Origin of the sequence: Hyphomonas chukchiensis, assembly GCF_000682695.1 — a bacterium.
GTDB lineage: Bacteria > Pseudomonadota > Alphaproteobacteria > Caulobacterales > Hyphomonadaceae > Hyphomonas > Hyphomonas chukchiensis.
The window spans coordinates 1-57,671 of record NZ_AWFG01000016.1 but is presented as its reverse complement, the minus strand read 5'-3'; the positions used below and the strand labels follow the sequence as shown (position 1 = coordinate 57,671).

The following is a 57,671-nucleotide window of genomic DNA, read 5'->3' as shown; positions in this document are numbered from 1 at the left end:
CTCAACTGCAGACAGCGCTGCAGCGTCGGGATAGTCCGACGGGATGTGCTTGGCAGGCAGATTCCGCCAATCAGAAGGGGTCCAGGTCATGTTAAGTGCTCCGTTCGAGTGCAGCTTTAATCACATGGACTGCGCTTGCTCAAGTTTCACCATAATTTCACAGCAGAAAGGTGGCGGAATCAACGCGAAGTCCCTTAGTAACGTAGGAACAACGCCGCCACCTGAAGGACTGCCAAAGCCCCATGTCGCACGTCTATATAAGCCATTCGACGCGTGACCTGGACGAGTTGCTGGAAATCCACGAGGCGCTGCGCATGGCGGCGATACCTGACTGGTATGCGCCAAATGACACCGAAGACCGCCCGAAGGCCGACCAGGCCATTGATGACGCCTTCGCCATGATCGTGATCGTATCGGCCAGCGCCGTGCGGTCGAAGACGGTCAGGCAGGATGTCGAACGGGCCAAGGCGCGCAATCTGCGGCTGATCCCCTACCAGATCGACAAGGCGCGGATGAATGGCTTCTTCAAGCATGAAGTCCAGCCGCACCTGAAGCTGTCGTCCACGCTGCCGGATGGCGTCACGCAGCTCGTCGATGAAGTGCAGAAGGCGTACAAGCGCAAATGCCCCGTGCTGGCGGTCATGAATCTCAAGGGCGGCGTGGGCAAGACCACCGTTACGAGCCAGGTCTTCGGCGCATGGCAGGGGGCGCTCGGCGGGCGCGTGCTGCTGGTCGACCTCGACCCGCAATACAACCTGACCCAGACCTTCTTCGACATGGAACAGGCCGATGCGAGCGCAGCAGCCGATCGCTCGGTGATCTCCCTGTTTGAACGCTCGAAGCTGCATGCCCGCGATGCGACGAGCCCCGGCGAAAGCTGGCTTACCCTTTCGACGGAGCCCTTCTCGCCTGTGCCGCGCAAGGAGCTGATGCACGACCTGATGGGCGAAGGCAGCCCGGGTGGGCGGCTGGACCTGATTTCGGGCCAGTTCGAGATTTCGAAATATGCGTTCGCGAATGACTCAGGTGCGCTCCTCAAGGTGAAGTCGCAATTCCTGCGGATGGTGGACCATTATCGCAGCGAGTATGACCTGATCGTTTTCGACACGAACCCGAACGCCACTTTTCTCACACGCTGCGCGCTGGAAGCGGCAGACCGGGTGCTGGCGCCGATGCATGCGGATGTCTATTCGCTGCGCGGTGTGCGCTTGTTGAACCAGGTGATCGAGGAGCAGGTGGAAGAAGGCAAGCGTCCCGCGCTCTCCGTCATGTTCAATGCGGTGGGCCGCAGCGAACAATCCTCGTTCGAGGCCGAAGCTCGCAATGGCACGTTTGACGGCAAGGCGGGCTTTCCGCTGTCCAAGGCGCTACTGAAAGCCGCACTGCCACGCTCAGGCCACCTCATGGTCAAGGCACCGAAGGACGGCCAGCCAGCCTGGCGGCAGCTGGTCATCCATTCCGGACGCGGGGGCGGCCTGAAAGCCATCCGCGAAAGCCTGAAGACTGTCGGGATGGAGCTCAAGGCAATGCTGGAGGACTGAGCGGCTTTCCCGTCAGCGATCAGGAATTGGATGTGACTTCCGGTACCCATTTCTGACGCATGGTGACCAGTTCCTCGGCGACGCTCGGGTGGAGGGCGCACGTACGGTCAAAGTCCGGCTTGGTCACGCCCATCTTTATGGCAATCCCCACGGCCTGGATCATCTCGGCCGCGTCATCCCCGACGATATGGACACCGAGCACTTTCTCGTCGTCAGGCTTGACCACAAGCTTCATGAGGACACGGCTGGTGTCGCCATTGAGCATGTTCTTCATCGGCCGGAAGCGCGTCTTGTAGATATCGACATGGCCGTATTTCTTGCGGGCGTCCGCCTCCGTCATGCCGACCGTGCCGACTTCCGGCTGGGTGAACACGGCCGTTGGAATGTCGGAATGATCGAAGTGCCAGGGCTTGTCGTAGAATTCCGTCTCGGCAAAGGCGTGGCCCTCGCGGATGGCGACGGGCGTGAGCGCGACACGGTCTGTCACATCGCCCACGGCCCAGATGCTGGGGACGTTGGTCTTTGACCATTCGTCGACCATCACAGCGCCGCCATCGCTGACTTCGACGCCGGCAGCCTCAAGGCCCAGGCTCTCGGTGTTGGGGCGACGGCCGACGGCCATCATGACCACATCTGCATTGATGTTGTGGCCGTTCTTGAGATGGACGCACAGCGGGAGGTCTTCGCCCTCCACCTTCTCGATCTTCTCGAACACGGTCTGGGTGATGACCCGCACGCCGGCTTCCTTGAGCCCCTCATGCACCGCCATGCGGACGTCCTCGTCAAAGCCGCGAAGCACGGTGTCGCCGCGATAGACGAGGCAGGTCTTCACGCCGAGACCGGCGAAAACATGGGCGAACTCAACGGCGATATAACCGCCGCCAGCGATCACGAGATGCTTGGGCAGGGTCTCGAGATCGAAAATCTCGTTGGAGGTAATTGTGTGCTCGACACCCGGCAGGTTTTCCGGAGATGGCATCCACGGACGCCCGCCGACGGCGATCAGGATTTTGGCGGCTGTGACGGTCTTGCCGCTGGTCTTCAGGCGCAGCGTATTGGCATCGACGAACTCGGCACGCTCCTCGAAAATCTCGACGCCCGCATTGGCGAGATTGCGATGATAGATGCCTGACAGCCGGTCAACTTCGGCATGCATCGCGGAGGCAAAGACAGCGTGGTCGTAAGACACGTCGCCGACGCTCCAGCCGTAACCCTTGGCGTGCTTGATATGTTTGCCGTAGCCGGACGCATAGACCATGAACTTCTTCGGCACACAGCCGCGGATGACGCAGGTGCCGCCCATCCGATACTCCTCGGCAACCGCCACCTTGGCGCCCGTGAGGGCCGCAAGACGGGCTGCGCGGACACCGCCGGAGCCGCCCCCGATAACAAAGAGATCATAGTCGTAGGACGTATCGGCCATTTTGTATTCCTTGCGTGAAGCCCGCCATGCTGACGGCGCCATGAGGGCGCTGGCCGGGCAATCCTTTGAATCTGCGGCAGATGTAAGGTCCGGGACCTAGAATTCAAAGACAGTGGCACCGTTTTCATTGCCGATGATGACAGTGCGGGCGATGCCGATGAACAGGCCATGCTCCACAACGCCCGGCACGTTGGAGAGGCGCGCAGCGAGCGCTTCGGCGTCAGGGATACGTCCGCAATGGCAGTCGAGAATATGGTTGCCGCCATCGGTGACGAGCATATCCATGCTGCCGGGCTTCTTGCGCAATTCGACGCGCGGACGGTTGACACCGGCGGCGCAGAGCACGTCAAAAACCTTCTTCGCCGTAATCGTATAGCCGAAAGGGGTAACCTCGACTGGCAGGGGGAATGCGCCGAGGCGCTCGACCTGTTTGGACGGGTCTGCAATCACCACCATGTGATCGCTGGCATTGGCGATGATCTTCTCGCGCAGCAGCGCCGCGCCGCCGCCCTTGATCATGTTGCCTTGCGCGTCGACCTCATCGGCGCCATCCACGGTGAGGTGGATACGCTCGACCTGCTCGAAGGGGATAAGCGGCACGCCGAGGCTGGAAGCGAGGGCGCGGGTCTGCTCGCTGGTCTCGATACATTTGACGAGGAGGCCATCGGCAACCTCGTCAGCCAGCATCTCGACGAAGTATTTCGCGGTGGAGCCTGTGCCGAGGCCGATGGTCATGCCGTCTTCGACATATTCCATTGCTGCCAGGGCCGCATTTTCCTTTTCGTGCTCGTTGGCCATGGCGCTAGTCCTTCTTGCTCGCGGCCTTTTCGGCGCCTTTTCGGGTGCGGAAGCTGATCGCCCAGCCTGCGCGCGTGATGAGGGGGCCGCGGGCAACCGCGAGGGCGTCGGCTTCAACGTCCTTGGTGATGACGCTGCCGGAGCCGACAATGGCGCCCTTACCGATCTCGACCGGTGCGACAAGCGCCGAGTTCGATCCGATGAAAGCGCCTTCCCCGATCGTCGTGCCGTATTTCATGAAGCCATCATAATTGCAGAAGATCGTCCCGGCGCCGATATTGACGTTCGCGCCGATCGTGCCGTCGCCGAGATAGGCAAGATGGTTCGCCTTGGCGCCTTCGCCCATCTGCGTGTTCTTGGTCTCGACGAAATTGCCGATGCGGACATTGGGCTGGAGCACGGTGCCCGGGCGCAGACGCGCGTAGGGGCCGATCTCGCACCCGGAGGCGACATCGGCGCCCTCAAGGTGGCTGAAGGCACGAATGCGGGCGCCGGAGCGGACATGCACGCCGGGGCCAAACACGACATTGGGCTCAACCACGACATCGGCTTCAAGGATGGTGTCATGAGAAAAGAAGACGGTTTCCGGCGCAACGAGGGTCACGCCGGCATTCATGGCTTCAAGGCGGCGGTGGGACTGGAAAATCGCCTCGGCCTCGGCAAGGTCGGCCTTGCTGTCGCAACCGATCAGATCGTCCTCACCGCACTGGACGGCCTTGCAGATGGCGCCCTCGGCGCGGGCAAGGCCGACAAGGTCGGTCAGGTAATATTCACCCTTGGCATTCTGGTTGGTCACCTTGCCGAGGAGGCGGAACATGGTTTCGGCACGCCCCGCCATGACACCTGAATTGCAGAGGCGGACAGCGAGTTGCTCCGGACTGGCTTCGCGCGCTTCGACGATGGCGTCGAGATCACCATCAGCCGCGAGGATGAGGCGCCCGTAGAGACCGGGCTCAGCCGCTTCAAATCCCAGCACGCCGAGCGAGGCGCCGGTCTCGAGGGCCGCGTAGAGATCTTCAATGGCAGAAGGAGGCACAAGCGGACTGTCGCCATAGAGAACCACAAGATCCCCGACGAACCCTTTCAGGGCGTCTTCTGCGCAGCGCACGGCATGGCCTGTGCCTTGCGGCGGATCCTGGAAGGCAATGGCGCCTTCGCCGAGCAGGGCGGTCACATGGTCGATCAGCACGGTTTGGGACGGGTGCGCGATAACGACGATCTTCGAGCAGCCCACATTGCGCGCCAGGTCAATCGACCAGTCGATCATGGGGCGGCCGCCAAGGGCGTGCATCACCTTTGGCAGGTCTGACTTCATGCGCGTGCCCTTGCCAGCGGCAAGAATGATCGCGGCGCGGTCTCTGGCGATGTGTGTCACAGGTGGCCCTCTCGCTTTCCCCAGACCTTTCGCCTAGACCAAAGGCCGATTCAAGGCGAGTGGCGAGACAGGAATACATATCAGGCATGGCAAAGCAGTTCGACGGCTGGACAATTGTATTTGATCTCGACGGAACGCTGGTGAACACCGCGCCGGACCTGCTGGATGCATTGAACCATGTGCTGGTCGAGGGGGGCCTCAAACCGGTGGACCTGCCAACGATTTCCACCATGATCGGCCATGGCGCCAAGGCCATGATCGTCAAAGGCATGGCGGCGCAGGGCGCGGAACCCGATGCGGACCGCATGGACGCCCTGTTCGACCAGTTCCTTGCCTATTACGAGGACCATATTGCTGTCGGATCGCGGCCATTCGAAAATGCATTGGACGCACTGCAGACGCTGACGCACGAGGGCGCCATTCTTGCCGTTTGCACAAACAAGCGCCAACGCTCGACCGACCGGCTACTGGACGCTTTGCAAATTTCTGAAAACTTCGCGGCAATTGTCGGCGCAGACAGCGTGCCGGATCGCAAGCCACACGGGGATCATATCCTCCTGACCGTAGACCGTGCAGGCGGCAAACGGTCACGGGCGATCATGGTGGGGGATAGCCGGACAGATGAAAGGGCAGCCCGGAATGCCGGGCTGCCCTTTGTTTTCGTTCCATTTGGGTACGAGACCGAAACCGTAGATGAAATCGCGCCTGACGCAGTTGTCAGCAACTATTCTGAACTAGTTCCGGCTTTGCTTCGCCTTATCGGCTAGGCAGTTGCTTCGGCACGTGGACGGTAGCTTGGGCGCGCTGCGCCTGCTTCGCCAGCTGCACGGCGACGGGGCATACCGTTCACCATGTTGCTGCGCACGTCGGTACGGGCACTCCGCATTGCGGGGACGAAGCCAGCGTCAACAAGATCGACGTCAACTTCATAGCCGCGCTCGGCCCAATAGGCATTGATTTTTTCGCAAAGGCGCTTTGCGCCTTCTTCGTCACACCAGTCTTTCATTATCTCTCTCTCCAGGCTTCTTATTTTACTGTCGAATTACTTCGACATGCCTGTCCTTCTTTCTGACTACATCGTGGGCCGCTTATCAGCCCATCGCTTATGACTGCAAGATGACGATGTTCTGTGGCTTTCTCAAGGGCTGAACGCGATGAAAGAAAGGTAATGATCTAACATGAACAGCCGTTCATTATGAACAACTGTTCATCGCGCGCCGGAAGCTGAGTTTTTTGATCGGGAAACCTGCTCGCATGCGCAAAAATAAGCAAACAGAGCTAGGATTTAGACCTCACCGACGAAGTATGATGGTACGGAAGCCAAAATAAGGCAATTGTGCTTTTGCATGTGGAATTGACGGCTATCGGGACGCAGGCATGCATTCTTGCATTGGTTATTTCTGCCTGCAATCCTGCTACCGCTAACAAAAGCGTTCCGCGCTTGACGTTCGCGGGGCATGGCATTACGGACCCGTTTCCCGGAACCGGGGCGATTAGCTCAGTGGTAGAGCACTGCCTTCACACGGCAGGGGTCGCAAGTTCGAACCTTGCATCGCCCACCATTTCTGACCAGTCAGTCATCATTGCCTGCCAGCATGGCGCATGGCGCAAAGCAAAGTATAAGCGACGCGATGAAGTCACTGTTCCGATCAAAACCTGTCGTGATTCTGCTCGGATTCCTGATCTGGATCTGGATGGCCATGATCGCGCGCACATTGCGCTGGACGGTCGAAGGGGAAGACGCCGCGAAAGCGGCATGGGCCGAGGCGCCGGGCGTCGTCGTGGCCGCGTGGCATTCCCGTATCCTGCTTCTGCCCTCTGGATGGGTCCGGCAGATGCGCGACTGGCCGGGGCGCGATGCCAAAGGCGCCATGCTGATATCCCTTTCGGGAGATGGCGAACCGGTGGCCCGGGCGATCAAGCATCTTGGGCTGGAGCCGATCCGGGGATCGGCCGGCAACAAGAAGAAAGCCAACAAGGACAAGGGCGGCGCCCGCGCGATTGCAGAATCGGTCAGGCTCCTGAAGTCGGGGGGCGCCGTATGCATCACACCCGATGGCCCAAGAGGGCCCCGCGAAGAAGTCAGCCTTGGCGCCATCATGATTGCCCAGCGGGCCGGCGCGCCCATCCTGCCCTATGCGCTGGCGAGCAATCCTTCGAAGCGGTTTGACAGCTGGGACCGGTTCATCCTGCCCTGGCCGTTTGTGAAAGGTGCGATCGTGTACGGGGAAATGCTGGAGACACCCCGGTCGGAAAGCCCTGAAGCGCTGCGTGCGGAATTGCAGCGCCGCATGGACAAGGCCACGCGTCGTGCAGAGGCCTTGGTGGGCTACACACTTCCCGAAGAGGCGGGGCTGAGCGCGACATGACACCCGCCTTCCATGCCTATCGGGCGATTACCCGCCTCCTGTCGCCCTTCCTGCCCGGCGTGCTGCGCCGACGCGCCGGCAAGGGAAAGGAAGATTACGGGCGGATGAATGAGCGCCTGGCGCGCAATATGCCCAACAGACGCCAGGGACGGCTCGTCTGGCTGCATGGCGCAAGCGTCGGCGAGAGCCGTCTGTTGCTGGAAGTGGGGCACCGGCTGGTCGCTGCGCGGCCCGACCTCATGCTGGTCTTCACGAGCCAGACCCTGACCTCGGCCCGCCTGCTGGGCCCTGCCCTGCCGGACGCCGCCATCCACCTGATGGCACCGCTGGATACACCCGCCATCGCAAAACGCTTCATTGCGCACTGGAAGCCTGACCTCTGTGTCTTCGGCGAAGGCGAGATCTGGCCGAACCTGATTTTTGAAGCGGGGGAAAGCGGCGCGAAACGCGCACTTGTCAACGCGCGCATGACCCAAGGCTCTGCCGATGGCTGGAAGCGCTTCCAGGGGCTGTTCCGCAAGCTGGTCGGTCGTTTCGACGTTGTGCTTTCTGCAGATACCGATACAGCGCAGCGCCTGGGCAGCCTGCTGGGCGAAACGGTGCGCTCGGCAGGGAACCTGAAATCCGCCCTGCCCGGCCCGGAAGCCAGCGACTTCGAAATCCAGAGGATACGTGAGGGCTTTGTTGGCGGCAGGCGCTGTCTCGTGGCGGCCTCGACACATGGCGGCGAGGAAGAGCTGTTCCTTGATGCGGCAGCCAATATTCCGGATTCGGCTCTCATCATTGCGCCCCGCCACCCGGAGCGCGGTGACGAGGTGGAGGCGCTGATCCGGGCGCGGGGCCTGCCCTTCGCGCGGCGATCAAAAGGACAGGTGCCGAACACGCGCACGCGCGTGCTGCTGGCCGATACGATGGGCGAGATGGGCCTCTGGCTGCGGCTGGCCGATGCGGTTTACCTCGGCGGCGGCCATGCCGAAGGCGTCGGCGGCCATAACCCATTGGAACCCGTCCGTTTTTCCAAACCCGTCGTGACCGGCCCTCGCGTGCACAACTTTGCCAGCATGATGGCTGATCTGGAGCAGCGCGGCCTTGTGCGGGTTGCCGACGATGCCGCCAGCGTGGCCGATGCATTGCAGAACGCACCGCCGCCACCTGCTGCAGCTGTTACAGCGCTGGCCGAACATGCCGACGCGCCCATGGTGGAAACGCTGAAGGCGCTGCTGCCGCTGATCCCCGAACCGGGGCTGTTGCAATGAAGGCGCCGCACTTCTGGTCGGCGGGCCTCGACCCGAAGTCCCGCGAAGCCGCGCCCCTGACGCGCCTCCTGTTGTCACCATTGGCTTTTGCCTACCGGCTTGGCGTGCAGACCAAGCTGGAAAGGGCCGAGCCTGTCCATGTGGATATCCCGGTCATCTGCGTTGGCAACCTGACGGTCGGCGGCGTCGGCAAGACGCCCGTTGTCGAGGCTATCCGGACCGTTCTCGGGTCATTCGGAGTCCGTTCCGCGACCCTTTCGAGGGGCTATGGAGGAGATTCCAAGGGTGTTCTGAGGGTCGTTCCGGGTGAACACACGGCCGCGATGGTCGGCGACGAGCCCCTGATGCTGGCGGCGACCGGCGAGAGCTGGATCGGGCGCGACCGGGTCGAGGCGGCGCAGGCCATGCAGGCAGACGGCGTGCAGGTGATCATCATGGATGACGGCCACCAGAACCCGTCGCTCTACAAGGACCTCTCGCTCATCGTGATTGATGCGGCCGCACCGTTCGGCAATGGGCACCTGTTGCCCAAGGGCCCGCTGCGCGAACCGGTCAGCGACGGGCTGGCACGGGCCAATGGCGTGATCTTGATGGGTGACGGCGATGTGCCAGGTGCGGTGACCCGATCCGGCCTGCCCGTGCTGCGGGCGCGCCTCGGGCCGACAAAGGTTGTCCCGACGGGGCCACTGGTGGCCTTTGCGGGCATTGGCCGGCCACTCAAGTTCTTCGACGGGCTTAAAGCCGCCGGGGCGGACCTGCGCGAGGCGGTCGGCTATGACGACCACCATGTCTATAGCGAGGGCGAGCTGAAATTCCTGCACGAACTGGCCGAGGCGCATGGCGCCCGCCTGATCACGACGACCAAGGACCATGTGCGCCTTCCGCAGCCGGAACAGAAGCGCGTGCTTGCCTTTCCGGTCGCAGCACGATTTGAAGACAGGCCAGCGCTTGAAGCGCTGCTGGACGCCATCATCTTCTCTGCACGCCAATGACCGATACGCCCCCCGCCTATGTCCGCCCGAAGGACATCGATAACCGCGCCTCCTTCTGGCAGCGGGTGCAATGGCGGCTGGAGACCGTGGCGTGGGACGTGATCTACTGGTGGCCGATGAAACTGCTGGGGCCGGACAAGGCGTCTGACTTCTGCGGCTGGCTGCTGAAGAAGATCGGGCCGATGCTGTCGCAGCACAAGACCATGCGGCGCAACCTGAAACTGGCCTTCCCCGACTGGACCGAGGTCGAGATCGAGCGCACAGCCATGGCCGCATGGGAAAGCGCCGGGCGCACGGCGGGCGAACTGCCCCACCTGCCCGCCATCGACCCGTATACGAGCGGACGCGTGGATGTTGTCGGTGTCGAGCGCCTGGATGAGATCAATGCCAGCGGCAAGGGCGCCGTGTTCATCTCCGGCCACTTTGCCAATTGGGAAATCATGCCGGCGGCGATCTGCAAGCGCATCCCGCATGCCGTGATGACCTACCGGGCCCTGAACAATCCGCACATCGACCGGCGCATCAACAAGCTGCGCCATGACTATGGCACCGGCACGGCCGCGCCCAAGGGCATCGGCACGCGCGAGCTGATGCGAGCGCTGGCACGCGGCGCGCCGATTGCGCTGATGAATGACCAGAAATTCCGCGAGGGCGTTTCAGTCCCACTGTTCGGGCATGAGGCGATGACGGCGCAGGGGCCGACACGCCTTGCGCTGAAATATGGCGTGCCGATCGTGCCGGTCTCGACCGTGCGCACGGGCCCTGCCCGGTTCCGGGTGGAAATCCATGAACCCTTCCTGCCACAGGACACCGGCGACGCCGAGGCTGACATCCTCGCCACCGTGACCCGGATCAACGGGTTCCTCGAAGACTGTATCCGCGCCGAACCGGGCCAATGGTTCTGGCAACACCGGCGCTGGCCCAAAGAAGCCTGGCGCGAAGCCGGCATTACCTGAATCCAAAGACGGGGCGGGGACCGTGCTGTTCTGGAAAGCAATTGCTTGGCCGCGTGGGGCCCGGTAAGGCTTCAGGCATAGCCAAGGAACATGCCCCATGAACAAGATTGTCCTGACAAGTCTCGCGACACTCATGCTGGCAGGGTGCGTATCGTCACCTGCGCGCGCAGAGGCAGACCCGGCGGATGTGGCCAGGGCGGTTGAAATACTCGGCAAGTCTGTCGCGTTTGATACTGTGGCAGGTCGCGGCAAGGTGCCGGCCTATGCGGCCTACCTCGCCGGCGAACTCGAAACGGCGGGCTTTGCGAAAGCCGATATCGAGATTGTGCCCTTGGGCGAAACGGCCTCGCTGATCGCACGGTACCCAGGCAAGAGCAGCGACACGCCCATCGTGCTGAACGCGCATATGGATGTGGTGGAAGCCGACCCTGCCGACTGGGTGCGCGACCCGTTCACGATGGAGACCGACGGCACCTATTATTACGGTCGCGGTGTGCTGGACAACAAATATGGCCTGACAATGGTGGTCACAACGCTCATGCGGCTGAAGCGCGAAGGCTTTGTGCCCGCGCATGACATGATCCTTGTGCTGACCGGCGATGAGGAGACCGCCCAGGAAACGGCGGCTTCTGTCGCCCCGCGCTTCAAGGGCGCGCGGATGGTGCTGAACGCAGATGCCGGCGGCGGCACGCTGAGCGATGAGGGCGCACCACGCTATTACAGCCTGCAGGCGGGCGAGAAGACCTATGCCGATTTCGAAGTGGTGATCACCAATCCCGGTGGCCATTCCAGCCGCCCGACCGGCAGCAATGCCATTGTCGACATGTCGGCGGCGCTGGAGCGCGTGGCAGCCTATGAGTTCCCGACGCAGACGAGCGAGCTGACTCAGGCCTATTTCCGCGAGACGGCAAAGCAGGTGCCGGGCGAAATCGGCACCGCGATGGCACGGTTTGCCGAGAACCCGGAGGATGCTGAGGCCGTGGTGCTGCTGTCGGCCCAGCCGGAATATATCGGCCAGATCCGCACGACCTGTGTGACCACGCAGATTGAAGGCGGCCACGCGCAGAACGCCCTGCCCCAGCGCGTAACAGCGAATATCAATTGCCGGATCTTCCCGGGGGTTTCGCCCAAGAGTGTTCAGGCCAAGCTGCAGGAACTGGTTGGCGATGGCGCCGAGGTCAATTTCCCGGTCGAGTATCCGCAGAGCGAGACATCGCCGCTGGACGCAGAGCTGATGGCGGCTGTGCGCAAGGCCGTCGATATCCAGTCGCCGGGCCTGACGATCATTCCCAGCATGTCGGCGGGGACGACGGACAGCCTGTTGTTCCGGGGTCAGGGCATTCCGAGCTATGGCGTCTCCGGCATCTTCATGAAGCCCTCGGATGACTTTGCGCATGGGTTGAACGAACGGGTGCCGGTCGATTCCATACCCGGCGCGCTGGAGCACTGGCATGTCCTGCTGACGGAACTGGCCGGTTAGGCGACGGCCGCTTCGAACGCCTGATAGCCGTCCTCAATCGCGGGGATGATGTCGACGATCTCGAAATAGGGCTCGGCGAAAATGGGACTGTCGCGCAGATGCTCCATGGCGAAATAATAGGCGCGGAGATCCGTTGTCTCGAAGAGGGCCACGTCGCTCGCGCGCGCCGAGAAGGCTTCGGCATCAAAGTAGCGGAAGGCCATCGCATGCTCGGCCAGCGCCTTGGAGAATGCCCGGTCAACGATGCGGCTGCGCTCATCACGCGGCAGGCGCAGCCAGGCCGGTAGCGCCTTCAACAGGACAAAGATCGTGTAGGTCGTAGTCATATGTAATTTCCCGTGCTTGCCTGCAAAGAAATACGAGCTATAGCTCGCATATGACAACTCGTATTGCAGCTACCTCAGACCGCGTTCGCAAACGCCCGAAGCAGGCGCGATCCCGGGCCATGTTTGATGACATCCTGGAAGCCGCTGCTCGCATTATCGAGGAGGAAGAGCTGGCCGCTGTTAACACAAATGCGGTCGCGGAGGCCGCGGGCGTCAGCATCGGCTCGCTCTACCAGTACTTCCCCAACCTGGCCGCCATACTCGCTGAACTGACCCTGCGCGAGCGCGGCATACTGATGGACGATGTGAACCGCGTTGCGCTGAAGTTTGATTCCGCGCCGCTGGAAGAGACATTGCTCGCGCTGATTGAAGTGGCTGTCGCTCATCAGCTGGCACGTCCGCGGCTTGCAAGAACCCTGGATTATCTTGAGGATTCGCTGCACCTCTTGGACGAAACCGTGCAGATAGGCGATGAAATACGTGCAGCCGTTGCTTCGCTACTGCGTCGGTATGATTATCCCCTCGCTGATCAAGCAGCCGCAGACCTTGTGGCCATGAGCAAGGGCATGATTGATGCGGCAGGGCGGGTAGGCGAAACGGATAGCAAGGCGCTGTCGGCGCGTGTGGCCCGGGCGACACTTGGCTATCTGAAATACTGACGGAGCGTGGTCTCAGGTCTCTGTGACGGCGTCACGCTCCTCATCTTCTTTCCCTGACTGGTCGCCGAGGCGCAGGACGTGTGCCAATGGCACGATCGTCCAGCCTTGCGCGATGAGGGATGTCACCACGATGACGAAGACAATGTTGAAGAACTCGATCGTGACGGGCCCCGGCGTGATGACGGGGTAGATCGCGAGGAGGACCGGGACGGCGCCGCGCAGGCCGACCCAGCTGAGGAAGACATTCTCCTTGAAGGAAAAGCCCATCCAGCCGATGCTCAGCATGACGGCCAGCGGACGCGCGACGAACATCAGCACGCCAGCAACGGCCAGTGCGGCCCATATGTCCTTCAGGAGATGGCTGGGCGCCACCAGCAGGCCCAGCATGAGGAAGAGCGCCATCTGGCTGATCCACTGGAGGGCTTCGTTGAAGTTCAGGATATTGTCGAGCGGACGGCGCAGGCGGTTGCGGATCGCGATGCCGACGATGTAGACCGCCAGGAACCCGCTGCCGCCCACGAGTGCCACAGCGGAATAGATGACGAGGGCACCTGCCAGGGCCATGGCGGGATAGGTGCCATTGGGGAGTATCATCCGGTCGATCAGGAAGGTCAGTAGTCGGCCGCCCACAATGCCGCCCAAGAGGCCGAGCCCGATTTGCGCCACGAGGAAGAGAAGGAAGCCGCCGACTTCGAGCGCCGAGGTCGGCAGGCCGCCATTGACCATCGTTGTCAGGGCGACAACGAGAAAAATGGCCATCGGGTCGTTCAGGCCGGATTCGAGCACCAGCGTGTTCTTCACGCGGTCGCCGATATCGCGCTTGCTCTGCTGGATCAGCAGGAAGGTGGCGGCGGCGTCGGTGGAGGCAACTGTGGCGCCAAGAAGCAGCCCGACCAGCGGCGGCATGCCGAGCACGTAGGTTGCGAAGAGGCCGACAATGAGCGCGGTGACGAGCACGCCGATGGTGGCCATCATGATGGAGGAATTGCGCGCGCTGCGGATGACGCCGCGCTCTGTTTCGAGGCCACCGGCGAACAGGATGATCGCCAGGGCAATGCTGCCGAGGTTGAAACCGGTCTGGTAGCTGTAGAAACGGATACCGCCGGGGCCATCCACGCCAAGCAGCATGCCGAGACCGAGCACGACGAGCAGGATGGGAGCGCCCGCCTTGTGGGCGAGTGGCATCAGCGCAAAAGTGGCGAACACGACAAGGCTGCAAAAAAGGATCGCCAGTTCCATCAATTATCCTTCAATCAAGTGAGTCTTTGCCGGACCTCCTTCTTACGTGACGGGGCCGTGAGGGCATACTCCCGGCAGGCTGCGAAGCTGAGAAAACCGCAGTGAATTCATCGAAATTTGGCCTGCACCCTACGCTTTTGTCTCAAACAGATTAGGTAGTTGGCAAACAGGAAGGCAAATCGATGCAGATTGGCGAAGTGATATCCCTTGTCGTACTCGGCGCCTACGCGGTTCTAGGCGCCATGACGATGCTGTCGCCGGCCTGGATGGCCCGTATTGTCAGGCTGGTAGAGGATCCTGATCCGGGCCGGCCGGGCGGCTTTTCCGAGTTCCGGGCGACGTTTGGCGGGCTGTTCATGTTTTCGCACATGATGACGGCGGCCCTGCTGCTGACCGTGTCGCAAAGCGAGGTGAATGTTCTGAGCGTGCTGGTGGTGCTGCCGCTGGCGGCGGGCTGGATTGGCGCGGCGTTCGGGCGGACGCTGTCGCTGTTGCTGGACAAGCAGAAGAACAGGGGCAACGGGATGATCCCGGTGTGGATTCCCATGGAATTCCTCAGTGGACTTGCTATAGCGGCCCCGATCCTGCAGTTCATGGGATAGAAAACGAAAGACAGAAAACATGACGGAGCGTCGAGAGACGGGCCGCTCGCGCCAGGCAAAGCCAGGTTCGCGCCCCCAGAACAACCCGAATAAAAGCACGGAAAAAGCACGAAAAAAGCCCGGACACAGCCCGAAGACGCTGGCCGAGCCCGACTGGAGCGAAGGCGAACGCATCGCCAAGTATCTCGCCCGCGCCGGCGTCGCCTCGCGGCGCGAAGTCGAGCGGATGATCGAGGCCGGTGATGTGTGGGTGAACGGCGTCAAGCTGACCTCGCCTGCTTTCAAGGTCACCGGTCGCGAGCTGATCAAGGTTGGCCGCAAGACGATCAGCGCGCCGGAGCCGACGCGCCTGTGGCGCTATCACAAGCCCGCCGGCCTGATCGCGACGAACAGCGACCCTGAAGGCCGCCGGACCATTTTCGACGAATTGCCGAAATCCCTGCCCCGCGTCGTGACGGTCGGACGTCTCGACCTGACGACCGAGGGTCTGCTGCTGCTGACCAATGATGGCGAGCTGGCGCGGGAACTGGAACTGCCGAAGAATGCGCTGGAGCGGACATACCGCGTGCGCGCACAGGGCACTGTGACCGACTTCAAGATTGCAGACCTCGCCGCAGGCATTTCAGTCGACGGCGTGGACTATGCCCCCATCACGGCTGTGTTCGACCGTGAGAACGGCGCGAACTCGTGGCTGACCGTGACGCTGACCGAGGGCAAGAAGCGGGAGGTGCGCCGCGCACTGGAAGCCGTGAACCTGATCGTCAACCGGCTGATCCGCATCAATTACGGCCCATTCGAGCTGGGCGACCTGCGCCCCGGTGCGGTGGAAGAGATTCCGCCTGAACTGATGCTGGAAACCGTTGGCCACATGATCGCGGACGCCAACAAGCCGCTGCGGGAAGCGCCAAAACGTGCGGCACCTGCCGCTAAGTCACGCCTTGGCACAAGGCCCGGTTCTAGTAGACTTGGAAACAGGAAACCCAAACCCAGACAATCCTGACGGAGAGCCCCATGGCCGATACCGCGCTTGCCACCCCGCCCGAGACCAAAATGGATCCCGATCGGACGATGAGCGCGGCGGCTGCGGCCACGTGCGACCAGATCGTTGATCCGGCCGTCTATGCCGACCAGTCCAAGCTGGACGCGGCTTTTGCCAAGCTGCGCGCGGAAGACCCGCTGGCCTGGTGCGAACCGGAAAATTTCCGCCCCTTCTGGGCCGTGACCAAGCATGCCGACATCATGGAAGTGAGCCGCCAGAACAAGCTGTTCACCAATGGCGAGCGCGAGATGCTGTCCTACAAGCAGGCCGAAGAGGGCGTCTACGCACAGTTCGGCCAGCCGCACCTGCTGAAAACCCTGGTTCAACTGGACGACCCGCTGCACTTCAAGCTGCGCCACCTGACGCAGGAATGGTTCATGCCGCAGAACGTGAAGAAGCGTGAAGAGGGCGTGCGCGCGATTGCCAAGCAATTCGTTGACCGGATGGAAGACCTCGGCGGCGAATGCGACTTCCAGCGCGATGTCGCCCTGCACTATCCGCTGCGCGTGATCATGCAGATCCTGGGCGTGCCGGAATCCGACGAGCCGATGATGCTGAAGCTGACGCAGGAAATCTTTGGCGCGCAGGACGAAGACCTGAACCGCAACAAGAAAAGCCTTGAAGACCGGGACGTGGAAGGCGGCCTCGCCTCCATCCAGGCGACGCTGGCCGAGTTCTTCATGTATTTCACCGCGATCACGGCAGACCGCCGCGCCAATCCGCGCGACGACGTGTCGACCGTGATTGCAAACGGCACAGTCGACGGCGAGCCAATCGGCCAACTGGAAGCGATGAGCTATTACATCATCACCGCAGCGGCCGGTCATGACACGACCAGCGCCTCGACGGGGGGCGGCGTTCTGGCCATGCTGCAGGACCCGGAACAGCTGAAGAAGATCATGGAAGACCCGAAAGGCATGTCACGCACGGCGGTGGACGAAGCCATTCGCTGGACGACACCGGTGAAGCATTTCATGCGCACCGCGCAGGAAGACTATGACCTGCGTGGCAAGACCGTGAAGAAAGGCGAGAGCCTGCTGCTCTGCTATCCATCGGGCAACCGCGACGAGGACGTGTTCGACGAGCCGTTCAAGTTCAAGGTGGACCGAAGCCCGAACAAGCTGATCTCGTTCGGCCATGGCGGCCACATGTGCCTCGGCATGCACCTCGCGCGCCTCGAAATGCAGATCATCTACGAAGAGCTGTTCAGCCGGATCAAGTCGTTCGAGCTGGCCGGCGACCCGACCTTCATCAAGGCGAACTTTGTCGGCGGCCCGAAATCGATCCCGGTGCGCTACAAGTTCTAGTCAGGCCTGCAAGCCGCGCCCGCGAAACGAGGCGCGCTGCGGGACAGAGGAAACATCTCAGGAGGACAGACATGGGATTCCAGAACGTCACCGAAACCTACCAGGTTGAGCGGCCGCCCATCACGCCGCACAGCAAGCCTGTCTATGACCTGAAACCGCCCGTGGACCTGACCACCGCCAATGTCTTTTCCGACAATGGCGGCTATACGTTCGACGCGTTCGAGACGATGCGGACGAAGGCACCTGTGATGTGGCATCCGGAAGACTATGGCGCCGGTTTCTGGGCTGTCAGCACCTATGATCTCGTCAAGAAGATGGAACTCGATCCGGAGACGTATTCCTCGCAAAAGGGCGGTATCCTGATGAATTACGGCATGGAGGGCGTACCGCGCCATCCGCTGCTGCATTCATCCTCGCTGAATTCGCTGATCAACCTCGACCGGCCCTATCACACGCCGCTGCGCATGGAGCACATGGCCTATTTCCGGGCTGACTTCGTGGCCGAGCTGCGCAAGCGCGTGACCGCGCAGGTGAACGTATTGCTCGATGGGATGGCCAAGCAGGGCCCGGTTGTTGACATGGTGGAGACGTTCTCGGCGGAGCTGCCCCTGTTCACACTGTGCGAGATCCTCGGCGTGCCTGTGGCCGACCGGCCGAAGCTGGTGCACTGGATGCACTTCCTCGAACAGTCGCAATTCCAGGCCCAGCAGGAAGGCCTCGGCAATGTGTCGATGGAGCAGATCACGCACTTCATGAACGAGATTCAGGCCATGTTCGAATATGGCCGGTATCTGCTGGCCGAGCGGCGCAAGAGCCCGCAGCCGGACCTGTTGAGCGCCATCGCCAATGTCGAGATCGACGGCAAGCCGCTGTCGCCGGAATTCCTTGACGGCTCGTGGCTGCTGATCGTGTTCGCTGGCAATGACACGACGCGCAACTCGCTGTCGGGCACGATGAAACTGCTGACGCAGAACCCGGACCAGAAGGCCAAGCTGATGGCCGATGACAGCCTGTTCCCCAATTTCGTGCACGAGTCGATCCGTATGGTGAGCCCGGTGACCTATATGCGTCGGACGGCCACAAAGGACACCGAACTCGGCGGCCAGCCTATCGGCGAAGGCGAGAAGCTGGTGATGTATTATGCGTCGGCCAACCGGGACGCCGCGAAGTTTGATAATCCGGACACGTATGACATCACGCGCGCCAATGCGAAGGACCATCTGGCCTTCGGGCATGGCCCGCATGTGTGCCTGGGCCAGCGCGTGGCGAACATGCAGCTGGACGCCGCCTATCGGCAGATCCTTGCGCGCTTCCCGGACATTGCCTGGACGGGCGAGCAGTCGATTGCGCCGAGCAATTTCGTGCATGCCATCTCGTCTCTGACCGTCGATCTCGGCAAGCCGGCATGAGCGCGCTTGTGCTGCGGGAAGACCGCGACGGGCTCGCGATCCTGACGCTGAACCGGCCGGACAAGCTGAACTCGCTGACCGTGGGCGTCTTCCGCGAACTGCGCCAGCATGTGATCGACCTGAAGACCGACGACACGATAGGCTGTGTCGTGCTGCGCGGTGCGGGGCGGTGTTTCTCGGCCGGGCATGATCTGGGTGACATTGCCGAGGGCGAGAAAGTACCTTCCCCCGGCTGGCATTCCGAGACGCTGCGCATGCTGGAGACACTGCCGAAGCCGGTGATCGCGGCGGTGCACGGGCATTGCTATACGGGCGCGCTGGAAGTGGCGCTGGCCGCCGATTTCATCATCGCCGCCGAGAGCGCGAAGTTTGGCGACACGCATGCCAAATGGGCGCTGACGCCGATCTGGGGCATGAGCCAGCGCCTGCCGCGGCGTGTGGGCATTGCCACGGCGAAGCGGCTGATGTTCACCGCCGAGATGTTCGGCGCCGCCGAAGCGCTGCGCATTGGCCTCGCCGAGCAGGTCGTGCCCGACGCAGAGTTCGATGCCTCCATTGATGCCATGGCGAAGAAGATTCTCGCGAATTCGCCCTTCTCCCACGCCGCCAACAAACGGCTGCTTGAAGCGACGGATTCCCGTGACATGGATTCCGGGCTACAATGGGAAGTTCTCAAGAACGAGGGCGTCGGGCCTGACATGCAGGCGCGAATCGGCGCCTTCATGCGCAAGGACTAAGGGGACGCGGAATATGGATTACCTGATCAGGCGCAATGACCTGCGCGATTGCCAATGGACCGAGGGCGCGGTGGCGGAGCTCGGCGAAGGCATGGCGCGGCTGCGCGTCGAAGCCTTCGCGCTGACCGCCAATAACGTGACCTATGCCAGCTTTGGCGAGGCGATGCAGTACTGGAACTTCTTCCCGGCAGCCGACCCGGCCTATGGCCGCGTGCCGGTCTGGGGCTTTGCGACGGTGATCGAGTCGACGACGCCCGGCGTGGAAGTCGGCGCACGCGTCTATGGCTATCTGCCGATCTCGGACACGTTCGACGTGCAGCCCGTGCGTGTGGGCAAGGAAAGCTTCATGGACGGCGCGGCGCACCGCCAGGGCCTCGCGCCGATCTACAATACTTACATCCTGACAGCCGCAGACCCGACCTATGATGCCGCGTTCGAGGCGCAGCAGATGCTGTTCCGGCCCCTGTTCACGACAGGCTGGATGATCGACGATTGCCTGATGGAAACAGGCGATGCCGTGCCCGAAACGGTTGTGATTTCGAGCGCATCATCGAAGACCGCTCTGGCGCTGGCACACTGTCTGAAACTGCGCGGGGGCGTCGATGCCGTGGCGCTGACATCGCCCAGCAATGTGGACTTTGTCGAGAGCACCGGCCTCTACGCGCGGACCCAGACTTATGACCAGGTCGATACGATGCATGCGCGCGGCCTGACGGCGTTCGTGGATTTCCTTGGGCGCCCTGCCCTGACCGCCGATGTGCACAATGCGCTGCGTGACCGGCTGGTGCGCAGCCTCGTGATCGGCGTGACAGACTGGGAGGGCAATCGCGCCCCGATCAAGCTGCCGGACCCGCAACCGGAATTCTTCTTCGTGCCGACCTATGCGGCCGAACGCGCCAAGGTGCTGGGGCCAGACGTACTGAACCAGAAACTGGGATCGGCGCTGATGTCGTTTTACCGTGCGTCGTCGGCCTTCGTGACACCGCAGCATGGCACCGGGATGGAAGCTATCGATAAGGCCTGGCATGACACGGTGAACGGCAAGGTGAGCCCGAAGACCGGCCTCATCCTCGGTTTTTGAGGCCGTTCAAGGCCGGCGTAAGATCTTGAATTCGGTGCGCGAGTTGCGGCCCCAGGCCTCGGCATTGTCAGCTGTGTCGAGCGGTACGCTTTCGCCATAGCCGACCGATGTGAGCTGCTCGGTCGAGACGCCCTTTTCCTCGAGATAGTGCTTCACCGCGTCCGCGCGCTTCTGCGAGAGGACAAGGTTATACTCGTCGGACCCACGCGAATCCGTGTGCGAGCCGATTTCGACATTGAAGTCGTCACACAGCATCGAGATACCGGCCACGGCGTCGAGCAGGCCCATGCTGACCGGCGAGATGTCACCCCGGTTGGTGGGGAACTGGATCTTCTGGCCTTCCATGGTCTCGTTCAGGGCCTGCTGGCAGGCATCCTGCGAGATACCGCCGCGCGCAAGGGCCGCAACACTGACGCCCGGGCCGGGCTCGCCTTCAGCAACGCTGATACCGTCGACGACAAGATTGATTTCGGTTCCGCCCGTAGGGTCGGCCATGATGGCGGTCGTCGCGGCTTCGAGCGCGCGGCGCTTTGTATCTTCATCCGGCGCGACACCCGTTACCACGCCGATATTTTCGCGAGCGACAAAACCCAGCCATGTGTAACCAGCCGCGCTGAAGGCGTTCTCAACGTCGCCCACCCAGCCAGCAGATGCGCGCGTCACCTGTTCGGGCGCCTGCGGCTGTTGCGGCGAGACGGTGGAGGAGAATTTGCCATTCTCGAAAACGTACAGGCCTTCAGGGATTGTGACGCATTCCAGGCCGTCAGCGGCAGGCGTTTGCGCGACTTCAGCCGTCTTGTCGCCACCACAGGCGACCAGCCCCAGCAGGGCCGTCGAGGCGACCCCCGCCCGCAGGAATTGATCCATCTTAACCATGACGTGCCCTTTCCTGCCGGAGGCGTGAGGGATTCTGGTACGGAATTTTTGCATGCCCAACATTCTGACCTTTGTCCCGCAATGTCAAAATGCTTCGCGGGTTAGGCGAAGGTCTTGCAGGTTCCGGGCCAAACTGCGGCAGATACAGCTATTCCAGAGCCTTGTAGACCTTGCCGCCCTGCATGACAAAATCGACTGATTCCAGTTCCGTGACCTTTTTCAGGGGGTCAGCGGTCATGGCGACGATATCGGCATATTTGCCGGTTTCGATCGTGCCGATGTCTGCGTCCATTTCCAGATGTTTCGCAGCAGAGACGGTGGCGGCCCGGATGGCTTCTTCCGGCGTGAAGCCAGCCTCTACCATCAGGGCGAATTCCTTGGCGTTCAGGCCGTGCTGCGAGACGCCGGTATCCGTGCCGAAGGCGACGTTCACGCCGCCTGCATGGGCGCGGCGCAGCATGTCGAGCATGAGCGGACCAATAATGGCGGCTTTCTTGCGCGAGGCTTCGGGCAGCCATGGCTCATTGGTCCAGCCGGTGACCGTTACGCCCGCAATCACGGTCGGCACGAGCGTAGCATTGTGTTCCTTGAAAAGGGCGATGGATTCGTCGTCGAGATAGGTGCCGTGTTCGATGGAATCGATGCCCGCCCGAAGGGCTGCTTCGATACCGGCCTTGCCATGCGCGTGCGCGGTGACCTGACGGCCCATTGAGTGAGCGGCTTCGACGATGGCAACCAGCTCGTCATTTGTGAACTGCTGCTCCAGGCCCGCGGCCGTGTTTGACAGGACGCCACCTGTTGCAGTGATCTTGATGACATCAGCGCCTTCCTTGACCTGCTGGCGCACTGCGCGGCGGCAGTCATCCGCGCCGTTGCAGATATTGGTGCCGGTGAAGAGCTTCAGGACCGGAGAGGAGTAGCCATTGATGTCGCCATGACCGCCAGTGATCGAGATGGGTCGCCCGGCGGCCCGCATCCTTGGACCCGCCACCGCTCCACGTGCGATCGCGTCGCGCAGGCCGAAGACGGCATCATTCTCGCCGCCGACGTCCTGCACAGTGGTGAAACCTGCCTCGAGGGTCTTCTTGGCGAAGGCCGCGCCATCGAAGGCGGTGTCGACGGATGAATCGGTAAAAGCCTTCAGGCGCTCGCCGGGACCGTTTTCGCTGGTGATGTGAACGTGGCTGTCGATCAGGCCGGGGACAACATAGGCGTTTTTCAAGTCGATGACGGGAATGCCACGGACTTCCACCTTGTAGCCCGGTTTGACCGACGTGATGCGGCCATCCTTGATGAGAATGGTCTGCTCGGTGAGATAGCCTTCGCCTGGCACGGCGAGCAGATGGCCTGCATGCACGATGGCATCCTGCGCACTCGCAGCGCCGATAGCGCCCAGACATGCGGCAGACAGGGCAAGCGATTTCAGTGTCATGGGTTTCATCTGTGCAAACCTTCTCATGGGGTCAGAATCATTTTCATGGCGCCGTTTTCGCGCGCGTCGAACATGCGGTAGGCCTCTGCCCCTTCGGACAGCGGCATGTGGTGGCTGATGGTGCGTTCCGGGCGCAGCTTTCCCGCCTGAACAAGGGGAACGAGTTCCGGCCAATGCATCGGGACCGAGCAGGTGCCCGTTCGGAACGTCAGGCCCTTGATGAAGGCCAGCGCCATCGGGAACTTGAAGTCCATCGACTGGTTCACGCCAATACAGGACACGGTGCCGGCATTGCGCGCGAGCTTCGTGGCAAGGTGTATTGCCGCGTCAGCGCCGACGCATTCCACAACACTGTCGCACATGCGGCCAGAGGTCAGCTCGGTGATGCGGTCGCGGGCATCGGATGCATCGAAGGCGACGGCGCCCAGCGCTTCCGCTTCCTTGCGCCGTTCCGCCACGAGGTCGACCGCGAAGACGCGGGCAGCCCCCATGAGGAAGGCGCCCTCGACAGCCATCAGGCCGATCGGGCCGCAGCCGACAATGGCGACCGTGCTGCCGGGCTTGATGTCGGCATTCTTGAGGCCGAACCAGGCGGTGGGCAGGTTGTCTGTCAGCAGGACAGCCTGGTCCTCGCTGATGCCTTCCGGGATTTTGGCGAGGCCGAAATCGGCGACAGGGACCATCGTGTATTCCGCCTGCACGCCCTGCAGCTTGTGGCCGAGGCCGTAGCAGCGGATATTGTTTGTCTCGCAGCGGTTCATGTTGCCGGCCATGCAGGCGGGACATGCGCCGCAGCCGACGGCGGCCGAGATCATCACTTTGTCGCCTGCCCTGAAGCGGGTGACGGCACTGCCTGTTTCGATGACTTCGCCGACGGCTTCGTGGCCGACGCAATAATCGTTCGTCTCCGAGAATCCATGGCCCTGATAGATGTGCAGGTCGGAGCCGCAGATGCCGCAGGCTGTGATCTTGACGATCGCGCTGCGGATATCTTCGGGCTGGGGCGGCGGGGCATCGGCATATTCAATGTCACGGGCGCCGCGATACAGAAGGCCTTTCATGGGCAGTATTCCTTGGGTTTGGGGCGCTTATGCCGGCAGTTTGTCAGCTGGATAATGTGGATAGCTCGCCTTCAGGACACCGTGATTGAGCAGCGTCTCGGCGACCTGTTTCGTGCCGGTGGAATCGAAGATACGCGTGCGGATCCAGTAGTTCTCGGCGCGGCGGCTGGCGCCGAGTGCGACCACTTCACGGCGCAGGATATAGTCTTCATCGACAAAGAGCGGACCGTCGATCATGCGCATTTGAAGGTCTGCGAAGAGGCCGATGGACGGGTGCTTCACAGGCCAGTTGGCCATACCGCCGGTATAGTTCGCGAGCACGCTGACCATTTCGAGCGGGATGACCGGACGCCCCCAGGGCGAGGCATCGGCGTCGCTGTACCAGTCGCTGGGCTCGGTGATGACGGCCAGCTTCTGCGCGAGGCTGAAGGGGTAGAGATTGCCCATGTGCTGGTCGGGGCCCATGCGGACCGGCTCGTCCTTCGGCGCCTTCATGCCGACCTTCATGTCTTCGAGGATGACCAGATCATCGGCAGGGCGCAGCTTGGCCATGCGCTCTTCAAGCAGCGTGGTGCCATGGTCGGGGCCCAGCGTGGCGCTGGCCTCCAGAACGGGCGTGCCATCTTCCTTCTCGGCCCAGCACTTGGCGCGGGTGGCACCCTCGGCCGGGCGCTCGACGAAGGCGCGGACCTTCTCGCCCTCGAACACCATGTTGAGAAAGTGGACTGAGAGGCAGCCGCGCTCGAACCAGGCCTTGCCCCAGATTTCGTAGAGCATGGGCACGAATTGCTGGAAGTGCGTGGGGCCTTCGATGGGGCCCGCCTTGATTCCGAGGCGTTCGGCTTCGGCATCATCGTGCAGCGACTTGTGGCCGCCATAGGATTGCTCCTGCAGCATCTGTGCGGGGGCGCGGAGCGGGCCTTTGAGAATGTCGGTCATGTCATCTCCCTTCGTTTGGGCGAACTGTGCCACCCTGATGTTCCGGCGTCACCCCGTTGCGAGGGACTGCAGGGTTATTGCGTGGTCGCGTCGACGGCTTTCTGCACAGCCTTGTAGAAGGCCTTGCGGGCCTCGAACTCGCCGTCCTTGTCGCCAAGGGCCGAAGTCCAGCTGCTATTGGATGCGATCACAAGGCGGCGCGCGGGATCAATGAAGATGCCTTGGCCGAAAATGCCGTCGGCCTGGAAGGAGCCGTCATCCCAGGTCCACCACTGATAGCCATAGCCTTCGCCGGGGGCGCCATAGGAGACCTGTTTCTGCGTGGCCTTTTCGAGCCAGCCATCCGGCAGGACCGACTGGCCATCGGCCTCGCCGCCTTCGAGGATGAACTGGCCGAAACGGGCATAGTCACGCACGGCGGCCTGAATGCAGCAACCGCTGATCTCGTAGCCATCATTGCCGAGCAGCCAGGACGCATCCTGCTGCATGCCATAGGGCCGCCAGACCTTTTCCGACAGGTACTCGGCCAGCGGCTTGCCCGTGGCGCGCATGACGAGGATGCCGATGAGGTTGGTCTCGCCGGTGGAATAGTTCCAGACTTCGCCCGGCGGGTGGGCACGCGGCAGGGTCGCCATATAGGTCGCCGTGGCGCTCTTGCCGGTCTCGACGGGCTGTTTGTCGAACTGGGCGACGTCGGAATCCGGATCGTCATAATCCTCGTTCCAGGCGATGCCGGATGTCATGGTCAGCAATTGCTCGACGGTCACGTCGGCGTAGGCCGAGCCGGTCAGCTCGTCGATATAGTCCGACACCGGATCATTGAGGCTCTTGATGGCACCATCGCGAATGGCCGCGCCCACGAGCGTGGAGGTCAGCGACTTGGCGACGGAGAAACTGGTCCAGCGGCCATCATCCCGGAAGCCCAGCGCATAGCGTTCAAGCCGTACTTTGCCATCCTGCAGGACGACAAGACCTGCAGTACGGTTGGACGCAAGGTAGGCATCCATGTCCATGTCGAGCGCGAGAGGCTCGCCCTCCGGCAAGGGATGGACCGTGTCACCGGCTGCAATCTCATGCGAGTCGATGACGAAGGGGATCTGGTCGAGCATGCGGAAGCCCGCATCGCGCTGGTCGAGATCCCAGAAGAGGACATCGCGGCCATAGGGCTGGTGCGCAATCAGCGCGCGCCAGTCAGGCCCGATGAAGAACCAGCCGGCGAGACCGGCGACGCCCAGTGCTGCCACGCCGATGGCGAGACGCCGCCCAAGTCCCATGGCCTATGCCCTTTCCAAATTTCGGCGGGAGGGCCTCAGCCCTCCATGCCGGCCTTGCGGGCATAGCTCGCGGCGAACTGCGCGAGCGGAACGACGCGTGCGGCATTGGATTCCGCATTGGCGCTGTTCGCCGTGCCATCGCGCACGCGGCCGATGATGCCCTGCAGGATGCCTGCGAGGCGGAAGGCATTGTACGCGAAGTAATAGTCGAGCTCCGGCAGGCCGTCACGGCCTGTGTGCTCGCAATACATGGCCACATATTCTTCCATTGTCGGGATGCCCCAGGCCTTGAGGTCCGGGATGGCAGAAATGGCGCCGCGGGTCGTGTCGCCTGCCGGCATGACCCAGTTCATCAGGTGGTAGGAGAAGTCGGCCAGCGGATCGCCGAGGGTCGACAGTTCCCAGTCGAGCACGGCAATGACTTTCGGCTCGGTCGGGTGGAGCACCATGTTGTCGAGGCGGTAGTCGCCATGAACGATCGTGGTCTTGTCGCCAGCCGGGATGTTTTTAGGCAGCCATTCGATCAGCTGTTCCATCTCCGGGATGTGCATCGTTTCGGAGGCCTTGTACTGCTTGGTCCAGCGGTGGACCTGGCGGGCAACATAGTCGCCTTCCTTGCCGAAGCCTTCGAGGCCGGCCTTGCGCCAGTCGACATTATGGAGGTCGGCGAAGGTTTTCACCTTGGCTTCATAGATCTTGCGGCGCATCGCCGGTTCGTATTCGGGCAGCGTGCCATCCCAGAGGATGCGGCCTTCGACATTGTCCATGACATAGAAAATCGTGCCGACGACGCTTTCGTCCATGCACAGGCCATAGGGCCGCGCGACGGGGTAGCCGAGGGGATAGAGCGCATTGATGACGCGGAATTCACGGTCGACGGCATGCGCGCTGGGCAGGAGGTTGCCCGGCGGCTTGCGGCGCATCACGTATTTCTTCTTCGGGGTGATCAGCTGATAGGTCGGGTTGGACTGGCCGCCCTTGAACTGGCGCACCACGAGCGGGCCTTCATAGCCCTCGACATTGGCTTCCATCCAGGCTGCGAGTTTCGACTCATCGAACTTGTGGGATTCCACGACCGGTTTGGTCCCTGAATACAGGTCCTGTGCCGTTTCTGTCTCTGCCATTGGGTACTCTCGTTTCTGAAGTTTCCTCTGGGACACCATAACGGGCCCATACGCGGTGCCAAGACCTGCCGTAAGGTCGCCGTATTTGCCGGGGAAAGTCTCCCCCATGATACGTTCCCTTAGTGCCCTCGCCTTCTTCGCTTTCACCGCGCTCGGTGCGCAGGCCGTGACGCTGGACCCGCAGGGTCGGATACGGCCCGACTTGCTGGGACAGGCCCTCGCCGCGCAGGAAGCCCACAAGGCGGACATACGCGAGACCGGCCGCCTTGTGATCGTTGACTATTCGCTGCATTCACGCGAGCCCAGGCTCTATGTCGTGAACCTGCAGACGGGTGATGTGACGGCTTTCCGGGCCGCACATGGCAAGGGCTCCGACGCCGATCATGACGGCTATCTCGACAGTTTTTCGAATGAATCCGGCTCGAGCGCCAGTCCGCAAGGCGCGTTCGTCACGGCCGAGGAATATGTCGGCAAGCATGGCCAAAGTCTTCGGCTTGATGGCCTGGATGCGACCAACAGTGCGTCCCGGGACCGCGCCATCGTGGTCCACGCGGCCGACTATGCAGAACCGGACTTCCTGGCCCAGCACGGCAAGCTCGGCCGGTCGAACGGCTGCATCGTGTTCTCCAGGGCAGACCTGACAACCTTCCTCGCCGAGGTGCCGGAGGGAACGCTGCTTTTCGTCGGAAAATAACCCCGAATAGTTGAATATGGGTTGCCTGACTGGCCCGCCTTCGTAATCTGACAGCGTGTCCCTGTTATGCGGAGCCTCATGATGAAGCCTGGCCTGCTTGCCGCCGTCCTGATCGCCCTCAGCGCTTGCGCGACCACCGCAGCGACCTCCGCGAAAGCTGATCCCGTCGATACACTGCTATTCGCGCCGGAAAAGGCGGACGACCTCTCACGCGTCATGATCACCTTCACGCTCGACGGCGACACCGATGGTGAAACCATATTCGACTTCCCGGAGCGCTGGGGTCCAGACGACAATCTCGGTGCCCTCATCTCCGGGCGCAGCGCGGCGGACGCTGCAACCGGCGCGGCGCTACCCGTCGCCACCAATGGCCCCTCCGTTACCGTCACCCATGCGCCTGGCCAGCGCATCCGCCTCAGCTGGACGGTCGCACAGGACTATGACGGCCTGCCGCAATGGGGCGTCCAGCGAATGCCGGGCATGCGGCCCGTTCTGCAGCCAGTCTATGCCTCGCTGATTGGACACACTTTCCTGCCCTCGGTGGAGGGGCGCGACCCTGACGTGAGCGTTTCCTTCGACCGCATTCCCACAGGGGCCGCCTTCAGCCAGCCATCCCCCGACGGAACATCGGCGCCAATCCCCCTTTCCACCGCTCAGGACAGCATTTACGCGCTCGGCGCCTATTCCTTTGCCGACACGCCTTCGACCGGCGTACGTGTCGCAACACTTGGCGGCTGGGCGCTGTCCGAACCGGAGATCGCAGCAACAACGTCCTTTGTCATCCGGGACGCCAGCAAGGCTTTCGGCGACGTTCCGTTCAGCCAGTATTTCGTTGCAGTCACGCCGCTGCCGGATCTGCCCCAAAGCTCATCCGTCATCGGAACAGGCTTCACGGAGTCCTTCTTCATTCTCGCCACGCGGAATGCCGAAGCAACGGAGCTGACGCACACCATCGTTCATGAAATTCTTCACGAATGGATCACCCGCCGCATGGGCGTCACAGATGAAGCGACAGATCCGGCCCGCATGTGGTTTACCGAAGGGTTCACCGAATACTATTCCCAGCTCATCTTGCTCGACGCAGGGCTCATCCCGCTGGATGGCTTTCTGGACAACCTGAACGGCCTCTGGGCCGCCTATCAGGTCTCGCCCGTCAACACGATGCCCTCTCCCGATCTCATCGACCATGTCTGGGACAGTCGGGAAACCGAGCGACTACCGTACCAGCGCGGCGCCCTACTTGCGCTCAGCTGGGACACGACAGCCCTCAGGAATGGCCGCCCCCTTGCGGACGCGATTGCCGCTCTTATCAACCGGGCCGATGCGCTGCGCGAGACGGGAGAAACACCGCAGCTGACTGACGCGGCCATTGAAGAAGCGCTCGCCGATGCCATCGGCCCACGCTTCAAGGAAGACCTCGCAGCGCATATCCGCAAAGGCGAATTGCTGGTGGCGGAAAGCCTCGTCCTGCCCGATTGCCTGCGTACGGAAATTGCTGAAGACCACATGGTCCGGCTCGCGCTTGCCCCTGCCGCGGATCCTGAGGCCTGTCGGGCAACGCTTCTGAAGGCTCTTATGCCTCCGGTCTGAACGCGGTACCGCCTGCCTGAAATCCCTTGTCTTCCCCGCACTTGGCCATGCGATCAGCGCAGCGTCCTTGCGGCGCCCGCAACGGAATTTCTAGAGCGCGCGCCAGCCGATGTCGCGGCGGCAGAAGCCTTCGGGCCAGTCGATGCGGTCGACGCCCGCATAGGCGCGGTCGATGGCTTCCTTCAGCGTATCGCCTGACGCGGTGACGTTCAGCACACGCCCGCCGACGGCGACGATGGCGTTCTCGGAATCGCGGTCTGTGCCCGCCTGGAAGACGGTGACGCCGGGCAGGTTGTTCGCGTCTGTCAGGCCGTTGATGACGGAGCCCTTGGAATAGCTGCCCGGATAGCCCTTGTTGGCCAGGACGACGGTGGCCGTGGGCTCGAAACGCTCAAGCTCAAGAAGCGATTCGAAGGCCTCTTCATTGCCTGCCAGGCCGTTCGTGGCGGAGGCGAGGATGGCGGGCACGATGTCGCCCGCGAGGCCTTTCATCAGGGCCTGGCATTCCGGGTCACCAAAGCGGGCGTTGAACTCGACGACCTTGGGGCCGTCTTCCATCACCATGACGCCGACATAGAGCACGCCCTGATAGGGCATACCATCAGCCGCCATGCCCTTCAGCATGGGCTGGACGATCTCGGCCTTGATGCGGTCCATGATGGCGGGCGTAACGACGGGCGCGGGCGCATAGGCGCCCATGCCGCCCGTGTTCGGGCCCGTGTCGCCGTCGCCGACGCGCTTGTGGTCCTGCGCGGCAGGCAGGTAGACGGCGCCTTCGCCATCCGTGATGACGAAGATGCTGGCTTCCTCGCCATGCATGAATTCCTCGATGACGAGCGTTGCGGAGGCGTCGCCATGCTTGCCGGAGAGCATCTCGTCGACTTCGGTGTCGGCCTGTTCCAGCGTCTCGGCAATGACAACGCCCTTGCCTGCCGCGAGGCCATCGGCCTTCAGCACGTAAGGCGCTTCCATCGTGCGCAGGAAGGCCTTGGCCAGTTCGGGCGAGGTAAACTCGCCATAGGCCGCCGTGGGCACGCCATAGGCTTTCATCCGGCCCTTGGAGAAGGCCTTGGAGGCTTCCAACTGCGCGGCTTGCTTGCTGGGGCCGAACACGTCAAAGCCGCGTGCGCGCAGGACATCTGCGAGGCCGAGGGCCAGCGGGGCTTCCGGGCCGATGACGACAAGGTCAGGTTCGACCTGCAGTGTGAGCTTCACGAGATTGTCGATATCGTCGGCAGCCACGTCGAAGCACGGACCGATGACATCCATGCCCGGATTGCCCGGCGTCGAATGCACGACATCCACCAGTGGCGACTGGTCGATCTTCCAGGCCAGCGCGTGTTCGCGACCGCCGGAACCGATGAGGAGAATGTTCATGGGATTTGGCCCCTCGCCTGCTGCTTCCCAGCCGCTATAAAGGCTGGATGTCCGACTCGCCAGTCTCCAATGACCACGCCGTTTCCGTTTCAGAGCTCGCCGCGAGCCTGAAGCGGACAATCGAGTCCAATTTCGACCATGTCGTCGTGCGCGGGGAGCTGGGACGGGTGACGATTGCCCGGTCCGGCCACATGTATGCCGACATCAAGGACGACAAGGCCGTTCTCAATACGATCATGTGGAAGGGGCAGGTCGACAAGCTGCCCTTCCGGCCGGAAGAAGGCCTTGAAGTGATCGCGACGGGGCGCCTGTCGATCTATGAAGGTCGCTCGAACTACCAGTTGCTGGCGAGTTCCATGCGGCCGGCGGGCGCCGGCGCGTTGATGGCGCTGCTGGAAGAGCGCAAGAAGAAGCTCGCCGCCGAAGGCCTGTTCGATGCGGCCCACAAGAAGCGCCTGCCCTACCTGCCGCAGACAATTGGCGTGATCACCAGCCCGACCGGCGCCGTGATCCGCGATATCCTGCACCGTATCCGCGACCGTTTCCCGGTGCGCATCATCGTTTGGCCCGCGCTGGTGCAAGGCGATGCAGCGGCGGCGCAGGTGACGGCGGGCATTCGGGGCTTCAATGCAATGACCGGCGCAGATCGCCCTGATGTGCTGATCGTCGCGCGCGGCGGCGGCTCAATTGAGGATCTCTGGCCCTTCAACGAGGAAATCGTTGTGCGGGCGGCGTTTGAAAGCGAAATCCCGCTCATCTCGGCTGTGGGCCACGAAACGGATACGACGCTGATCGACTATGTGTCGGATGCGCGGGCGCCAACACCAACGGGTGCAGCCGAGATCGCCGTGCCTGTGCGCAATGACCTGCTCCTGAACATCGACGAACATGCGGCACGCCTGAAACGTGCACTGGCCCGGCGAACCGGACGCGCCCGTGATGCGCTGCGGGCGGCGCGGCTGCCGCGTCCCGAAACGCTTTTGCAGTCCAAACGCCAGCGGCTGGACTATGCAGCGGCCAGCCTGCCCCGCGCGACCCGGACGCTGATCGAGCGCAGCCGGGCCCGGCTTGCGGCCGCACAAGTGAGCCCGAGTGGACTCAGAGCGGACATTCGGCGGGCACGCCAGAGCCTGCGGGAGACCGCCGTCCGGGCCCGCCCTGCCCTGATGCGCCTGATGGATCGGCGGCGCGTATCGCTGGAATCGCAGGGAAAAATGCTCGAAACGCTGTCCTATCACGCCACGCTGAGCCGCGGCTTCGCCATCGTGCGCGGCGAAGACGGCAAGCTGATCCGCTCGGCAGATGTTGCCGCAAGCGTGCCCACCTTCAAGGTAAGCTTTGCCGATGGCGACGTGTCTGCCGCGCCTCTGGACGGACCGCCGCCCTCCCCGCCTGCAGCACCTGCGCCCAAAACGAAGAAAGCCCCGGCCAAGGACCAGGGCTCTCTGTTCTAGGATCCGGCAGGGTCTCAGGCGCCCTGCAGATCTTCCTGCAGCACCGTCATCTGGAACTGGTAGGATGTCTCGCCTTCGTCGACATCCTTGTAGACCAGCGCGATGAACTCGGCGCCGAGATAGACCTCGACGGAATCATCGGTCTTGTCGCGGGCCAGCAGGCGCAGGCCCGGGTGCAGTTTCTCTTTCAGATACGCCTCGAGACGCAGTGTTTCTTCACGTTCCATGACGCAACTCCTTCGCAATTCAGCGGCGCAACCTAGTCTTTTTCTTTTCCGGCGCAACCGGCGCGCCTGTAAACAAGTGTGGGAACAGGGGCCGGACTATTTGGCCATTTCGTCCGGAATGTTCTGGTCCATGGTCTGCGCGGGCTGGCAACAGAGCGGCTCGCCGACGATTTTGGCCGGCACGCCCGCCACGGTGCAATGGGCCGGCACGTCCTTGAGGACCACGCTGCCAGCGGCGACCTTGGCTTCGTCGCCCACCGTGATGTTGCCGAGCACCTTGGCGCCCACCGAGAGCAGCACGCCGCGCCCGATCTTGGGGTGCCGGTCGCCGACTTCCTTGCCTGTGCCGCCAAGCGTAACGCCATGGAGCAGCGAACAGCCATCCCCGACAATCGCGGTTTCACCGATGGTTATGCCGGTCGCATGGTCGAGCATGACGCCGTTGCCGATGCGGGCAGCGGGATGGATATCCACGCCAAAGAGTTCGGAGGCAAGGCCCTGGAAATGGAAGGCCAGCGACTCGCGGCCCTGACGCCAAAGGACATGGGCCACGCGGTGCGTCTGCAGCGCCATGAAGCCCTTGAAGAACAGGAAGGGCTGCAGCATGCCCCGGCAAGCCGGGTCGCGCTCAAGCACAGCCTGCATGTCGGCTTCGGCGGACGTGAGCAGCGACGGATCGGAATCATAGGCCGTCGACAGGATATGGCGCACCTGGAGCGTGCCCATGACCGGACCGCCCAGCTTTTCAGCCAGATGGTAGGACAGGGCCTGGCAGAGGCTGTTGTGGGACAGGATCGCAGCGTTGATATAGCTCGCCAGCGTTGGCTCTTCTGCAGCGGCTGCTGCAGCTTCAAAACGCAGGCGGCGCCAGGCGGGTGGCGGCGAACCGATATCAGGATTTTCGACCATTCCGGCCTCCGTCAGAAGTGGGCTTTGTAAGCACATGGGCGAACTGGGCGCCCGTATCAAGTTGCCTCGCGTTCATATTTGACTCACTCGGCGGGCGCCGGTCGCCAGCCGAACGCCCGGCGAACGGGCTTCAGCGTCATGATCCGGAACACGGCGGGCGTGAAATACAGTGCCAGCAGGGCCGATCCGGCCACGCCGCCGGAGATGCCCGCTGCCAGCGGCATCCAGAAGGAATCCCCTGTCAGCAGGATCGGCACGAAGCCGCCCATCGTGGTGAGCGTGGTGGCCACGATGTGGCGCGTGGCATCAACGACGATCTCGCGCTGGGCGATGACATCATCGGCCATGGCTTCAGGACTGGCCCGCAATAGCGACAGGACGACGATTGAACTGTTGATGGCGATGCCAAGCAGTCCGAGGCCGCCAATGATGGCGTTGAAACCGAAGGGCAGGTTGAACAGCCAGACACCGAAGAAGGCGAGCCCGAGCGACAGGAAGCCAGTCGTCAGGATCAGCAGCATCATGCGGAACGAGTTGAAAACGAGCATGATGGCGCCAGCCATGACAAGCACCAGCGGAATGCCGACGCCGGCAAGGTTGCCGATAGCTTCCCCGGAATTCTCCGCTTCGCCCCCGATGCTGATCCTGTAGCCCTGCGGCAGGTGGAAGTCGCTGGCCGCCAGACGGTCCTGAAAGTCAGCGAAGACGGGAGCTGGAAGTGTGTAAGGATCAAGAAAGGCGAGGATCTGGTTCACCCGCTCGCCATCCTGCCGGGAGACAACAGCGGTTTTCGGATCGAGCGACATGGTGCCGAGCGCCGACAGGGGCGTGCCATTGCCAATGGTCATGGCGCGCAGGTCCGATAGAGACCCCCGGCGATCATCCGGTGCAATCACCATGACAGGCAGTTCTTCGGTTCCCTCGACAACGGACCCCGCGCGGACGCCTTCAAGTTCGGCATTCATGTCGGAGGCAATCTGCGTGAGCCGTTCACCCGCCAGCGCCGTGGCTGCTTCATCGGCCTTCAGGCTGACCGTCGGTGCGCCAAGCTCCAGCGAAGCCACCGTGTAGGTAACGCCCGGTGTCTGGGCGAGGATTGTGCGCGCCTCGTCGCCCAAGCGGCCGAGCGTATCGAAATCATCGCCCAGGATGGTGAACTCGATGGGCGCATCGGCGGGCGGGCCCTGTTCGAACGGCAGGGCCAGGACACGCGCGCCAGGGAAGGCATCACGCATCTCGCTCTGCACCTTGGCAACGATCTGGTGCGTGCGGCGATTGTCATCGAGCTGGACCCAGCCGGCAGCGAAGCCCTGAACGCCCTCGGTATTGTTGATGACGTTGTAATAGACGCGCGGCGACGGCTCGCCGAGCACCCACGTGACTGCTTTGACGCCATCCATGGCCTCGATCAGTTCGGTGGCGCGTTGGGTCGAGGCAATCGTATCCGAGAGGCTCGCCTCAGGCGGCAGCTGCATGCTGACCTGAAACTGGTCGCGCTCGGTCTGCGGGAAGAATTGGGAAGGCAGCTGGCCGACAAGCCAGAAGCCCACGACGGCCGGCGCGATGCCGAGAATGATGCCGAGCGGCGGGACGCGCAGCACCGCCTCGATGGTCGCGCGATAGCCATCCGAGATGAAGTCCACCGAAACGCCATCACGCCACCAGCGGCGCGGGCGCTTGGGCTCTCCCGTCTCCCAGCCGCGTGTGCGGTCAAACCAGCCGGCCATGGCGGGAATGACGGTGACGGAAATCACGAAGGACGCCGTGATGGAGTAGATGACCGACAGGCCGATCATGCCGATGAATTCGCCGGCCCCGCCGGGCAGCATGGCAATCGGTGCGAAGGCGAGCGCCGTGGTCAGCGTCGAGGCGGCCAGTGGCGCAAACAGGTGGCGAAGACACTTGTCGATGGCACCGAGACGCGAAGCACCGCGCGCACGCATCTGGTCGAAATCGTCAACAACCACAATTGCGTTGTCGATGAGCAGGCCGAGCGAGATGACGAGCCCGGTGACCGACATCTGGTGCAGCGGATTGCCGAATACCTTGAACAGGATCAGCACGAGCGCCACCGTCAGCGGAATGGCCGCGCCGACGACCAGAGCCGAGCGCCAGCCCATCGTGAAGAACAGGACGAGGAACACGATGCCCGCCGACATGAGCAGGTTCTTGGCGAGCCCGTTCAGGCGTTCATTCGTATAGATGCTCTGGTCGAACACGGTCTCGATCCGCAATCCGGGCGGCGCATCCATGGCAAAATCGTCGACCAGCGCATGGGCGGTTTTTGCCCATTTATCGACACGCTGGTTTTCGGAGATGTAAGCGCCGACCAGCATGGTCCGTTTGTTGTTCTCGAAGGCCATGCGCACAGGCGGGTCTTCGAACCCTTTCTGGACCACGGCAACATCGCTGACGCGCACGGCAGAACCGTCCGGACGCTGGATCAGCGGCACGCTGCGGATGCGCGAGATATTATCGAATTCGCCGCCCACTTCGAGACCGACATTGCCGCCATCGGAGCGCAATGTCCCGGCGGGGGTCTTGCTGTCGGCGGCCCCGATCAAGGCCGCAGCCTGCCGCATCGAGAGCCCGGCAGCCGAGAGCTTTTCCGGATCGACAACAACGCGGACTTCCTCGGCCGGCACGCCGAACAGGTCCGTCAGCTCCGTTCCGGGCAGACGCTGGAAACGGTCTTCCAGGTTGAGCGCCATGCGGCGCATAACGGCGAGCGGCGGATCGCCCTCACCTTCCCATACAAAGCCCACAACGAGCGTTGCCGCGCCAACATACTGGCGATGGACAACGGGCGTATTGGTGCCGGGTGGAAACTTGGCGCGCGCTGAATCCACCTTCTGACGGATCAGTGTCCAGGCATCATCCACTTCCGACCTTGAAAGGTCGTCCCGCACCTGAATGCTGACTTGCGACACGCCGGGACGGGACACTGAATGGACTTCGTCCACCTCAGGCAGCTCCATCAGGGCCGCTTCAACGGGCTCGGTCACAAGCGCTTCCATCCGCTCGGCATCCGTGCCCGGCAAGGTCGTAAGGACAAAACCATAGCGTTCGATCAGGGTCGGGTCTTCCTGACGCCCAAGCGAGAACATCGCGCCGATACCGCCGACCATGATGACCATCATGATCAGGATCGTGAGACGCGGGAGATTGAAGAATACAGTGCGCATGCCCGGTCCGCCCCTCAGCCGCCGTTCGGCGCGTCGGCCAGCACCGGATCGCGCGGCGTCACAGGCATGCCGGGTGCGATGCGTTGCAGGCCATCGACAATCACGCGGTCGCCCTCCTGAACCGGGCCGCGCACAAAGCCGCGTCCGCCTTCGGAATGGACCATCTCGACGGGCCGCGGCTCAGCGCGCCATCCACCGCCTTCTACAGGTGCAGCCACGAACACGGTCCACAGGCCGCGCGACGCCGTCGACATCGCTTTCACCGGAACCCAGAAGCCCGGCTCGTCAATCTCGCGCTCCATGGACAGTCGCACAACAGAGCCGGCCGGCAGAGCGCCGGGGTTCTCGATGTCGAACATGGCCGCGACGGTCCGCCGGTCTGCATCGATCACACCCGTGACAGTGCGCAGCTTCGCATCCACAGGCCCCGTATCGGCAACAAGGGTGTAGATGTCGCCCGGCGTCAGGCGGATGGCGCTAACCGATGGCAGGCCGATCTTCGCTTCAAGATGACCGGACTCGACCAGCTCAAGGATCGGCGTGCCCGGCGCGGCGATGGCGCCCTCATCAGACATGCGGGCCGTGACAACACCGTCGAATGGCGCCGTGATGCGGGCGAGGTCGATCTGGACGCGCAACGTATCCGCCTGCGCCTTGGCCGCTTCGATCCGCGCCATGGATGTGCTGGCCTGCGCTTCGGCCTCGTCGACGCGTTGTTGCGAGACATGCCCCTGGGCTTTCAGTGTTCTCTGGCGCTCGACCGTATTGAGGGCAAGATTGTGCGAGGCGCGTGCCTCTTCGACACTTGCCTGCGCGGATGCGAGCTGGGCCGCGAGGCTGCGTGTATCCAGCCGGGCCAGCGTCGCGCCCTGTTTGACCCGGTCACCGACATCGGCCGAGATCGCCTCGATCCGCCCGCCTGTCGAAAAGCCGAGCTGGCTCTTGCGGCGCGCCTCGGCGAGGCCGCTATAGGATTCGTCGATCTTGAACTCGCTGGCGAGCCGCACCGGCAGCACCGAGACAACGAGCGGCTCCGGCGCCACGGTCGCCACTTTCGGCCCTTCGGCGCTGCGCAACTGAAGCGCGGCAAAGACGAGCCCTCCTGCCACCAGGATCAGGATGATGAGGAAGGCCAGCCCCTTCAGAAAGGTTGGCCGCTTCTCGCGGGCGGTATCGCCCTGATACGGATCGGAAGGCGTCATAGTTTTTCTCCCAGGGAGATGGACTCAGTTTGCTGCCGATTGCCGGGGCTTTGCAAACCCCGAAAGACCAGATCGGCGTGAAAGGTAATGAACTCGCTTGCCGAGACAGGCGCATGCGTCGGCGCGATCGCGGGGAAGTGCGGCAGATGGGTCAGCAATTGCGCGACCCCGTGCGACGCCGCCCAGACCGATGTGGCCGACAGGAACGGGTCGAGAGCGGGATCAAAAATACCGAGCGCCTGCCCCTCCTCGACCATGGAAACGAGGACCCCAAAGGCCTGTCCCTTGTTCGACTGGGTAAAGGCTTCCCAGTCCTTGGGAGACTGAGGGGGCAGTTCCGTGCCCTGAATATGGGAAAAGGCTGCCGCATAATGATAAGGGCGTTCAATCGCCGTCTCGATGTAGGTGGAGACGCAGGCCCGTCCGCGCACGGCGAAGGGCGCGTCCACGCCGGATACCTTGCCGACACGCGCCAGAAGCCGCTCAAAGAACGCCTCCTTCAACTCATCGATCAATTCATCCTTCGAGCCGAAATACTTGTAGATGGCAGACGGCGAATAATCGATTTCCTCGGCGAGGCGACGGATCGACAGTCCCGACTCGCCTTCCACCGCGAAGACACGTTCGGCCGCCTCGATAATGGCGCCGCGCACCTTCAGGCGGCGGCGTTCCGCGGGTGTCGGGTCGAGGGACAAATCGGTTGGCATGGGGCGTGGGTCAGTCGATCAGCATAAGGCACGTTCAGAAAGTGAACAGTGTTCACTCCATCTAGCTCGACCCTCTTGCCCCGGCAAGCAGAAACATGGAACCGCGCCCTTTCACGCGCCGTCTGCGGCCTCTATGTAGCGAGGATGGCAAATCGATTTCCCCCCGCCCCGCCCGTTGGCACACCGATGCTGGCAACCCGTCCAAGCGCAGATGCGCGCGCCTTGCTGGCTTTGCGCCGGTCTGCCGGCAAGCAATTCCTGACCGAACCCGGCCCCTCGCCGGAAGCCCTCGACGAGTTGCTCACGATTGCCGCGCGCGTGCCGGATCATCGCAAACTCAACCCCTGGCGCTTCATTGTGTTTGAGGGCGATGCCCGTGTTGAATTCGGCAAGGCCATCGCCAAAATCCACGGCAGCAATTTGCCGGATGCAGAATCGCAGGATGTGATTCATGCGGCGGGTTTGCCCCTGCGCGCGCCGGTCATGGTGGCCGTGATCTCGTCGCCGGACCACACCCACAAGACCCCCGTATGGGAACAGGAATTGTCGGCAGGCGCGGTGTGCCACAACCTGTTGCTGGCCGCGAATGCGTCAGGCTGGGCCGGTGTCTGGCTGACCGAGTGGCTCGCCTTCGACAAGCAGGTTGATGCCGTGCTCGGCCTCAAGGAAGGCGAACGTGTTGCGGGCTATATCTATCTCGGCACCGCTACGATGGCCTCACTGGAACGCCCACGTGCGGACATGAGCGAGAAGGTCACGCGCTGGACGGCGCCCGCCTGATCAGCCTCGGCCGCGATAGGACGCAACGCCCGTGTCCGGCACATAAAGGCCCTTTGGCACTTCACCAGATTGCCAGAACACGTCGATTGGAATGCCGCCGCGCGGATACCAATAGCCCGAGATGCGCAGCCATTTGGCCTCGGTAAAGTCGAAGATGCGCTTGCCGATCGAGACGGTGCAATCCTCGTGGAACGCGCCATGATTGCGGAAACTGGTGAGGTAGAGCTTGAGGCTCTTGGACTCCACCAGCCAGTCGCCCGGCGCATAGTCGATCACGAGATGGGCAAAGTCAGGCTGGCCCGTAACCGGGCAAAGCGAGGTGAATTCAGGCGCGACAAAGCGCGTAAGATAAAGCGTGCCGGCATGCGGGTTGGGCACGCGCTCAAGCTGCGCCTCTTCCGGGCTTTGCGGGGCGGCCGTTTGCTGGCCGAGCTGATCGAGGCCGCTATAGATCGGATTATCAGGCATTGGTCAGAATTCCTGGAACGGGGACAAGGCCGAACAAGAGCCCGAAATAGAGCGCATAGGCAAGCAGGAGAACTGCACCTTCCCAGCGGGCGATGCGCTTGCGGGTGATCGCAAAGAGCATCAGCAGCACAGTTGAAAGCAGGAGCACGCCGATATCCAGCGATGAAATGAGACTGGTCGTCGCTCCATCAGCCATCTCCGCCGCGCCAGTGTTTCCGCGCACGCTGAAAGGCTGGACAAGGGCTGTCACGCCGAGAATGCCCAGCACGTTGAATATGTTCGATCCGATGATGTTGCCTAACGCCACGTCGGACTTGCCGCGATAGGCCGCGACGGCCGTTGTGGCGAGTTCCGGAAGGCTGGTGCCCACAGCGACAATCGTGAGGCCGATGATGGTCTCGCTGATGCCGAAATCACGGGCGATCGAAACGCCGCCATCCACCAGAAGCCGGGCGCCGATGATGACAGCCACCAGGCCGATAACCGCGATCACGAGCCCGAGAAACAGGCCGTATTGCGCCTGAACGATTTCGCCTTCAGCGGCATGCATCGCGCCAGCCTGCGTATCGCGTTTCTGATCCGCCACCAGCGAATAGGCGAGATACGCCAGCAACAGGCCAATCAACCCGAAGCCGGCCAGCCGCGTGAAAAGGTCAAACCATATCAACGCACATAGAAGGGCGGTGACCCCCAGCATGACGGCCCCGTCCCGGCTCAGCGCCCGGGGATTGGTCAGGATCGGACGGATGACAGCGGCGAGACCCAGCACGAGCAGGATATTGGCGATGTTCGAGCCGACAACGTTCCCGACGGCAATGCCGACTGCGCCCTGCCCTATGGCGCGCAGGCTCGTGACCAGTTCGGGCACCGAGGTGCCGAAACCGACCAGCGTTAGACCGATCACAAGTTCGGAAATATTCAGCTTCCGGGCAATGCTGACAGACCCCCGGACCAGCGCTTCACCACCCACAAACAGGAGCACAAGGCCGCCAAGCACCATAAGATAGGTCATTCAGTCTCCGCAGCTTTTGGATAAGCCCATTATATGGTGACGCCTTGAGCGCTTGCAAATGCCCCTTTGAAGATGCGCAACGCGGTGGAAACTCGCCTGAATGGCGATGTATTTATAAGAATATTTTTCATTTTCTTGCAGTGTTCAGGGCGTAAACGGCCGTCCTGCGCAGTATGTTGTCACTATACAGGCCTGTTCAGGCTTCATTTAGGAAAACTGGCGCAATCCTCGCATTGCAATTCGAATGGTAAATTCTTTGATGTCTCAGCGGCTAGCCCGTTTCAGCTCTGTTGCCGGGAGTGCCTTGATGCACCCCGCAACGGGCCTGTGTGTGCTGAGCGCAGTGACGGCGTGCGCCGGGTTTCCCGGTGGCGGGAACGGGATCGGCGGCACAGACAAGCAGATGCCCGTGGAACTGGACGGCCTGCCGCCCGGACTGGAAGCCAAGACACGGAGCGTTCTGGAAACCGATGAAGCCCCGCCAAAGAGCATCCTGGAGTCGCGCCGACAGGCGGGCGATGCGGCCAGTACGCTGGAAGAGTTCCTGGCGTCGGAAGGCTATCTCGCCGCCGAAGTCTCGCCCGAGCTGATCGACACACTCGAGAAGAAGCCGCGCCTCGACGTGCAGGCCGACGAACGGTTTGAAGTCGCCTCCGTCAAGCTCTCCATGGCGTCGCCTGTCAGCGAGCCGCTTCAGGCGAAACTGGACAAGGCGCTCAAGACAGTCCCGGTCGGCTCGCCTGCCCGGACGACAGATATCGAGGGCCTCGACGACCGACTGGTCCGGACGCTGCTGGAAAATGGCCACGCCTTCGCTGAAAGCAGCAACATTGATGTGCTCGCCTCCCGCAAGGAAAAGTCGGTCGAGATCACCTATGCGCTGGCGCCCGGCCCCTATGTCCGCCTTGGCGACATGACGCTCACCGAAGGCAGCGCGTCCGACATGGACACGATCCGGCTCTATCGCACCTGGACACCGGGTGACGTCTATGCCGCTGACAAGATCGACCAGTTGCGCGCACGCCTGCGCAGCAGCGGCCTGTTCGACGGCATCGGCGTCGCCATATCCGAAACACCTGACTCCAACGGACTCTACCCGGTCCAGCTGACCCTCACCGAAGCCAAGCGCCGGTCCGTCGGTGCCGGCGTCACCGCCTCGACCACCGACGGCGTCGGTGCGGACGCGTTCTGGGAACGCCGCAACGTGACGGGTGCCGGCGACACGTTCCGTCTGCAAGGCGAAGTGGCGACCCTCGCCCGCGACCTGACCGCAAGCTATACCCGCCCGAATATCGGAAGGTATGGTCGCACATTCACCGCCGAAACCGGCGTGCGCGCCGAAGAGACCGACGCCTATGACCTTCAGGGCGTGAAAGTGGGCGCGGCCCTGTCGCAGCCTTTCAACAAGAACTTCACGCTGTCGGCAGGCGTCACGCTCGATGCGACCCGCACGAAGGAGCTGCGCCTGCGCAACCTGTCGGATCCGCGCGAATTGGTGACCCTCTCCTTCCCGCTGGCGGCGACCTATTCGACCGTCAAGCAGCCGCTCGACCCGCAATCCGGCAACAAGGCCTTCCTTGGCGTTGAGCCCGGCATGTCGGTGGGCGACGCGAATGCAGGCTATACCCGCCTTCTCATCTCCGGATCGACCTACAAGAAAATCGCGGACGGTCCGTTCGTGGCCGCCTTGCGCAGCGAGTTCGGCGCCTTCTTCGGCTCAAATGGCGTTCCGGCCGACCGCCTCTTCTTCGCTGGCGGCGGCGGCACGGTCCGCGGCTTTGACTATCAGAGCCTCTCACCAAAAGATTCGACCGGTGCGATCATCGGCGGGCGTACGCTGTTCGACGTGTCAGCCGAACTGCGCTACCGCCGCAGCGAGAAGATTGGCTATGTCCTGTTTGTCGACTCCGGCGCAGCCGCTGACAGCACAGACGAAGTGTTCGGAGACTTGCGCACGGCGGTGGGTCTGGGCTTTCGATACTATCCCGGCTTCGGTCCGATCCGCGTCGATATCGCCACGCCGATCGATCATCGCGACGGCGAAAGCCCGGTCCAGTTCTATATCTCCATCGGCCAGTCCTTCTGATGAAGTATCTGCGCGCCACATGGGCCTTCATGCGCCGCCGCCCTCTGAGTTCGGGCGCGGGCGGGATCGCGATTCTGTTGCTGGTCCTCATCCTTGGCGCCCGGCTGTGGATCAACAGCGATGGCGGGCGCGCCTTTGTGCTGTCACAGATCGACGGGCGCGAGATCGGCAGCCTCGGGACAATCTCTGCGGAGGGGCTGACCGGTGATCCGCTCAATCGCATGCACCTCAACCATCTTACAATCGCTGACAGTGACGGCATCTGGCTGGAAGCAAACGATGTCCGCCTGAAATGGTCTCCGCGCGCGCTGCTCTCCCGCAAGGTGGAACTCAATCTCGCCAGCGCAGGCGATATCAGCATCAGCCGTCGCCCACAGACCGGCACGAGCGAAAGCGCGGGCGGCGGTGGCTGGAGCGTCGAGCTGGACGATCTCTATATCGGCAAGCTGGCACTGGCGGAGGGCGTCGCAGGTCCTGCGGCGGCCTTCAGCGTGTCCGGCGCCTTCGCGCGCGGCAAGGACAGCATTCTTACCGCAAAACTGGACATCACGCCCATCGAAGGATTGGGCGACCGGTTCAAGATCGACGCAAGGCGCGACGCGGCCGGCCAGTTCAAGCTGGACGCGGAAGGCAAAGCGCCCGCAGGCGGCACCTTTGCCACCCTGCTCCACCTGAAAGACGGGCAGGATGCATCCCTCAGCGCCTCCATGGACGGCACGCTTGAAGAGGGCGACGGCTATGTCCAGTTCCAGGTGGCCGACGAAGACGCCGCCGCAATGACGGCAAAAATTCTGGACGGCCGCCTCACTGCCAATGCGGACGTCAATGCCATGTCGCTCCCTCTCCCAGAGACCGTGCAGACACTATTAGGCTCCGAAGCCCGCTTCGTGCTCGGCGCGGATATCAAGAAAAATATCGCCTCCTTTGATGTCTCCGCATCCATGGCGTCCGGCCTGCTCACCGCCAAGGGCGAGGCAGACACCAAGACGAAGAAGCTCAATGGTCCGGCCGCGATCACGCTCAAGTTCACGGGCCTGCCAGACCTTGCCGGCCTTGATGCCAACCTCTCACTCGATGGCACGCTGGAAATGGAGGGCGATGTTCCCTCCTATACCGGCGAGGCCAACCTCGTCGCGCTAGACGGCGCCGACCTGCCTTTCCGCCAGCTGAGCGGCCCGGTCACGGTCTCCGTCGAGCCGGACAAGATTCCTTTCCAGGCAGACCTCATCGGGGAAGGTGTCCTCGCGGGCAATGACGCCGTATCGGGCCTGCTCGGCAAGCAACCCCACCTCGTGGCGAGCGGCGCCTATGCCAGAGACACGGGCGTGCTGACGCTGGCGCCCTCCGCATTGACCCTGCCTGAAGGCAAGGTCTCCGCTTCCGGCACAATCGCGACGCAGGCGCACACGCTCGACATTCGCGGCACACTGGACCAGGCACTGCGCAGCCTGCCCGGTTCATTTGGGGGGCGCGCAGCGGGCACATTCCGCGTGCATGGCCCACTCGCCAGCCCGTCCATCGAAACCAGCCTCACAGGCCAGAATTTCTCGGGGCTTCCAGACAGCGTGCAGCCGCTCATCGGACCCTCACCGAAGGTCAACGCGTCCCTGAAGATAGACGGCAAGGCCATACGCATCGCCAAGGCAGCGCTTGCCAGCGCAGGCCTGCAATTGAAGGGCGACGGCGTCTACCGGATTGGCGGCAAGAGTGCACTCGCCTTCACTTTCGACCAGACCGCTCCGCTCGACATCAGCAGCAACGCCTTTGATCTTGGCGCAGGCACAATCAGTCTCGCCGGGCCATCCGATGCGCTTGTCGTCGATCTGAAATCCAGTGCAGGCAGATTCCATGTGGCCTCCCGCGATATGGAAGACGTGGCGACAACCGCGACAGTCACGCTGGCCGGTGATCGCATCAGCGGGCCTGTCAGGCTGACCGGAAACTTTGCCGGTGAAGCGCTTGACGTGACAGCGGACTTTACACGCGCCGATGGCGACATGGTCATCGACAATATCAGCGGCAATTACGGCCCTCTAGCCCTCGCTGGCCGGACCGAGATCAACAAGGCGGGCGACCTGATCGTGGCCATCAATGCCGATGGCGACGGCCTGACCACCGACGATATACGCGTCAAGAACCTGCGCGCCAATGCCAGCATCATCAAGGAAGGCGACGCCCCGATGTCGCTGGTCGTGCAGGCCCAGGGCAGCGGCGCGAGACTGAAGAACGGCATCCAGCTCGATACGTTCTCTGCTGATATCAAGAACAACAAGGACGGCTATGACTTCCGCGCCAGCCTCGTCAGCACCCAGGAATCCTTTCCGTTCGACTTCACCTTTTCCGGCAAGGCCAATCTATCCGGCGAGGCCCCGGAAGGCACATTCAGCCTGTCCGGCACGGCCCTCGGCGAAAAGCTGAGCACGCCTCAACCAGCCCGCTGGCGGCTTGGCGATGCGCCAGATATCAACGGTCAGCTCGACCTGCTGGGCGGCGAGATAAAGGCGAGCCTCTCCGGCAGCGGCGAAACCGCGACCCTGGCCGTTGATGTCAACGCGGTCGACTTCGGCGCCCTGTTTGCGCTCGCGAACCTCGGTGAAGTCGATGCGCGCCTGAATGGGCATGGCGAGTTCAAGCCGATCGGCCTCTCGCCGTCGGGCTCGTTCGCGTTTTCCGCAACAAGCCCCGTGCCGGGTCTCGATACGTCCCTTTCGCTCGACATGACGGGCCAGCTGAATGCGAAAGTATTCAAGCTGAATGCCCGCAGCAATTACGGTAAGGATCTCGTGCTTGTCGCCGACGCGGTCTTGCCGGTGAAGCCTTCGGCCACCTCACTGGTCAGTCTGGACCGCGAGCAAAAGCTCAGCGGCCAGGCCACGCTCAAAGGCGATCTCGGCGCGCTTCAGTCCGCAGCGCTCGCCTACGGGCATGATATCGGCGGCCGGATAGATGCGCTGGCGACACTCAAGGGCTCGCTTGCCGCGCCCGCCTATCAGGCCACGGCGACCATCAGCAATGGCATCTACGAATTCGGTGCGACCGGCATGCGCCTGACAGGCATTGTCCTTGATGCCGCCTATGACGACCAGACCTTTACCGTGCAGGGCACCGGACGTGGCGCGGACAATGGCGCCGTGTCGGTCAGCGGCTCACTGGGCAAGACAAGTACCCGGGTCGAAGCGGACCTCACGCGCCTTCTCGTCTATGACCGGGATGGCGACATCGCCCGGCTAAGCGGAAAAGTGACGCTGACAGAGGATGATGACGGCCGTCTCGCGGCCGGCAAACTGGTTGTCGATGAAGCGCGTGTCTCGCTGGATAACCTGCCCTCCTCGGGACCGAAGGCGATTGACGTGCGCTGGACGGATGACGACGTGTCGGCCTCCGAAGCCAGCAAGCTGAGGCAATCGCTGAAACTCAACCTGGATGTGGACGCCGCCCGGCGTGTGTTCGTCACGGGGCGCGGTCTGGACAGCGAATGGGCGCTCAACCTGACGGCCACCGGCACCGCATCCAACGTGAACCTCAGAGGCGAGGCCACAATGGTCCGCGGCAGCCTCGACCTTGCGGGCCGCCCCTTCGTGTTCGACAGCGGGAAGATCACATTCGACGGGCCGGTCGACTCGGCGCGCATTGCCGTGGACGCGGAACGGTCCGTCAACGGCTTCGTCGCGCGGGTCCAGGTATCAGGCAAACCGTCAAATCCGGTCTTCGAACTGTCGAGCACGCCGGACCTGCCGCAGGACGAAATCCTGTCGCGCCTCCTGTTCGGTCGCTCGTCCATCGACCTGTCGCCCGTCGAAGCGGCGCAGCTGGCCTCATCCATCGCCAAGCTCAGCGGACGCGGTGGCGGCTTTGACCCGGCCGCGCAGCTACAGTCCGCGCTGGGCGTCGACCGCCTCTCGATTGGCTCAAACGATGCCGGCAATGCCGAACTCGGTGTCGGCCAGTATCTCAGCGACGACGTCTATCTCCAGCTCAATGCCGCCGGCGCCAGTGGCAGCTCTGTCGAAGTCGAGTGGGAACCTGCAGATCACGTCTCCGTGACTTCTGAAACCACATCTACCGGCGAGAACAAGCTCTCCATAAGGTGGAAAAAAGACTATTAGGGCCAACTATAAGCGATGACTAGCATTGAAACCAAAGGTATATTTTAAGAAGCCCAATTCCCTTTTTGGTGGTGGATACATACAAAAGCCCATCAAATAAGAGCATCTGCGTTTCATATTTTTGGTAAGCTCTGCCCTTGCTTTAACATCCTTAGCGCGAAATGCATGGAGTGTCAGAAAAGGAAACTTTAACGTGCAACACGAGCAAAGACACTCCAGTTCGCGCGCACCGACGCGTGTGGATCAGCTAGTAGGTGAAAAAATTCGCGCCCTGCGCATCGCGCAGAACCGCACTTTGGCCGAGCTTGGCACGGAACTCGGCATTAGCCATCAACAGTTGCAGAAATACGAGACGGGCACGAACCGCCTGAGCGCCGGCATGCTGTCGACTGTTGCCGAGGCTTTGCGTGTGCCTATCGCAGACCTCTTCGAGGATGAGGGCGACAATGATCCGACGATCAAGGACCCTGCCATGCGCGTGCGGGCAGAATGCCATGACTGGATCGAACGCACCAAATCGGTCGAGAAACTCGAGACAATGTCCCGCGTGCTGAAAGCCCTAGCTGCCGGCTGATTCGTCGGCCTTCAGGTACGGCTTGAGCGTGTGGGCGCGATTCGGATGCACGAAGTGTTCTGTGAACCAGAAGGCGTCTTCGGCTTCGAACATGTCTTTCAGCCAATCGATGACAATGCGGCCACTCGGCTGGCGCCAGACCCTTTCGGTATAGGTCAGCCAGAACTGTATGGGCGCGACCTCGGGCAATTCCAGCGGCACCAGCGACGGCTCCACCGTACCGATATAGGACGGCAGCAAGGCCACGCCGCCGCCATTCTTGCACACCTCGATCATGGCGCTGGCAGAGTTGGTGACGAAAGCGAAGCTCACCAGCTTGCGCAGCTCTGACATCTTGGGTGCCCAGCGTTCAATCTGGTGCACATAGGCCTGATGCAGGATGGAGCGGTGCTTGAAATATTCGAACAGGCTATTGGGCTCGCCATGCTCATCCAGATATTCGCGCGAGGCGAAGCTGATATAGTGGAGCGTTCCCATGCGCCGCGCGATCACATCGTGCTGCTTGGGTTCTGTGAACTGTATCGCGATATCGGCATCGCCGGCGCCGACATCAGGCGCTTTCTCGACAACATTCATCTTGATCTGGATGCGCGGGTTCGCGCGATGAAATTCCGGAATTCGCGGGGCGATCCAGTAGGGCCCAAGCCCATCACCCGTCGCCAGCGTGACCGTTCCCTCGGCTGGTTGCCCCTTGTCATTGGACTGGCGCCTTAGATAATTAGCGGCATCGGCCATTTTCTTCGCCTGTGCCAGGACATTCTTGCCTGCCTCCGTCAGCTCGACGCCGCGGGTGGAGCGGTTGAGCAGCTGCACGTTCAGCTCTGTTTCGAGGTCGTCAATCTTGCGCCCGATGGTCGGAGGTGACTCGCCAAGGCGCACGGAGGCGGCCTTCATGCTGCTCAGCTCCGCGACGACCATGAAGACCCGGAGATTATCCCAGTTCAGGCGCTCCGACGGCATGCCCGCATCCTTCCATTGGGCACGAGCCATACGCCATGCCTGCCGCATCTATATCGGGGCAGGCAAGGCACGTCATTACCGGAATCCAGCCAGTATTCGTAAAATCTATACCGTCTATCTCTTCAGGCAGCCCGCCGAAGCGTAATGAATCCGGGATCTACTGTGACCGATTCACAGGTAATTTTCAAAACCCAGTCGCGAATACTTCCCGGACCGCCCAGGCACAGACGCCCTTCCCGGCGCACGATCGGAAGCGGCCGCGCGGCGACAACGCCAAAGCCGCTGACACCGCGCATGCACTGCGTTTCACACCAGTCCCAGCGTTCATTCACCGTGGCGCAGCGAAAGCCATCATCGTCGATAGGCTTGCGAAGGACATAAAGATGGCTTCCGTTGACGAAGAGGTGCGAGACCGCCGTGTCGAAATAAGCTGGTGCATGGCCCCCGAATGTTTCAGGATCCGTAAGCAACCGGACGATCTCGACCTGTTCTGCAGCGATGGGCGAATTAGGCAGCCCGCGCCGGAGTGTTTCAGTCTGGCGGGAGGGAATTTGCGGATAGAACACGGCAGTCTCCAATCACGGATATGGACAAACAGGCCTCACCCTTTGTGATCTGGAATCTAGGATCGCTCCCACTGCAGCGCCAGTTACGAATCGGCCATATGGACGGAGTTTAAGACTGCCCCAGACGGCTGCGTGCGCCACGCCCTTCGCAGCGCACTCAAATTGCCTCAGCGCAAGGATGACAGGACGTCGAACGGGCTGGACGACGGCGTATCCTTGGGCGCGGCCGTCTTGACCCCCGATGGGTTGCGCGGCGCCCGGCCCGCAGCCTGCTTGAGGCTGAGACCGATACGCTTGCGCTGCACATCCACGTCCAGCACCAAAACACTCACCACCTGCCCCGTGCTGACCACAGTGTGGGGATCCTTCACGAACGTGTCCGACAGTTCCGACACGTGCACGAGCCCGTCCTGGTGAACGCCGATATCAACGAAAGCGCCGAACGCCGTGACATTGGTGACAACGCCTTCCAGCCGCATGCCGGGCTTGAGGTCAGTCACTTTCTCGACGCCGTCCTTGAACGTCGCCGTCCGGAATTCCGGGCGCGGGTCGCGGCCCGGCTTTTCAAGTTCGACCAGGATGTCTTTCACGGTTGGTACACCAAAGATCGCATCGGCGAACTCTTCCGGCTTCAGCTTGGAGAGGAAGGCCTTGTCGCCAATCAGCGCCTCAAGCTTGCGCCCGGTCTTCTTGGCGATGCGCTCGACGACGGGATAGGCCTCCGGGTGAACGGACGAGCCATCCAGCGGGTTCTTGCCCTTTGAGATGCGCAGGAAGCCCGCCGCCTGCTCAAACGCCTTGGGCCCAAGGCGCGGCACTTTCTTGAGTTCGCTCCGTGTCCTGAACGGCCCGTTGGCATCGCGGTACGCCACGATGTTGGCAGCTATCGTCGCATTGAGACCAGCCACACGCGCGAGCAACGAGGCCGAGGCAGTGTTCACGTCCACGCCCACCGCATTCACGCAGGTCTCAACAACGGCATCCAGCGACCGCGACAACGCCGCCTGGTCAACATCATGCTGGTACTGGCCGACGCCAATGGCCTTGGGTTCGATCTTCACGAGTTCCGCCAGCGGATCCTGCAGGCGGCGCGCGATGGAAACTGCGCCTCGGATGCTGACGTCAAGATTCGGGAACTCCTTCGCCGCAAGCTCGGACGCCGAATAGACCGAGGCGCCCGCTTCCGACACCATCAGGCGCGTCAGGTTCAGGTCCGGCAGCTTGTCAGAGAGTTCCGCCACCAGTTTGTCCGTCTCGCGCCCGGCCGTGCCATTGCCCACGCTGACCAGTTCGACCTTGTGCTTCTTGCAGATCGCCGCAAGCGTCGCGAGCGAGCCCGCCCAGTCGCGCTTCGGCTCATGCGGATAGATCGTCGCCGTATCCAGCAGCTTGCCCGTGGCGTCCACGACAGCCACCTTGCAGCCCGTGCGAATACCCGGATCGATGCCCATGACCACTTTCGGTCCGGCCGGCGCCGCCATCAGCAGGTCATGCATGTTGCGCGAGAAGATGCGGATCGCGTCCTTGTCGGCCAGTTCCTTCAGGCGCGTGATCGACTCGCGTGAACTCGATGGCTCCAGCTTGCCCTTCCACGCGGCCTGCGCGGTCTCCTTCAGCCATGAGTCGCCGGGGCGGCCCTTGGTGGCGATCCCGAATTCCTGGCAGATTTCACGTATGGCCGGATGATCGCGCGTCTCGTCATGCGGCACGGCCAGCTTGACCCGCAGCACGCCCTCTTTCTGCCCGCGCAGCAGCGCCAGCGCCCGGTGCGATGGCATGGCATTGATCGGCTCATCGAAATCGAAATAGTCGGCAAACTTCGCGCCTGCTTCTTCCTTGCCCTTGACCAGCGCCGAACCAAGCTTGCCGCTGCTCCAGACCGTCTCGCGGATTTTGCCGACAAGCCTGGGGGCTTCCGCCATTTTCTCCACGATAATTTCGCGGGCGCCTTCGAGCGCGGCTTCCTGGTCAGCAACGCCTTTCTTGGACGAGACGAAGGCCTTGGCCTCAGCCGTCGGCAGCAGCGCAGGATTGGCCAGCAGACGGTCGGCCAGCGGCTCAAGTCCGGCTTCGCGCGCAATGGTGGCCTTGGTGCGGCGCTTGATTTTGTAGGGGGCATAGAGGTCTTCAAGCGCGACCTTGGTCTCGGCCGCCATGATCTCGCGCTCCAGCGCGGGGGTCAGCTTGTCCTGCTCGCGGATGGCGCTCAGCACAGTTTCACGGCGGCTGGCCAGTTCCGTCAGGTATTCCAGGCGCTCGGTCAGGGCGCGCAGCTGCGTATCGTCGAGGCCCCCAGTGCGCTCCTTGCGATAGCGCGCGATGAAGGGAACCGTTGCCCCTTCGTCCAGCAGCGCCATGACAGCAGATACCTGACGTTCAGCGACACCCAGTTCCCTGGCGATCTGGCGGGCGATGGCGTCTGAAGTGGTCGAAGCAGAGGAACGAGATGTGCCGGTCATGATATTGGCCTTCTGAATGCAGGGAGGATCAGCGCGTTCAGGAACGCGAGAGCCCATCAATTCACTCTAAATCGTTCACACCTCGTTTACGCTTGAAGAATCTTGCACAGTTAATAAACGCCCCAATGCGTCGCCGCCGCTACAGGTCTGTATTTACGTATGATCTTGCAGAAGAGGTTCCCCAGCTCGCTTTTTCCACCGGCACTGCGTCTCATGAGCAGAAAACCTCAAAAACAGAATTTTTTTCTGTTTTTTCGCTTCAAGCGCTAGACAGCACCAGAATTCTAAGGTTCGGATGGCGCAAATGGAGGAAACATTGATGACATCAAAGCACCTGATCGGCGTATGTCTGGCGGCAATGATCGCCGCCTGCGGCCAGAACACACCCAAGCCTGAATCCCCGACAGAACAGCTCAGCGCCGAGGATACGCTGATGCAGCAGCTGATCGACGCCAAGGCCGGCGATGTCATCGAAGTTCCTGAAGGCAAGCTCTCCTTCAAGCGCGGCCTCAGCCTGACGGTCAACGGCGTGACGATTCGCGGCAAGGGCATGGACAAGTCGGTCCTCAGCTTTTCCGACCAGATCGCGGGCGCCGAAGGCCTGCTGGTGACAGCCAGCGACTTCACGATTGAAGACCTGGCCATCGAAGATGCCAAGGGCGATGCCCTGAAGGTCAACGAAGGTAACAACATCACCATCCGTCGTATCCGCACCGAATGGACCAATGGGCCAAAAACGGAAAACGGCGCCTACGGCATCTATCCCGTCCAGACGACCAATGTGCTGATGGAAGACAACGTTGCCATCGGCGCCTCTGATGCCGGCATCTATGTCGGCCAGTCCAAGAACGTCGTCGTCCGCCGCAACCGCGCCGAATACAATGTCGCCGGTATCGAGATCGAAAACACGATTGGCGCCGATGTCTACGAGAACGTCGCCACGAACAATACGGGCGGCATCCTCGTCTTTAACATGCCCGCCCTGAAGCAGGCAGGCTCGACGACCCGCGTCTATGACAACAAGGTCTTTGCCAACAATCTCGGCAATTTCGGCCACGCCGGCACACCGGTCGCCAGCGTTCCTGCCGGTACAGGCGTGATCGTCAACTCGAACGACAAGGTCGAAATCTTCAACAACGAGATTTCCGACAACAAGACCTCCAACGTGATCATCTCCAGCCTCTTCGAAACCGGCTATTCCGATGACGAAAAGAGCGACACGTTCGACCCGTATCCTGAAAGCATCTTCATCTACGGCAACACGTTCTCCGGCGGCGGCAATGCGCCTGACAGAGCCGGTCTGGAAGCCGCACGCGTGGCCCTGTTCGGCGAAGACGGCAGCTTCCCTGACGTCCTGTGGGACGGCTATGTCGATCCGGCCAAGATGGTAGACGGCAAACTGCCGGATGACCTGCGTATCTGTGTCGATAATGGCGACGCCGAAATGCTGAATGCCGATGCACAAAACAAGTACGCGGCACCTGCACTCGTGACAGACGAACACAAGTGCACGCTAGAGAAACTGCCAGCCATCGAGTTGAACCGCGAGCGCTAGATTCATGCATTTGAATCGTTTGAATGGCTTTCTGGTTGCCGGCTTGCTTTGTGTGTTCACGGCCTGTGGCGCGCAAGGCAAGCCGGCAACGGCGGCCGTGCATTTCTATCCGGACAATAACCCCGCGCTCCTCAGCGAATGGGGCGTCGTCACCGCATCGAAAGGCGCCCTGCGCCTCAGCAAGGGCGTCGTGCCCTATGACCTGAACACGCCGCTCTTCACGGACTATGCCCACAAGCTGCGCACCATCTATGTGCCCGATGGCAAGGCCGCAGCCTATCGCGACAATGACTATCCAGACTTCCCGGTCGGAACGATCATCAGCAAGACATTCTACTATCCCCGCGCGTCCGGCGAACAGACCGGCGATCGTACGCGCATCCTGCAGGCCAATGACACGCCCGGAAAAGTCGAACCCGTCCTTGACGATCTGGCATCGGTGGACCTGGTGGAAACACGTCTCCTGGTCCGACGCGAGAAGGCATGGGAGGCCATCTCCTATGTCTGGAACGACGATCAGACGGATGCCAAGCTTACCAAGATCGGCGCCTATCGCGACATGACCCTTGTCGACGACAAAGGACAGGAAAGCGATTTCACCTATGTCGTGCCCAACACGAACCAGTGTGCCGGCTGCCACGCGCTGAACAATACGACGCGCGTCATCGCCCCGCTCGGTGTCCGACCGCGCCACCTCAACAAACTCTTCGACCATGGCGATGGCGAAACGAACCAGCTCGAATATCTCGCCATGATCGGCTACCTGAAAGACGCGCCCGCGCCAGACAAGACGCCCCGCAATGCCGACTGGAAAGACGAGGCTCTGCCCCTCAACGAGCGCGCCCGCGCCTATCTCGACATCAATTGTTCCCACTGCCACAACCGCGACGGCGCGGCCGATACGTCCGGCCTCTACCTGACACAGGACATCGCCCTCGGTGAGGCCTCAGGCCGCTGCAAGCTGCCCATCGCGGCCGGCGGCGGCACGGGAAACCTGCCCTTCGATATCGTCCCCGGCAATCCGGATCATTCGGTGTTGATGTATCGCCTCAATTCAACTGATCCCGGCGCCATGATGCCGGAACTCGGCCGGTCACTCAGGCATGACGAAGGCGTCGCGCTTATCCGCGAATGGATCCAGAATATGGATGGCTCATGCGCCGGTTAGTCGCTCAGGAAATTGGCAAGATAGCTTTCGAGGTTGAGTTTCAACGCCTCGAAATAGCTGTCAGCCATTTCCTCAGCCGCCTGGCTGACAAGAATGCTTTCGACCGACAGGAACACCTGCATCGTGATCTGAGCCGTTATCATCGGATCGCCACCCTTGAAATTATCCCCGCCCGCGCCCCAGTATTCGGCCAGGTGCAGCGTGATCGAGTCCTGCTTGGCAATATCAAGCGCGAGGCCGCCCGTGCGTATCAATATGGCCTGAAGCAGCTTGCGGTAATACGGATGCAGGTTGAAATACTCGCGCACAACGTCCATCACCGCGCCCAGTCGCGTCCGCCAGTCGGTATGCGTTTCCGTATCCAGCAGCACTTCGAACAGCTTCGCATCAATCTGTTCCGTGACCTGAAGGTACAGTTCGTCAACAATCAGGTCCACGGTCGGGAAATAGCGATAGACCGAGCTGACCGGGATGGACGCCTCTTCGGCGATCAGCGTCGTGGTCAGCTCGTTGACCGCATGCGTGCGCAGGAATTCTGCCGCCGCCCTGAGGATCGTATTCGCCCTTTGCCGCGCCCGCGCCTGCGGCGGATCTTCACGCGTCTTGAGCGGACCGATTTCAAAGGAATCTCTCAGAGCCATGGAAATTTCTGCTTTGCTTTTACCGAGCGAGATTCAACGGAGAAGAACAGGAAACGCTTATCAAGGAATGTACCAAAAGGCCGCTTTATCGCCGCCCGCAAGATGAATACATAGTCCGCTTTATCAAGATAACAATGCAGTCGCAGGGGGTCACTGTGACGCAAACACCGGGGAATAGAAATGAACAAGAATAGCTTTGGAATGAAAACGGCACGGCTCGCACTGCTCACCAGCGCGGGCATGGTTGCCCTGGGAATGGCATCCGCTTATGCGCAGGAAGAGGCGCCCGACAGCGAGCGCAAGATGGACACTGTCCTCGTCACTGCCCAGCAGCGCGAGCAGAACCTGCAGGAAGTGCCGATCACGCTTCAGGTTCTCTCCGCAGACGCCCTGTCGACGCTTGCGGCTGACAATATGGGCGATATCGACGCCTTCGTTCCGGGCCTCGAAGTCTCCGACGGCAGCCCGACACAGCCGAAATACAAGATCCGCGGCATCCAGACGTCCGACTTCGGCGTCGGCACCGATCCGGCCGTCGGCATCTATGTCGATGGCGTCTATGCCGCCCGCACCGGCGCATCGCTGCTGGCCTTCAACGACGTCGAGCGCATCGAGGTCATCAAGGGCCCGCAGGGGACATTGTTCGGACGCAACAGCGCCGCCGGGGCCGTCTCCATCACCACCCGCAAGCCCAGCGACAAGTTCGAGGCCGAACTCGGCGTCCGCGCCGGCGAATACAACAAGCAGCGCGTCGAAGCCCTGCTGAACCTGCCCGTCAACGACAAGGTGGCCATCCGCCTCAACGGCGTAATGAACAAGCGCGACGGCATCTACACCGACGCCGCCACCGGCCAGGATCTCGGCCGCGAGGACAACTGGGCCATCAAGGGCGCGCTGCGCTGGGATCTCACACCCGACACCCGCGCGATCCTGACCTATACGCATGACGAGCTGGATCAGGATGCCCGTCCCGCCATCGGCATCGTCAACGTTCCCGATGCGCCCGGCCAGCCGGCCTATCCTGTCGACGAGACGGCCTATCTCAATCCCTTCAATGCCCAGGTCCGCAACGATGTGATCAACAACAGCGAAGCGCGTGAACTCGACGAGATTGATCTTGCGATTACACATGACTTTGGATCATTTACCCTGGCATCGACCACCGCTTACCGGACATTTGATACCAACAACCGCGAAGACGAAGACGGCACGAACCGTATCGACCTTTATTTCGATACGGAGAATGTCGAGAGCAATGAAAGCTTCTATCAGGAATTCCGCGCGACCGGCGAGACCGGCCCGCTGAACTGGGTCGTCGGCGCCAGCTACTACGATGAAAGCGCCGATCAGCGCAGCAACACGTTCGCCTATACCGATACGATTAACACCGCGCTCGGAAACCTTGGTCTCGGCACGCCCTTCTCCGATATCGACAATTTCGTCCTCATTCCTTTTGGCATCGACGCCCGCCTCTTGGGTAATGGCTGGCGCGAGGACATGATCAACCATGGTGACTTCAAGGCCTATGCGGCCTTTGCCGACGTCATCTGGGAAGTAACGGACAAGCTCAGCCTCACGGGCGGCGTGCGCTATACCAAGGATGAAAAATCCTTCTCATGGCTGAATGGTCCGCGCGTTGCGCCGGAGCTCGATGCCACGCTGGCGGCACTCGAAGAAGCGGGCATTCTGGGCCTTGTCGGCGCCTCGCCGGAAGACTTCCAATTCGACCTCGTCTTTGACATGTCGGGCTTGGCCGGCGTGCCTTGCGACAATGGCGTCACGGTGGCCGAAGGTGTCACGTGTGAACTGAACGACGATTGGTCGAACGTCAGCCCACGTTTCGTTGTCGACTACAAGCTGGCCGACAATATCCTGCTCTTTGCCTCCTACGCCAAGGGCTACAAGGCGGGCGGCTTCAACAGCGTCGAGCAGGCCTCACGCTTCAACAACGAGGACGTGACCAACTACGAGGCCGGCATCAAGTCGACCTTCCCGTCGGCGGGCCTTCTTATCAACGCCTCTGTCTTTCAGTATACATATAATGACAAACAGGCGATCAGCCTTGTCAGCGGCGTGAACGGCTCGAACGTTTCGCAATATGTGGTGGAGACCAGCGATGAGGAAGCCTCAGGCGTCGACCTGCAGGTCGAGTGGGGACCCACCGACGCCCTCTCCTTCTTCGGGAACGTCCAGTACATCAACGTCCTTTACAAGGATCGCGTGACTCGTTCCGGTATCGACCTGTCCGGTTCGCCAACGGGCGAGCCTGAATGGTCCTTCGCCTTCGGCGGGCAATATGTGCTCGACCTGCAAGGCAATGGAGAGATCGAATTCTCCGCTTCACATGCCTATACGGGCGAGCGCCGCTGTAACGCAGAATCCGACGGGCAGGGCTCTTGCGCCACCTATGCCTCATTCTCCGTAGGCGAATCACAGGAGCGCACGGATATCCGGGCCTTCTGGACAGCTGAAAGCGGCCGTTACCAGGTTGGCGCGTTCGTGAAGAACGTGTTCGACAATCGCTACGTGTCCGGCATCAACAATATCACTGTCGGAACACAGGGCACGGCATTTGTCGGCCTGACCGATCCGCAAATGTGGGGCGTCGACTTCAAGTACGTCTACTAGGACGCAGCACACATCGACTGAAATGGCA

At 62.0% G+C, this 57,671-nt stretch carries 49 protein-coding genes and 1 tRNA gene (1 of these 50 running past the window's edge); 25 read left to right on the top strand and 25 right to left on the bottom strand.

Annotated features, from left to right (window positions below; translation table 11 throughout):
* A protein-coding gene (locus tag HY30_RS06570) for a class II 3-deoxy-7-phosphoheptulonate synthase (protein WP_034738302.1) crosses the window boundary here: on the bottom strand, positions 1 to 90 show its 5' end (the start). It extends 1,290 nt beyond the left edge of the window; only the first 90 of its 1,380 coding nucleotides appear in the window; its start codon is at positions 88 to 90; its stop codon lies off the left edge, out of view.
* Between the two features lie 152 nt (positions 91 to 242).
* Here HY30_RS06570 and HY30_RS06565 point away from each other — a divergent pair, with 152 nt between their 5' ends.
* Entirely contained in the window at positions 243 to 1,541 is a 1,299-nt protein-coding gene (locus tag HY30_RS06565) for an AAA family ATPase (RefSeq protein ID WP_034738301.1), read from the top strand.
* A gap of 19 nt (positions 1,542 to 1,560) precedes the next feature.
* On the opposite strand, the gene gor is transcribed toward HY30_RS06565, so the two are convergent.
* The 3 genes from gor to glmU form a co-directional block, all read right to left on the bottom strand.
* The gene (gene gor, locus HY30_RS06560) at positions 1,561 to 2,964 is read right to left on the bottom strand and encodes a glutathione-disulfide reductase (protein ID WP_034738300.1); all 1,404 of its coding nucleotides are present in this window, start codon (positions 2,962 to 2,964) and stop codon (positions 1,561 to 1,563) included.
* 96 nt (positions 2,965 to 3,060) lie between these two features.
* Positions 3,061 to 3,762, bottom strand: coding sequence for a ribose-5-phosphate isomerase RpiA (gene rpiA / locus HY30_RS06555; RefSeq protein WP_034738299.1), 702 nt, complete (start codon positions 3,760 to 3,762; stop codon positions 3,061 to 3,063).
* Between the two features lie 4 nt (positions 3,763 to 3,766).
* Positions 3,767 to 5,137, bottom strand: a complete 1,371-nt coding sequence (glmU, locus tag HY30_RS06550; protein ID WP_034738297.1) for a bifunctional UDP-N-acetylglucosamine diphosphorylase/glucosamine-1-phosphate N-acetyltransferase GlmU — start codon at positions 5,135 to 5,137, stop codon at positions 3,767 to 3,769.
* A gap of 86 nt (positions 5,138 to 5,223) precedes the next feature.
* Here glmU and HY30_RS06545 point away from each other — a divergent pair, with 86 nt between their 5' ends.
* Positions 5,224 to 5,904, top strand: coding sequence for an HAD-IA family hydrolase (locus HY30_RS06545; protein WP_034738296.1), 681 nt, complete (start codon positions 5,224 to 5,226; stop codon positions 5,902 to 5,904).
* Here HY30_RS06545 and HY30_RS06540 read toward each other — a convergent pair.
* Entirely contained in the window at positions 5,901 to 6,143 is a 243-nt protein-coding gene (locus tag HY30_RS06540) for a hypothetical protein (protein WP_034738295.1), read from the bottom strand. The two genes, HY30_RS06545 and HY30_RS06540, sit on opposite strands and share 4 nt — an antisense overlap.
* Before the next feature lie 481 nt (positions 6,144 to 6,624).
* Between HY30_RS06540 and HY30_RS06535 the strand changes: the two genes are divergently transcribed.
* The 6 genes from HY30_RS06535 to HY30_RS06510 all read left to right on the top strand — a co-directional run bounded on the left by HY30_RS06535 (position 6,625) and on the right by HY30_RS06510 (position 12,190).
* Positions 6,625 to 6,699, top strand: a tRNA-Val gene (locus tag HY30_RS06535).
* Positions 6,700 to 6,768: 69 nt separating this feature from the next.
* Positions 6,769 to 7,506 carry a lysophospholipid acyltransferase family protein gene (locus HY30_RS06530; protein WP_034738294.1) on the top strand — a complete coding sequence of 246 codons (738 nt, stop codon included), beginning with the start codon at positions 6,769 to 6,771 and terminating at the stop codon, positions 7,504 to 7,506.
* Complete coding sequence (locus HY30_RS06525; RefSeq protein ID WP_034738293.1) at positions 7,503 to 8,762, top strand: 3-deoxy-D-manno-octulosonic acid transferase; 1,260 nt, start codon at positions 7,503 to 7,505, stop codon at positions 8,760 to 8,762. The genes HY30_RS06530 and HY30_RS06525 overlap by 4 nt, the downstream gene beginning before the upstream one ends.
* On the top strand, positions 8,759 to 9,754 hold the full coding sequence (lpxK, locus tag HY30_RS06520; RefSeq protein WP_034738292.1) for a tetraacyldisaccharide 4'-kinase: 996 nt from the start codon (positions 8,759 to 8,761) through the stop codon (positions 9,752 to 9,754). Before HY30_RS06525 ends, lpxK begins: the two co-directional genes overlap by 4 nt.
* Positions 9,751 to 10,710: a lysophospholipid acyltransferase family protein gene (locus tag HY30_RS06515; protein ID WP_051614986.1), complete on the top strand. Its 960-nt coding sequence runs from the start codon at positions 9,751 to 9,753 to the stop codon at positions 10,708 to 10,710. Before lpxK ends, HY30_RS06515 begins: the two co-directional genes overlap by 4 nt.
* A gap of 97 nt (positions 10,711 to 10,807) precedes the next feature.
* Positions 10,808 to 12,190, top strand: coding sequence for a M20/M25/M40 family metallo-hydrolase (locus tag HY30_RS06510; RefSeq protein WP_034738291.1), 1,383 nt, complete (start codon positions 10,808 to 10,810; stop codon positions 12,188 to 12,190).
* On the opposite strand, the gene HY30_RS06505 is transcribed toward HY30_RS06510, so the two are convergent.
* Positions 12,187 to 12,516: a darcynin family protein gene (locus HY30_RS06505; protein ID WP_034738290.1), complete on the bottom strand. Its 330-nt coding sequence runs from the start codon at positions 12,514 to 12,516 to the stop codon at positions 12,187 to 12,189. The two genes, HY30_RS06510 and HY30_RS06505, sit on opposite strands and share 4 nt — an antisense overlap.
* A gap of 119 nt (positions 12,517 to 12,635) precedes the next feature.
* On the opposite strand from HY30_RS06505, the gene HY30_RS06500 reads away from it, so the two are divergent.
* A complete protein-coding gene (locus HY30_RS06500; protein WP_206741423.1) occupies positions 12,636 to 13,175 on the top strand; it encodes a TetR/AcrR family transcriptional regulator in 540 nt (179 codons plus the stop codon).
* A 12-nt stretch (positions 13,176 to 13,187) separates the two neighbouring features.
* Here the strand turns inward: HY30_RS06500 and HY30_RS06495 are convergent, their stop codons facing one another.
* The gene (locus HY30_RS06495) at positions 13,188 to 14,414 is read right to left on the bottom strand and encodes a potassium/proton antiporter (RefSeq protein ID WP_034738289.1); all 1,227 of its coding nucleotides are present in this window, start codon (positions 14,412 to 14,414) and stop codon (positions 13,188 to 13,190) included.
* Positions 14,415 to 14,596: 182 nt separating this feature from the next.
* On the opposite strand from HY30_RS06495, the gene HY30_RS06490 reads away from it, so the two are divergent.
* From HY30_RS06490 to HY30_RS06465, 6 genes are all read left to right on the top strand, one after another.
* On the top strand, positions 14,597 to 15,016 hold the full coding sequence (locus tag HY30_RS06490) for a hypothetical protein (protein ID WP_034738288.1): 420 nt from the start codon (positions 14,597 to 14,599) through the stop codon (positions 15,014 to 15,016).
* Positions 15,017 to 15,035: 19 nt separating this feature from the next.
* On the top strand, positions 15,036 to 16,016 hold the full coding sequence (locus HY30_RS06485; protein WP_051614982.1) for a pseudouridine synthase: 981 nt from the start codon (positions 15,036 to 15,038) through the stop codon (positions 16,014 to 16,016).
* Positions 16,017 to 16,027: 11 nt separating this feature from the next.
* Positions 16,028 to 17,362 (top strand): cytochrome P450, encoded by a 1,335-nt coding sequence (locus HY30_RS06480; protein ID WP_081812094.1) that lies wholly within the window; start codon positions 16,028 to 16,030, stop codon positions 17,360 to 17,362.
* A gap of 71 nt (positions 17,363 to 17,433) precedes the next feature.
* A complete protein-coding gene (locus HY30_RS06475) occupies positions 17,434 to 18,771 on the top strand; it encodes a cytochrome P450 (RefSeq protein WP_034738287.1) in 1,338 nt (445 codons plus the stop codon).
* A complete protein-coding gene (locus HY30_RS06470) occupies positions 18,768 to 19,508 on the top strand; it encodes an enoyl-CoA hydratase/isomerase family protein (RefSeq protein ID WP_034738286.1) in 741 nt (246 codons plus the stop codon). The genes HY30_RS06475 and HY30_RS06470 overlap by 4 nt, the downstream gene beginning before the upstream one ends.
* 13 nt (positions 19,509 to 19,521) lie before the next feature.
* On the top strand, positions 19,522 to 20,589 hold the full coding sequence (locus HY30_RS06465) for a DUF2855 family protein (RefSeq protein WP_034738285.1): 1,068 nt from the start codon (positions 19,522 to 19,524) through the stop codon (positions 20,587 to 20,589).
* 6 nt (positions 20,590 to 20,595) lie between these two features.
* On the opposite strand, the gene HY30_RS19125 is transcribed toward HY30_RS06465, so the two are convergent.
* The 6 genes from HY30_RS19125 to HY30_RS06435 all read right to left on the bottom strand — a co-directional run bounded on the left by HY30_RS19125 (position 20,596) and on the right by HY30_RS06435 (position 27,295).
* Positions 20,596 to 21,465: an OmpA family protein gene (locus HY30_RS19125; protein ID WP_051614980.1), complete on the bottom strand. Its 870-nt coding sequence runs from the start codon at positions 21,463 to 21,465 to the stop codon at positions 20,596 to 20,598.
* 148 nt (positions 21,466 to 21,613) lie between these two features.
* Entirely contained in the window at positions 21,614 to 22,906 is a 1,293-nt protein-coding gene (locus HY30_RS06455) for a metal-dependent hydrolase family protein (protein WP_034738284.1), read from the bottom strand.
* Positions 22,907 to 22,920: 14 nt separating this feature from the next.
* On the bottom strand, positions 22,921 to 23,958 hold the full coding sequence (locus HY30_RS06450; RefSeq protein WP_034738283.1) for an alcohol dehydrogenase family protein: 1,038 nt from the start codon (positions 23,956 to 23,958) through the stop codon (positions 22,921 to 22,923).
* Between the two features lie 27 nt (positions 23,959 to 23,985).
* Positions 23,986 to 24,897, bottom strand: coding sequence for a hypothetical protein (locus HY30_RS06445; RefSeq protein ID WP_034738281.1), 912 nt, complete (start codon positions 24,895 to 24,897; stop codon positions 23,986 to 23,988).
* A gap of 74 nt (positions 24,898 to 24,971) precedes the next feature.
* A complete protein-coding gene (locus HY30_RS06440) occupies positions 24,972 to 26,171 on the bottom strand; it encodes a serine hydrolase domain-containing protein (protein ID WP_034738279.1) in 1,200 nt (399 codons plus the stop codon).
* Between the two features lie 35 nt (positions 26,172 to 26,206).
* Positions 26,207 to 27,295, bottom strand: coding sequence for a phosphotransferase family protein (locus tag HY30_RS06435; RefSeq protein WP_034738277.1), 1,089 nt, complete (start codon positions 27,293 to 27,295; stop codon positions 26,207 to 26,209).
* A 106-nt stretch (positions 27,296 to 27,401) separates the two neighbouring features.
* On the opposite strand from HY30_RS06435, the gene HY30_RS06430 reads away from it, so the two are divergent.
* Positions 27,402 to 27,989 carry a murein L,D-transpeptidase catalytic domain family protein gene (locus tag HY30_RS06430; RefSeq protein WP_034738275.1) on the top strand — a complete coding sequence of 196 codons (588 nt, stop codon included), beginning with the start codon at positions 27,402 to 27,404 and terminating at the stop codon, positions 27,987 to 27,989.
* A gap of 78 nt (positions 27,990 to 28,067) precedes the next feature.
* Positions 28,068 to 29,579 (top strand): M61 family metallopeptidase, encoded by a 1,512-nt coding sequence (locus HY30_RS06425; RefSeq protein WP_034738273.1) that lies wholly within the window; start codon positions 28,068 to 28,070, stop codon positions 29,577 to 29,579.
* A gap of 90 nt (positions 29,580 to 29,669) precedes the next feature.
* Here HY30_RS06425 and purD read toward each other — a convergent pair whose 3' ends face one another.
* Positions 29,670 to 30,956, bottom strand: a complete 1,287-nt coding sequence (gene purD, locus HY30_RS06420) for a phosphoribosylamine--glycine ligase (protein ID WP_034738271.1) — start codon at positions 30,954 to 30,956, stop codon at positions 29,670 to 29,672.
* A 47-nt stretch (positions 30,957 to 31,003) separates the two neighbouring features.
* On the opposite strand from purD, the gene xseA reads away from it, so the two are divergent.
* Positions 31,004 to 32,410, top strand: a complete 1,407-nt coding sequence (xseA, locus tag HY30_RS06415) for an exodeoxyribonuclease VII large subunit (RefSeq protein WP_034738332.1) — start codon at positions 31,004 to 31,006, stop codon at positions 32,408 to 32,410.
* Positions 32,411 to 32,424: 14 nt separating this feature from the next.
* On the opposite strand, the gene HY30_RS06410 is transcribed toward xseA, so the two are convergent.
* The 5 genes from HY30_RS06410 to HY30_RS06390 all read right to left on the bottom strand — a co-directional run bounded on the left by HY30_RS06410 (position 32,425) and on the right by HY30_RS06390 (position 38,640).
* Positions 32,425 to 32,637, bottom strand: coding sequence for a DUF3126 family protein (locus tag HY30_RS06410; RefSeq protein WP_034738270.1), 213 nt, complete (start codon positions 32,635 to 32,637; stop codon positions 32,425 to 32,427).
* A 96-nt stretch (positions 32,638 to 32,733) separates the two neighbouring features.
* A complete protein-coding gene (gene cysE, locus HY30_RS06405) occupies positions 32,734 to 33,546 on the bottom strand; it encodes a serine O-acetyltransferase (RefSeq protein WP_034738269.1) in 813 nt (270 codons plus the stop codon).
* Between the two features lie 83 nt (positions 33,547 to 33,629).
* A complete protein-coding gene (locus HY30_RS06400; protein ID WP_034738267.1) occupies positions 33,630 to 36,731 on the bottom strand; it encodes an efflux RND transporter permease subunit in 3,102 nt (1,033 codons plus the stop codon).
* A 14-nt stretch (positions 36,732 to 36,745) separates the two neighbouring features.
* Positions 36,746 to 37,933, bottom strand: a complete 1,188-nt coding sequence (locus HY30_RS06395; protein ID WP_051614978.1) for an efflux RND transporter periplasmic adaptor subunit — start codon at positions 37,931 to 37,933, stop codon at positions 36,746 to 36,748.
* Positions 37,930 to 38,640, bottom strand: coding sequence for a TetR/AcrR family transcriptional regulator (locus HY30_RS06390; RefSeq protein WP_051614975.1), 711 nt, complete (start codon positions 38,638 to 38,640; stop codon positions 37,930 to 37,932). The genes HY30_RS06395 and HY30_RS06390 overlap by 4 nt, the downstream gene beginning before the upstream one ends.
* A 144-nt stretch (positions 38,641 to 38,784) precedes the next feature.
* Between HY30_RS06390 and HY30_RS06385 the strand changes: the two genes are divergently transcribed.
* Entirely contained in the window at positions 38,785 to 39,420 is a 636-nt protein-coding gene (locus HY30_RS06385; protein WP_081812091.1) for a nitroreductase family protein, read from the top strand.
* Here HY30_RS06385 and queF read toward each other — a convergent pair whose 3' ends face one another.
* Both queF and HY30_RS06375 read right to left on the bottom strand, forming a co-directional pair.
* The gene (gene queF / locus HY30_RS06380) at positions 39,421 to 39,888 is read right to left on the bottom strand and encodes a preQ(1) synthase (protein WP_034738266.1); all 468 of its coding nucleotides are present in this window, start codon (positions 39,886 to 39,888) and stop codon (positions 39,421 to 39,423) included. It abuts the gene before it with no gap.
* Positions 39,881 to 40,900: a calcium/sodium antiporter gene (locus HY30_RS06375; RefSeq protein ID WP_034738265.1), complete on the bottom strand. Its 1,020-nt coding sequence runs from the start codon at positions 40,898 to 40,900 to the stop codon at positions 39,881 to 39,883. The genes queF and HY30_RS06375 overlap by 8 nt, the downstream gene beginning before the upstream one ends.
* A gap of 307 nt (positions 40,901 to 41,207) precedes the next feature.
* Between HY30_RS06375 and HY30_RS06370 the strand changes: the two genes are divergently transcribed.
* The 3 genes from HY30_RS06370 to HY30_RS19120 all read left to right on the top strand — a co-directional run bounded on the left by HY30_RS06370 (position 41,208) and on the right by HY30_RS19120 (position 47,666).
* Entirely contained in the window at positions 41,208 to 42,986 is a 1,779-nt protein-coding gene (locus HY30_RS06370; RefSeq protein WP_034738264.1) for an autotransporter assembly complex protein TamA, read from the top strand.
* Positions 42,986 to 47,092, top strand: a complete 4,107-nt coding sequence (locus tag HY30_RS06365; protein ID WP_034738263.1) for a translocation/assembly module TamB domain-containing protein — start codon at positions 42,986 to 42,988, stop codon at positions 47,090 to 47,092. Before HY30_RS06370 ends, HY30_RS06365 begins: the two co-directional genes overlap by 1 nt.
* 193 nt (positions 47,093 to 47,285) lie before the next feature.
* Positions 47,286 to 47,666 (top strand): helix-turn-helix domain-containing protein, encoded by a 381-nt coding sequence (locus tag HY30_RS19120; protein ID WP_162176904.1) that lies wholly within the window; start codon positions 47,286 to 47,288, stop codon positions 47,664 to 47,666.
* On the opposite strand, the gene HY30_RS06355 is transcribed toward HY30_RS19120, so the two are convergent.
* The 3 genes from HY30_RS06355 to HY30_RS06345 all read right to left on the bottom strand — a co-directional run bounded on the left by HY30_RS06355 (position 47,652) and on the right by HY30_RS06345 (position 51,651).
* The gene (locus HY30_RS06355; RefSeq protein WP_162176903.1) at positions 47,652 to 48,656 is read right to left on the bottom strand and encodes a LysR family transcriptional regulator; all 1,005 of its coding nucleotides are present in this window, start codon (positions 48,654 to 48,656) and stop codon (positions 47,652 to 47,654) included. The two genes, HY30_RS19120 and HY30_RS06355, sit on opposite strands and share 15 nt — an antisense overlap.
* Before the next feature lie 92 nt (positions 48,657 to 48,748).
* Positions 48,749 to 49,192 (bottom strand): hypothetical protein, encoded by a 444-nt coding sequence (locus HY30_RS06350; RefSeq protein ID WP_034738260.1) that lies wholly within the window; start codon positions 49,190 to 49,192, stop codon positions 48,749 to 48,751.
* A gap of 167 nt (positions 49,193 to 49,359) precedes the next feature.
* Positions 49,360 to 51,651, bottom strand: a complete 2,292-nt coding sequence (locus HY30_RS06345; protein ID WP_051614996.1) for a Tex family protein — start codon at positions 51,649 to 51,651, stop codon at positions 49,360 to 49,362.
* A 319-nt stretch (positions 51,652 to 51,970) separates the two neighbouring features.
* Between HY30_RS06345 and HY30_RS06340 the strand changes: the two genes are divergently transcribed.
* Positions 51,971 to 53,206 (top strand): parallel beta-helix domain-containing protein, encoded by a 1,236-nt coding sequence (locus HY30_RS06340; protein WP_034738259.1) that lies wholly within the window; start codon positions 51,971 to 51,973, stop codon positions 53,204 to 53,206.
* 4 nt (positions 53,207 to 53,210) lie between these two features.
* The gene (locus tag HY30_RS06335) at positions 53,211 to 54,374 is read left to right on the top strand and encodes an SO2930 family diheme c-type cytochrome (RefSeq protein WP_034738257.1); all 1,164 of its coding nucleotides are present in this window, start codon (positions 53,211 to 53,213) and stop codon (positions 54,372 to 54,374) included.
* Here HY30_RS06335 and HY30_RS06330 read toward each other — a convergent pair.
* Entirely contained in the window at positions 54,371 to 55,015 is a 645-nt protein-coding gene (locus HY30_RS06330) for a TetR/AcrR family transcriptional regulator (RefSeq protein WP_034738256.1), read from the bottom strand. The two genes, HY30_RS06335 and HY30_RS06330, sit on opposite strands and share 4 nt — an antisense overlap.
* Before the next feature lie 180 nt (positions 55,016 to 55,195).
* On the opposite strand from HY30_RS06330, the gene HY30_RS06325 reads away from it, so the two are divergent.
* The gene (locus HY30_RS06325; RefSeq protein WP_034738254.1) at positions 55,196 to 57,643 is read left to right on the top strand and encodes a TonB-dependent receptor; all 2,448 of its coding nucleotides are present in this window, start codon (positions 55,196 to 55,198) and stop codon (positions 57,641 to 57,643) included.
* The last annotated feature ends 28 nt before the right edge of the window (positions 57,644 to 57,671 follow it).

Coding starts and splice junctions, on each gene's coding strand:
- HY30_RS06565 (WP_034738301.1), top strand. CDS start 243: ATGTCGCACGTCTATATAAGCCATTCGACGCGTGACCTGGACGAGTTG.
- gor (WP_034738300.1), bottom strand. CDS start 2,964: ATGGCCGATACGTCCTACGACTATGATCTCTTTGTTATCGGGGGCGGC.
- rpiA (WP_034738299.1), bottom strand. CDS start 3,762: ATGGCCAACGAGCACGAAAAGGAAAATGCGGCCCTGGCAGCAATGGAA.
- HY30_RS06545 (WP_034738296.1), top strand. CDS start 5,224: ATGGCAAAGCAGTTCGACGGCTGGACAATTGTATTTGATCTCGACGGA.
- HY30_RS06540 (WP_034738295.1), bottom strand. CDS start 6,143: ATGAAAGACTGGTGTGACGAAGAAGGCGCAAAGCGCCTTTGCGAAAAA.
- HY30_RS06530 (WP_034738294.1), top strand. CDS start 6,769: ATGAAGTCACTGTTCCGATCAAAACCTGTCGTGATTCTGCTCGGATTC.
- HY30_RS06525 (WP_034738293.1), top strand. CDS start 7,503: ATGACACCCGCCTTCCATGCCTATCGGGCGATTACCCGCCTCCTGTCG.
- lpxK (WP_034738292.1), top strand. CDS start 8,759: ATGAAGGCGCCGCACTTCTGGTCGGCGGGCCTCGACCCGAAGTCCCGC.
- HY30_RS06515 (WP_051614986.1), top strand. CDS start 9,751: ATGACCGATACGCCCCCCGCCTATGTCCGCCCGAAGGACATCGATAAC.
- HY30_RS06510 (WP_034738291.1), top strand. CDS start 10,808: ATGAACAAGATTGTCCTGACAAGTCTCGCGACACTCATGCTGGCAGGG.
- HY30_RS06505 (WP_034738290.1), bottom strand. CDS start 12,516: ATGACTACGACCTACACGATCTTTGTCCTGTTGAAGGCGCTACCGGCC.
- HY30_RS06500 (WP_206741423.1), top strand. CDS start 12,636: ATGTTTGATGACATCCTGGAAGCCGCTGCTCGCATTATCGAGGAGGAA.
- HY30_RS06495 (WP_034738289.1), bottom strand. CDS start 14,414: ATGGAACTGGCGATCCTTTTTTGCAGCCTTGTCGTGTTCGCCACTTTT.
- HY30_RS06490 (WP_034738288.1), top strand. CDS start 14,597: ATGCAGATTGGCGAAGTGATATCCCTTGTCGTACTCGGCGCCTACGCG.
- HY30_RS06485 (WP_051614982.1), top strand. CDS start 15,036: ATGACGGAGCGTCGAGAGACGGGCCGCTCGCGCCAGGCAAAGCCAGGT.
- HY30_RS06480 (WP_081812094.1), top strand. CDS start 16,028: ATGGCCGATACCGCGCTTGCCACCCCGCCCGAGACCAAAATGGATCCC.
- HY30_RS06475 (WP_034738287.1), top strand. CDS start 17,434: ATGGGATTCCAGAACGTCACCGAAACCTACCAGGTTGAGCGGCCGCCC.
- HY30_RS06470 (WP_034738286.1), top strand. CDS start 18,768: ATGAGCGCGCTTGTGCTGCGGGAAGACCGCGACGGGCTCGCGATCCTG.
- HY30_RS06465 (WP_034738285.1), top strand. CDS start 19,522: ATGGATTACCTGATCAGGCGCAATGACCTGCGCGATTGCCAATGGACC.
- HY30_RS19125 (WP_051614980.1), bottom strand. CDS start 21,465: ATGGTTAAGATGGATCAATTCCTGCGGGCGGGGGTCGCCTCGACGGCC.
- HY30_RS06455 (WP_034738284.1), bottom strand. CDS start 22,906: ATGAAACCCATGACACTGAAATCGCTTGCCCTGTCTGCCGCATGTCTG.
- HY30_RS06450 (WP_034738283.1), bottom strand. CDS start 23,958: ATGAAAGGCCTTCTGTATCGCGGCGCCCGTGACATTGAATATGCCGAT.
- HY30_RS06445 (WP_034738281.1), bottom strand. CDS start 24,897: ATGACCGACATTCTCAAAGGCCCGCTCCGCGCCCCCGCACAGATGCTG.
- HY30_RS06440 (WP_034738279.1), bottom strand. CDS start 26,171: ATGGGACTTGGGCGGCGTCTCGCCATCGGCGTGGCAGCACTGGGCGTC.
- HY30_RS06435 (WP_034738277.1), bottom strand. CDS start 27,295: ATGGCAGAGACAGAAACGGCACAGGACCTGTATTCAGGGACCAAACCG.
- HY30_RS06430 (WP_034738275.1), top strand. CDS start 27,402: ATGATACGTTCCCTTAGTGCCCTCGCCTTCTTCGCTTTCACCGCGCTC.
- HY30_RS06425 (WP_034738273.1), top strand. CDS start 28,068: ATGATGAAGCCTGGCCTGCTTGCCGCCGTCCTGATCGCCCTCAGCGCT.
- purD (WP_034738271.1), bottom strand. CDS start 30,956: ATGAACATTCTCCTCATCGGTTCCGGCGGTCGCGAACACGCGCTGGCC.
- xseA (WP_034738332.1), top strand. CDS start 31,004: ATGTCCGACTCGCCAGTCTCCAATGACCACGCCGTTTCCGTTTCAGAG.
- HY30_RS06410 (WP_034738270.1), bottom strand. CDS start 32,637: ATGGAACGTGAAGAAACACTGCGTCTCGAGGCGTATCTGAAAGAGAAA.
- cysE (WP_034738269.1), bottom strand. CDS start 33,546: ATGGTCGAAAATCCTGATATCGGTTCGCCGCCACCCGCCTGGCGCCGC.
- HY30_RS06400 (WP_034738267.1), bottom strand. CDS start 36,731: ATGCGCACTGTATTCTTCAATCTCCCGCGTCTCACGATCCTGATCATG.
- HY30_RS06395 (WP_051614978.1), bottom strand. CDS start 37,933: ATGACGCCTTCCGATCCGTATCAGGGCGATACCGCCCGCGAGAAGCGG.
- HY30_RS06390 (WP_051614975.1), bottom strand. CDS start 38,640: ATGCCAACCGATTTGTCCCTCGACCCGACACCCGCGGAACGCCGCCGC.
- HY30_RS06385 (WP_081812091.1), top strand. CDS start 38,785: ATGGCAAATCGATTTCCCCCCGCCCCGCCCGTTGGCACACCGATGCTG.
- queF (WP_034738266.1), bottom strand. CDS start 39,888: ATGCCTGATAATCCGATCTATAGCGGCCTCGATCAGCTCGGCCAGCAA.
- HY30_RS06375 (WP_034738265.1), bottom strand. CDS start 40,900: ATGACCTATCTTATGGTGCTTGGCGGCCTTGTGCTCCTGTTTGTGGGT.
- HY30_RS06370 (WP_034738264.1), top strand. CDS start 41,208: ATGCACCCCGCAACGGGCCTGTGTGTGCTGAGCGCAGTGACGGCGTGC.
- HY30_RS06365 (WP_034738263.1), top strand. CDS start 42,986: ATGAAGTATCTGCGCGCCACATGGGCCTTCATGCGCCGCCGCCCTCTG.
- HY30_RS06355 (WP_162176903.1), bottom strand. CDS start 48,656: ATGGCTCGTGCCCAATGGAAGGATGCGGGCATGCCGTCGGAGCGCCTG.
- HY30_RS06345 (WP_051614996.1), bottom strand. CDS start 51,651: ATGACCGGCACATCTCGTTCCTCTGCTTCGACCACTTCAGACGCCATC.
- HY30_RS06340 (WP_034738259.1), top strand. CDS start 51,971: ATGACATCAAAGCACCTGATCGGCGTATGTCTGGCGGCAATGATCGCC.
- HY30_RS06335 (WP_034738257.1), top strand. CDS start 53,211: ATGCATTTGAATCGTTTGAATGGCTTTCTGGTTGCCGGCTTGCTTTGT.
- HY30_RS06330 (WP_034738256.1), bottom strand. CDS start 55,015: ATGGCTCTGAGAGATTCCTTTGAAATCGGTCCGCTCAAGACGCGTGAA.
- HY30_RS06325 (WP_034738254.1), top strand. CDS start 55,196: ATGAACAAGAATAGCTTTGGAATGAAAACGGCACGGCTCGCACTGCTC.